Annotated in this window: 60 protein-coding genes (1 of these 60 cut by a window edge); 36 read left to right on the plus strand and 24 right to left on the minus strand. The window is 59.4% G+C overall.

Features of this window, described 5'->3' with window-relative positions; genetic code table 11:
• Positions 1–541: 541 nt before the first annotated feature.
• Together CKW38_RS14295 and CKW38_RS14300 are read right to left on the minus strand one after the other, a co-directional pair.
• The gene (locus CKW38_RS14295; RefSeq protein WP_007911642.1) at positions 542–1762 is read right to left on the minus strand and encodes a CaiB/BaiF CoA-transferase family protein; all 1221 of its coding nucleotides are present in this window, start codon (positions 1760–1762) and stop codon (positions 542–544) included.
• Positions 1763–1775: 13 nt separating this feature from the next.
• Complete coding sequence (locus CKW38_RS14300; protein WP_007911645.1) at positions 1776–2957, minus strand: acyl-CoA dehydrogenase; 1182 nt, start codon at positions 2955–2957, stop codon at positions 1776–1778.
• A 158-nt stretch (positions 2958–3115) separates the two neighbouring features.
• Here CKW38_RS14300 and CKW38_RS14305 point away from each other — a divergent pair, with 158 nt between their 5' ends.
• From CKW38_RS14305 to CKW38_RS14355, 11 genes are all read left to right on the plus strand, one after another.
• Positions 3116–4015 carry a LysR family transcriptional regulator gene (locus CKW38_RS14305; protein WP_007949773.1) on the plus strand — a complete coding sequence of 300 codons (900 nt, stop codon included), beginning with the start codon at positions 3116–3118 and terminating at the stop codon, positions 4013–4015.
• Between the two features lie 434 nt (positions 4016–4449).
• Positions 4450–5571 carry a Re/Si-specific NAD(P)(+) transhydrogenase subunit alpha gene (locus tag CKW38_RS14310; RefSeq protein WP_095113085.1) on the plus strand — a complete coding sequence of 374 codons (1122 nt, stop codon included), beginning with the start codon at positions 4450–4452 and terminating at the stop codon, positions 5569–5571.
• A 15-nt stretch (positions 5572–5586) separates the two neighbouring features.
• Positions 5587–5907: an NAD(P) transhydrogenase subunit alpha gene (locus tag CKW38_RS14315; protein ID WP_003187417.1), complete on the plus strand. Its 321-nt coding sequence runs from the start codon at positions 5587–5589 to the stop codon at positions 5905–5907.
• Positions 5907–7340, plus strand: coding sequence for an NAD(P)(+) transhydrogenase (Re/Si-specific) subunit beta (locus CKW38_RS14320; RefSeq protein ID WP_007911651.1), 1434 nt, complete (start codon positions 5907–5909; stop codon positions 7338–7340). The genes CKW38_RS14315 and CKW38_RS14320 overlap by 1 nt, the downstream gene beginning before the upstream one ends.
• Positions 7341–7553: 213 nt before the next feature.
• Positions 7554–9047 carry an acetyl-CoA hydrolase/transferase family protein gene (locus CKW38_RS14325; protein ID WP_095113086.1) on the plus strand — a complete coding sequence of 498 codons (1494 nt, stop codon included), beginning with the start codon at positions 7554–7556 and terminating at the stop codon, positions 9045–9047.
• 322 nt (positions 9048–9369) lie between these two features.
• The gene (locus CKW38_RS14330) at positions 9370–9585 is read left to right on the plus strand and encodes a DUF1127 domain-containing protein (RefSeq protein ID WP_007911656.1); all 216 of its coding nucleotides are present in this window, start codon (positions 9370–9372) and stop codon (positions 9583–9585) included.
• A gap of 257 nt (positions 9586–9842) precedes the next feature.
• Positions 9843–10052 carry a DUF1127 domain-containing protein gene (locus tag CKW38_RS14335; RefSeq protein ID WP_095113087.1) on the plus strand — a complete coding sequence of 70 codons (210 nt, stop codon included), beginning with the start codon at positions 9843–9845 and terminating at the stop codon, positions 10050–10052.
• A 135-nt stretch (positions 10053–10187) separates the two neighbouring features.
• On the plus strand, positions 10188–10505 hold the full coding sequence (locus CKW38_RS14340) for a DUF2388 domain-containing protein (RefSeq protein ID WP_007911658.1): 318 nt from the start codon (positions 10188–10190) through the stop codon (positions 10503–10505).
• A 107-nt stretch (positions 10506–10612) separates the two neighbouring features.
• Entirely contained in the window at positions 10613–10930 is a 318-nt protein-coding gene (locus tag CKW38_RS14345; RefSeq protein ID WP_007911660.1) for a DUF2388 domain-containing protein, read from the plus strand.
• A gap of 43 nt (positions 10931–10973) precedes the next feature.
• Positions 10974–11294, plus strand: a complete 321-nt coding sequence (locus CKW38_RS14350) for a DUF2388 domain-containing protein (protein WP_007911662.1) — start codon at positions 10974–10976, stop codon at positions 11292–11294.
• Positions 11291–13252: a DUF4105 domain-containing protein gene (locus CKW38_RS14355; RefSeq protein ID WP_095113088.1), complete on the plus strand. Its 1962-nt coding sequence runs from the start codon at positions 11291–11293 to the stop codon at positions 13250–13252. Before CKW38_RS14350 ends, CKW38_RS14355 begins: the two co-directional genes overlap by 4 nt.
• Before the next feature lie 46 nt (positions 13253–13298).
• On the opposite strand, the gene CKW38_RS14360 is transcribed toward CKW38_RS14355, so the two are convergent.
• From CKW38_RS14360 to trpB, 3 genes are all read right to left on the minus strand, one after another.
• A complete protein-coding gene (locus CKW38_RS14360; protein ID WP_007911666.1) occupies positions 13299–13754 on the minus strand; it encodes an anti-virulence regulator CigR family protein in 456 nt (151 codons plus the stop codon).
• A 122-nt stretch (positions 13755–13876) separates the two neighbouring features.
• Positions 13877–14689 carry a tryptophan synthase subunit alpha gene (gene trpA, locus CKW38_RS14365; RefSeq protein ID WP_007911667.1) on the minus strand — a complete coding sequence of 271 codons (813 nt, stop codon included), beginning with the start codon at positions 14687–14689 and terminating at the stop codon, positions 13877–13879.
• Entirely contained in the window at positions 14689–15921 is a 1233-nt protein-coding gene (gene trpB / locus CKW38_RS14370) for a tryptophan synthase subunit beta (protein WP_095049514.1), read from the minus strand. The genes trpA and trpB overlap by 1 nt, the downstream gene beginning before the upstream one ends.
• A gap of 114 nt (positions 15922–16035) precedes the next feature.
• On the opposite strand from trpB, the gene CKW38_RS14375 reads away from it, so the two are divergent.
• Complete coding sequence (locus CKW38_RS14375) at positions 16036–16953, plus strand: LysR family transcriptional regulator (RefSeq protein WP_095113089.1); 918 nt, start codon at positions 16036–16038, stop codon at positions 16951–16953.
• Here CKW38_RS14375 and CKW38_RS14380 read toward each other — a convergent pair.
• Positions 16926–17252, minus strand: coding sequence for a YqjD family protein (locus CKW38_RS14380; protein ID WP_007911686.1), 327 nt, complete (start codon positions 17250–17252; stop codon positions 16926–16928). The genes CKW38_RS14375 and CKW38_RS14380 overlap by 28 nt on opposite strands.
• A 157-nt stretch (positions 17253–17409) precedes the next feature.
• Between CKW38_RS14380 and CKW38_RS14385 the strand changes: the two genes are divergently transcribed.
• Positions 17410–17625, plus strand: a complete 216-nt coding sequence (locus tag CKW38_RS14385; RefSeq protein WP_007911688.1) for a dodecin — start codon at positions 17410–17412, stop codon at positions 17623–17625.
• A gap of 127 nt (positions 17626–17752) precedes the next feature.
• Positions 17753–17977, plus strand: a complete 225-nt coding sequence (locus CKW38_RS14390; RefSeq protein WP_007911690.1) for a DUF1161 domain-containing protein — start codon at positions 17753–17755, stop codon at positions 17975–17977.
• Between the two features lie 255 nt (positions 17978–18232).
• On the opposite strand, the gene CKW38_RS14395 is transcribed toward CKW38_RS14390, so the two are convergent.
• Positions 18233–19234, minus strand: coding sequence for an LLM class flavin-dependent oxidoreductase (locus tag CKW38_RS14395; RefSeq protein WP_095113090.1), 1002 nt, complete (start codon positions 19232–19234; stop codon positions 18233–18235).
• A 241-nt stretch (positions 19235–19475) separates the two neighbouring features.
• Here CKW38_RS14395 and CKW38_RS14400 point away from each other — a divergent pair, with 241 nt between their 5' ends.
• Both CKW38_RS14400 and CKW38_RS14405 read left to right on the plus strand, forming a co-directional pair.
• Positions 19476–19907, plus strand: a complete 432-nt coding sequence (locus CKW38_RS14400) for an OsmC family protein (RefSeq protein ID WP_016983453.1) — start codon at positions 19476–19478, stop codon at positions 19905–19907.
• Between the two features lie 259 nt (positions 19908–20166).
• On the plus strand, positions 20167–20406 hold the full coding sequence (locus CKW38_RS14405; protein WP_007911697.1) for a DUF1161 domain-containing protein: 240 nt from the start codon (positions 20167–20169) through the stop codon (positions 20404–20406).
• A gap of 6 nt (positions 20407–20412) precedes the next feature.
• Here the strand turns inward: CKW38_RS14405 and CKW38_RS14410 are convergent, their stop codons facing one another.
• Entirely contained in the window at positions 20413–20832 is a 420-nt protein-coding gene (locus CKW38_RS14410) for a hypothetical protein (RefSeq protein WP_007911699.1), read from the minus strand.
• Positions 20833–20872: 40 nt separating this feature from the next.
• A complete protein-coding gene (locus CKW38_RS14415) occupies positions 20873–21295 on the minus strand; it encodes a hypothetical protein (RefSeq protein ID WP_095113091.1) in 423 nt (140 codons plus the stop codon).
• A 59-nt stretch (positions 21296–21354) separates the two neighbouring features.
• Here CKW38_RS14415 and CKW38_RS14420 point away from each other — a divergent pair, with 59 nt between their 5' ends.
• The gene (locus CKW38_RS14420) at positions 21355–22446 is read left to right on the plus strand and encodes an aminopeptidase (protein WP_095113092.1); all 1092 of its coding nucleotides are present in this window, start codon (positions 21355–21357) and stop codon (positions 22444–22446) included.
• 100 nt (positions 22447–22546) lie between these two features.
• Here the strand turns inward: CKW38_RS14420 and CKW38_RS14425 are convergent, their stop codons facing one another.
• Both CKW38_RS14425 and CKW38_RS14430 read right to left on the minus strand, forming a co-directional pair.
• Positions 22547–23197: an HAD family hydrolase gene (locus CKW38_RS14425; protein WP_095113093.1), complete on the minus strand. Its 651-nt coding sequence runs from the start codon at positions 23195–23197 to the stop codon at positions 22547–22549.
• 28 nt (positions 23198–23225) lie between these two features.
• Positions 23226–23771, minus strand: a complete 546-nt coding sequence (locus tag CKW38_RS14430) for a gamma carbonic anhydrase family protein (protein ID WP_007911708.1) — start codon at positions 23769–23771, stop codon at positions 23226–23228.
• 88 nt (positions 23772–23859) lie between these two features.
• On the opposite strand from CKW38_RS14430, the gene prlC reads away from it, so the two are divergent.
• Entirely contained in the window at positions 23860–25911 is a 2052-nt protein-coding gene (gene prlC, locus CKW38_RS14435; RefSeq protein ID WP_095113094.1) for an oligopeptidase A, read from the plus strand.
• Complete coding sequence (locus tag CKW38_RS14440) at positions 25908–26195, plus strand: YheV family putative zinc ribbon protein (RefSeq protein WP_095113095.1); 288 nt, start codon at positions 25908–25910, stop codon at positions 26193–26195. The genes prlC and CKW38_RS14440 overlap by 4 nt, the downstream gene beginning before the upstream one ends.
• Before the next feature lie 49 nt (positions 26196–26244).
• On the opposite strand, the gene CKW38_RS14445 is transcribed toward CKW38_RS14440, so the two are convergent.
• Positions 26245–26913, minus strand: a complete 669-nt coding sequence (locus tag CKW38_RS14445) for a dual specificity protein phosphatase family protein (RefSeq protein ID WP_095113096.1) — start codon at positions 26911–26913, stop codon at positions 26245–26247.
• A gap of 304 nt (positions 26914–27217) precedes the next feature.
• Here CKW38_RS14445 and CKW38_RS14450 point away from each other — a divergent pair, with 304 nt between their 5' ends.
• Genes CKW38_RS14450 through CKW38_RS14460 form a run of 3 tightly spaced genes read left to right on the plus strand, consistent with a single transcriptional unit; the run spans position 27218 to position 31065 of the window.
• Positions 27218–27964, plus strand: a complete 747-nt coding sequence (locus tag CKW38_RS14450; RefSeq protein ID WP_007911712.1) for a gluconate 2-dehydrogenase subunit 3 family protein — start codon at positions 27218–27220, stop codon at positions 27962–27964.
• A gap of 2 nt (positions 27965–27966) precedes the next feature.
• Positions 27967–29751, plus strand: coding sequence for a GMC family oxidoreductase (locus CKW38_RS14455; protein WP_007911713.1), 1785 nt, complete (start codon positions 27967–27969; stop codon positions 29749–29751).
• Between the two features lie 12 nt (positions 29752–29763).
• Positions 29764–31065 (plus strand): cytochrome c, encoded by a 1302-nt coding sequence (locus CKW38_RS14460; protein WP_095113097.1) that lies wholly within the window; start codon positions 29764–29766, stop codon positions 31063–31065.
• 59 nt (positions 31066–31124) lie between these two features.
• Here the strand turns inward: CKW38_RS14460 and CKW38_RS14465 are convergent, their stop codons facing one another.
• A complete protein-coding gene (locus CKW38_RS14465; protein ID WP_007911717.1) occupies positions 31125–31400 on the minus strand; it encodes a hypothetical protein in 276 nt (91 codons plus the stop codon).
• A gap of 206 nt (positions 31401–31606) precedes the next feature.
• Positions 31607–31909, minus strand: a complete 303-nt coding sequence (locus tag CKW38_RS14470; RefSeq protein WP_007911718.1) for a hypothetical protein — start codon at positions 31907–31909, stop codon at positions 31607–31609.
• Positions 31910–32132: 223 nt separating this feature from the next.
• On the opposite strand from CKW38_RS14470, the gene CKW38_RS14475 reads away from it, so the two are divergent.
• The 3 genes from CKW38_RS14475 (at position 32133) to CKW38_RS14485 (ending at position 35775) form a co-directional block, all read left to right on the plus strand.
• Positions 32133–33191, plus strand: a complete 1059-nt coding sequence (locus tag CKW38_RS14475; RefSeq protein WP_095113098.1) for a PA0069 family radical SAM protein — start codon at positions 32133–32135, stop codon at positions 33189–33191.
• Positions 33192–33429: 238 nt separating this feature from the next.
• Positions 33430–34158, plus strand: coding sequence for a carbonic anhydrase (locus CKW38_RS14480; protein WP_007911720.1), 729 nt, complete (start codon positions 33430–33432; stop codon positions 34156–34158).
• A gap of 90 nt (positions 34159–34248) precedes the next feature.
• A complete protein-coding gene (locus tag CKW38_RS14485) occupies positions 34249–35775 on the plus strand; it encodes a SulP family inorganic anion transporter (RefSeq protein WP_007911721.1) in 1527 nt (508 codons plus the stop codon).
• A gap of 136 nt (positions 35776–35911) precedes the next feature.
• On the opposite strand, the gene CKW38_RS14490 is transcribed toward CKW38_RS14485, so the two are convergent.
• Positions 35912–36562: a hypothetical protein gene (locus tag CKW38_RS14490; RefSeq protein WP_007911722.1), complete on the minus strand. Its 651-nt coding sequence runs from the start codon at positions 36560–36562 to the stop codon at positions 35912–35914.
• Between the two features lie 369 nt (positions 36563–36931).
• Between CKW38_RS14490 and coxB the strand changes: the two genes are divergently transcribed.
• The 4 genes from coxB (at position 36932) to CKW38_RS14510 (ending at position 41309) form a co-directional block, all read left to right on the plus strand.
• Positions 36932–38059, plus strand: a complete 1128-nt coding sequence (coxB, locus tag CKW38_RS14495) for a cytochrome c oxidase subunit II (RefSeq protein WP_095113099.1) — start codon at positions 36932–36934, stop codon at positions 38057–38059.
• Between the two features lie 82 nt (positions 38060–38141).
• Entirely contained in the window at positions 38142–39728 is a 1587-nt protein-coding gene (gene ctaD, locus CKW38_RS14500) for a cytochrome c oxidase subunit I (RefSeq protein WP_007911725.1), read from the plus strand.
• Between the two features lie 116 nt (positions 39729–39844).
• Positions 39845–40396, plus strand: a complete 552-nt coding sequence (locus CKW38_RS14505; RefSeq protein ID WP_007911727.1) for a cytochrome c oxidase assembly protein — start codon at positions 39845–39847, stop codon at positions 40394–40396.
• A 25-nt stretch (positions 40397–40421) separates the two neighbouring features.
• Complete coding sequence (locus tag CKW38_RS14510; protein WP_007911729.1) at positions 40422–41309, plus strand: cytochrome c oxidase subunit 3; 888 nt, start codon at positions 40422–40424, stop codon at positions 41307–41309.
• A 9-nt stretch (positions 41310–41318) separates the two neighbouring features.
• On the opposite strand, the gene CKW38_RS14515 is transcribed toward CKW38_RS14510, so the two are convergent.
• Positions 41319–41522, minus strand: coding sequence for a twin transmembrane helix small protein (locus CKW38_RS14515; RefSeq protein WP_007911731.1), 204 nt, complete (start codon positions 41520–41522; stop codon positions 41319–41321).
• Positions 41523–41593: 71 nt separating this feature from the next.
• On the opposite strand from CKW38_RS14515, the gene CKW38_RS14520 reads away from it, so the two are divergent.
• From CKW38_RS14520 to CKW38_RS14540, 5 genes are read left to right on the plus strand one after another with little or no spacing between them, the layout of a single operon-like run.
• Positions 41594–42334, plus strand: a complete 741-nt coding sequence (locus CKW38_RS14520) for an SURF1 family protein (protein WP_095113100.1) — start codon at positions 41594–41596, stop codon at positions 42332–42334.
• Positions 42300–42893, plus strand: a complete 594-nt coding sequence (locus CKW38_RS14525) for a hypothetical protein (RefSeq protein WP_007911735.1) — start codon at positions 42300–42302, stop codon at positions 42891–42893. Before CKW38_RS14520 ends, CKW38_RS14525 begins: the two co-directional genes overlap by 35 nt.
• A 10-nt stretch (positions 42894–42903) precedes the next feature.
• Entirely contained in the window at positions 42904–43983 is a 1080-nt protein-coding gene (locus tag CKW38_RS14530) for a heme A synthase (protein WP_095113101.1), read from the plus strand.
• Positions 43971–44870 carry a heme o synthase gene (gene cyoE / locus CKW38_RS14535; protein WP_077575206.1) on the plus strand — a complete coding sequence of 300 codons (900 nt, stop codon included), beginning with the start codon at positions 43971–43973 and terminating at the stop codon, positions 44868–44870. Before CKW38_RS14530 ends, cyoE begins: the two co-directional genes overlap by 13 nt.
• Positions 44867–45502, plus strand: coding sequence for an SCO family protein (locus CKW38_RS14540; protein WP_095113102.1), 636 nt, complete (start codon positions 44867–44869; stop codon positions 45500–45502). The genes cyoE and CKW38_RS14540 overlap by 4 nt, the downstream gene beginning before the upstream one ends.
• A gap of 278 nt (positions 45503–45780) precedes the next feature.
• Here CKW38_RS14540 and CKW38_RS14550 read toward each other — a convergent pair whose 3' ends face one another.
• The 3 genes from CKW38_RS14550 to CKW38_RS14560 all read right to left on the minus strand — a co-directional run bounded on the left by CKW38_RS14550 (position 45781) and on the right by CKW38_RS14560 (position 48351).
• Positions 45781–46551, minus strand: a complete 771-nt coding sequence (locus tag CKW38_RS14550; RefSeq protein WP_095113104.1) for a MetQ/NlpA family ABC transporter substrate-binding protein — start codon at positions 46549–46551, stop codon at positions 45781–45783.
• A 76-nt stretch (positions 46552–46627) separates the two neighbouring features.
• Entirely contained in the window at positions 46628–47338 is a 711-nt protein-coding gene (locus tag CKW38_RS14555; RefSeq protein WP_172680176.1) for a methionine ABC transporter permease, read from the minus strand.
• Positions 47339–47343: 5 nt separating this feature from the next.
• Positions 47344–48351 carry a methionine ABC transporter ATP-binding protein gene (locus CKW38_RS14560; protein WP_007911748.1) on the minus strand — a complete coding sequence of 336 codons (1008 nt, stop codon included), beginning with the start codon at positions 48349–48351 and terminating at the stop codon, positions 47344–47346.
• A 260-nt stretch (positions 48352–48611) separates the two neighbouring features.
• Here CKW38_RS14560 and katE point away from each other — a divergent pair, with 260 nt between their 5' ends.
• Positions 48612–50753: a catalase HPII gene (katE, locus tag CKW38_RS14565; RefSeq protein ID WP_095113239.1), complete on the plus strand. Its 2142-nt coding sequence runs from the start codon at positions 48612–48614 to the stop codon at positions 50751–50753.
• Between the two features lie 82 nt (positions 50754–50835).
• Here katE and CKW38_RS14570 read toward each other — a convergent pair whose 3' ends face one another.
• From CKW38_RS14570 to CKW38_RS14585, 4 genes are read right to left on the minus strand one after another with little or no spacing between them, the layout of a single operon-like run.
• Positions 50836–51549, minus strand: a complete 714-nt coding sequence (locus tag CKW38_RS14570) for a PA5502 family lipoprotein (RefSeq protein WP_095113105.1) — start codon at positions 51547–51549, stop codon at positions 50836–50838.
• Between the two features lie 37 nt (positions 51550–51586).
• The gene (gene znuB, locus CKW38_RS14575) at positions 51587–52375 is read right to left on the minus strand and encodes a zinc ABC transporter permease subunit ZnuB (RefSeq protein WP_007911758.1); all 789 of its coding nucleotides are present in this window, start codon (positions 52373–52375) and stop codon (positions 51587–51589) included.
• Positions 52368–53153 carry a zinc ABC transporter ATP-binding protein ZnuC gene (gene znuC / locus CKW38_RS14580; RefSeq protein ID WP_007911759.1) on the minus strand — a complete coding sequence of 262 codons (786 nt, stop codon included), beginning with the start codon at positions 53151–53153 and terminating at the stop codon, positions 52368–52370. Before znuC ends, znuB begins: the two co-directional genes overlap by 8 nt.
• Positions 53153–53635, minus strand: a complete 483-nt coding sequence (locus CKW38_RS14585; RefSeq protein WP_007911760.1) for a Fur family transcriptional regulator — start codon at positions 53633–53635, stop codon at positions 53153–53155. Before CKW38_RS14585 ends, znuC begins: the two co-directional genes overlap by 1 nt.
• 66 nt (positions 53636–53701) lie before the next feature.
• Here CKW38_RS14585 and CKW38_RS14590 point away from each other — a divergent pair, with 66 nt between their 5' ends.
• Complete coding sequence (locus CKW38_RS14590) at positions 53702–54622, plus strand: zinc ABC transporter substrate-binding protein ZnuA (protein WP_095113240.1); 921 nt, start codon at positions 53702–53704, stop codon at positions 54620–54622.
• Positions 54623–54727: 105 nt separating this feature from the next.
• Here the strand turns inward: CKW38_RS14590 and CKW38_RS14595 are convergent, their stop codons facing one another.
• Positions 54728–55573 carry the 3' portion of a homoserine kinase gene (locus CKW38_RS14595; RefSeq protein ID WP_095113106.1) on the minus strand. Its footprint extends 108 nt past the window's final position, so the window shows 846 of its 954 coding nt (coding positions 109–954); its start codon lies off the right edge, out of view — the gene reads right to left on this strand; it ends in the stop codon at positions 54728–54730.

Below are 55573 nucleotides of genomic sequence, written 5' to 3' on the forward strand. Positions count from 1 at the left end.
GTTGGTTACATCTTTGATTTCTCGCGGAGTAACTTGTGATGCTGATAATCTTGTTGACTATCAGTCTGACTCCACAAGCACCCACACGAATTGCTTGATTCAGTTGTTAAAGAGCGGTTGGTTAAGATCTTTCGTCTCAACCGAGGCGCGCATTCTACAGCAGCCTCATTTGCTGTCAAGTGATTATTTTCAGAAGCTTTCGAAGAATTCTTCAACAACTTCAACCACTTGCGCTTCAGATCTCTCGTCAGCGGGAGGCGAATTCTACAGCGTTACACGCTGCTGTCAACACCTCTTTTTCAACTCCCTTTCGGCTTCGATGAACTGAAGCAACTCACTGCCGAAACCTACATAACTCATTGAATCTCAAGGAGTTTTCCGTTTCGACTGCGCCGGAAGTGGGGCGAATTATAGACATCTGAAATCTGTCGTCAACCGTTAATTTCGCTTTTCTTTCAAACACTTGCAGATTGGTTAAAAAGCGACCAAAGACAGCCATATATAGGTAGAAAACACGATCCCTTCTATATAGAAGGGATCGTCAGAGCACCCCAGCCGACTTCAACTCCGCCACCGCACCTGCGCCCAAACCCAACACACCCTGCAAAACCTCCAGCGTATGCTCGCCTAACAAAGGAGGCGCACGGCGATACTCCACCGGCGTCTGCGACATGCGGATAGGGCTAGCCACCTGCGGCACCATTCCAGCCAACGCGTGCGGCAGCTCTATCGCCAGGCCACGCGCCTTAACCTGTGGATCTTCAAACACCTGCGACAGATCATTGATCGGCCCACACGGCACGCCCGCCTGCTCCAGTTGAGCCACCCATTCGGCGGTAGTCTTGAATACCGTCGCCTGGCGAATCAGCGGAATCAACACCGCCCGATTAGCCACACGCAGCTTATTAGTAGCAAAACGCGGATCGTCAGCCCACTGCGGTTGCCCTGCCACCTCAGCAAACTTGCGGAACTGCCCGTCATTGCCCACGGTAAGAATGAAATCACCGTCGGCCGTAGGAAAGTCCTGATAAGGCACAATGTTCGGATGCGCATTGCCCAGACGCTTGGGCGCATTACCCGTAGTCAAATAATTCATCGCCTGGTTGGCCAGACAAGCCACCTGAACATCCAGCAACGCCATATCAATGTGCTGACCACCACCGTCGTGATCGCGATGAGCCAACGCCGCCAGAATCGCGACCGTCGAATAAAGCCCCGTCAGGATATCCGTCAGCGCCACACCGACCTTCACCGGCCCGGCACCTTCATCACCCTCGGGACGACCGGTCAGGCTCATCAGCCCGCCCAGCCCCTGAATCATGAAGTCATAGCCGGCACGCTTGGCATACGGCCCGGTTTGGCCGAATCCGGTAATCGAGCAATAGATCAGATTCGGATTGATCGCCTTCAACGATTCATAGTCGAGCCCATAAGCCGCTAGCCCACCGACCTTGAAGTTCTCGATAAGGATGTCCGACTTGGCCGCCAGATCGCGCACCAGCTTCTGCCCCTCGGGACGCGTGAAGTCGATGGTCACCGATTGCTTGTTGCGGTTGGCTGACAGGTAATAAGCCGCCTCTGACGTGTTCTCGCCATAAGCGTCCTTAAGGAAGGGCGGTCCCCAGGCGCGAGTGTCGTCACCATTACCAGGGCGCTCGACCTTGATCACCTCGGCGCCAAGGTCGGCGAGTATCTGCCCGGCCCACGGCCCGGCCAACACGCGCGATAAATCCAGTACCCGCAGATGCGACAGCGCGCCCATGGTCGCTCTCCTATTAATAGAACGCCTGCAAGCCGGTTTGTGCACGCCCCAGGATCAGAGCGTGAACGTCGTGAGTGCCTTCATAGGTATTCACCACTTCCAGGTTGACCAGATGACGGGCCACGCCGAACTCGTCGGAGATGCCATTACCACCGAGCATGTCACGAGCCATGCGGGCGATGTCCAGCGACTTGCCGCAGGAGTTGCGCTTCATGATCGAAGTGATCTCGACCGCAGCGGTTCCTTCGTCCTTCATGCGCCCCAGACGCAGGCAGCCTTGCAGGGCCAGAGTGATCTCGGTCTGCATGTCAGCCAGCTTCTTCTGGATCAGCTGAGTAGCGGCCAATGGGCGACCGAACTGCTGACGATCCAGAGTGTACTGGCGAGCGGTGTGCCAGCAGAACTCGGCAGCGCCCAGCGCACCCCAGGAGATACCATAACGCGCAGAATTGAGACAGGTGAACGGGCCTTTCAGGCCGCGCACGTCGGGGAAAATGTTTTCTTCCGGCACGAACACGTTGTCCATGACGATCTCACCGGTGATTGACGCACGCAGACCGACCTTGCCGTGAATCGCCGGAGCGCTCAGACCTTTCCAGCCCTTCTCCAGTACGAAACCACGGATGTCGCCAGCATCGTCTTTAGCCCAGACCACAAACACATCAGCGATCGGGCTGTTGGTGATCCACATCTTCGCGCCGGTCAGGCTGTAGCCGCCTTCGACTTTGCGGGCACGGGTGATCATCGCGCCCGGGTCGGAACCATGGTTTGGCTCGGTCAGGCCGAAGCAGCCGATCCATTCACCGGAAGCCAGTTTCGGCAGGTATTTCTGTTTCTGCGCTTCGGTACCGAATTCGTTGATCGGCACCATTACCAGCGACGACTGCACACTCATCATCGAGCGGTAGCCAGAATCGACACGCTCCACTTCGCGAGCAATCAGCCCATAGCTGACATAGTTGAGGCCGCTGCCACCGTACTGCTCGGGGATGGTCGCACCCAGCAGGCCGACTTCGCCCATTTCGCGGAAGATCGCCGGATCAGTTTTCTCATGACGGAAAGCTTCGAGGACACGCGGTGCGAGGCTCTGCTGAGCGAACTGCTCGGCGGTGTCGCGGATCATGCGCTCTTCTTCGGTGAGCTGTTGATCCAGCAGCAGGGGATCGATCCAGTTGAAGCTAGCTTTAGCGCCCATGATTGTGTCCTCGCAAATCGGCTGAATTAACGTGGCATTGATCCTAGGCGCGGTTCGCTGTCGCGGCAAACGAGGATTTCGCATTCTGTTGTGCTAATTTCTCACTCCGAAACGTCGTGAAATGCCTTTTATGCGGCGCATTAGTGAGGTTGACGTACATGCGCAGGAAGATCCCCAGCACCACCGCCCTGATCAGCTTCGAGGCCGCCGCACGCCACGAGAGTTTTACCCGCGCTGCCGAAGAACTTTCCCTCACTCAAGGGGCCATTTGCCGACAGATCGCCAGCCTTGAGGAGTTCCTTGGCGTGGAACTGTTCCGACGCTCGCGACGCGGGGTGAAGTTGACCGAGGCGGGGCTTTCATACAGCCGCCGAGTTGCGACGCAACTCGACGCGGTTGAGCGCGACACCCTCTCAGTGATGGGTCAGCAAGGCACCAATGTGATCGAACTCGCGGTGGTGCCGACCTTCGGCACACAGTGGCTACTGCCACGTCTCAAGGATTTCCAGCTCAAGCACCCGGAGGTCACGGTCAACCTGACCAACCGCACCCGGCCCTTTCTGTTTGCCGATACCGAATTCGATGCGGCGATCTACTTTGGCGATGCCGACTGGTCGGGTACCGAATCCCACAGGCTGATGGGCGAAAATCCGATGCCGGTGTGCAGCCCCGCCCTACTCGGTAACAAGACGCACCTGACAGCCGAGGCAATCGCCGAGCTACCGTTGTTGCAGCAGACCACCCGCCCCTATGCCTGGCGTCAGTGGTTCAACTCACAACACCTGAATATCCCCCGGGACATGACAGGCCCGCGCTACGAGCTATTCTCCATGCTTGCCCAGGCCGCCATGCACGACATGGGCATTGCGCTGATTCCACCGTTCCTGATTCAGCGTGAGTTAGCCGAGAAGCGCCTGGTGATTGCCAACCCCCAGGCACTCTCAAGCATCAAGGCCTATTACCTGATGATTCCCGAACGAAAAGTCGAATCAGCGTCATTAAAGGCATTTCGTGACTGGCTGGTAACCCAAGCGCAGAGCTACAGCCTAGAAGGGTAAAGGCTCACAGCGATAGCTAACCCCGTAGTCAGGAAATTCAAAGCCCTACAGATGTAAGTATTTGTCGCAATTGCACAGACTGTATCCGAAAGTCGTACAGACGTCCCAAAAGCGCCTGAAGACGTGGCTTTGAGCCTTCATTGACGACGCATTGCTGCCTATTCACGTCACCGATGAGAAATTTTTCCATAATCGGCCAGAATCCTTGCAAGGCACGGGCTGCAAGGGATTCAGCTAGCCATCTGCGACATTCGGTCACGGCATGACTTGTAGTTAATTTTCCGTCACCCGTCATAATCCCTTGAAGGGCATAAAGTTCGCCTGCAAAATGCCGCGCCCCGCCCTGATTTGGCGGGATCGTGCTGATCGGCCGCCCCAGTCGCACCATCCGTAGTGCATGGGTTTACTCAATAAGATCACGCAGGAGATTTGACGTGCACATTGGTGTTCCTCTCGAAACCCAGACCGGTGAAAAACGGGTTGCTGCAACCCCGGAAACCATTAAAAAGCTGATCAGCCAAGGTCATAAGGTCACTGTGCAAACCGGCGCCGGCGTAAAAGCCAGTGTGGTCGACAGTGCCTATGAAGCGGCAGGCGCAACCATTGGCAGTGCCAATGATGCGTTTGGCGCCGAGCTGATTCTCAAGGTGGTCGCCCCGAGCGATGCCGAACTGACGCTGATCAAGCGCGGTACGGTGCTGGTCGGCATGCTCAACCCGTTCAACAACGAAACCATTGCGAAGATGGCCGAGTGCGGCATTACCGCGTTCGCCCTCGAAGCGGCGCCGCGCACATCGCGCGCGCAGAGTCTCGATGTGTTGTCGTCGCAGGCGAACATTGCCGGCTATAAGGCTGTGTTGCTGGCCGCTCACCACTACCCACGCTTCATGCCGATGTTGATGACCGCTGCAGGCACCGTGAAAGCGGCGCGCGTGCTGATTCTTGGCGCGGGCGTGGCCGGGTTGCAGGCGATTGCCACGGCGAAACGCCTGGGTGCGGTGATCGAAGCGTCTGACGTGCGTCCGGCGGTAAAAGAGCAGATCGAATCCCTCGGTGCGAAGTTCGTCGACGTGCCTTACGAGACCGATGAAGAGCGCGAATGCGCCGTCGGTGTCGGTGGTTACGCGCGGCCAATGCCAGCGAGCTGGATGCAGCGTCAGGCCCAGGCTGTGCACGAGCGCGCCAAGCAGGCTGACATCGTCATCACCACCGCGCTGATTCCGGGCCGCAAGGCACCGACCCTGCTGAGCGCGGAGACTGTGGCGCAGATGAAACCGGGCTCGGTGGTCATCGACCTCGCCGCTGCTCAGGGTGGCAACTGCCCGCTGACCGTGGCTGATCAGGTCGTGGTCGAAAATGGCGTGACCATTTGCGGCCCGACCAACCTGGCCGGTGAAGTCGCTGCAGACGCTTCGGCACTGTACGCACGCAACCTGCTGGACTTCCTCAAGCTGGTTTTCACGAAAGAAGGCCAGTTCGACGTCAACCTCGAAGACGACATCGTCGCCGCGTGCCTGATGTGCCGCGACGGCCAAGTCATCCGCAAAAACGCCTAAGCAGGGATTCAGACGATGGAAGAGCTTATCTCCCCCGGTATCTACAACCTGATCATCTTCGTGCTGGCGATTTATGTCGGTTACCACGTGGTCTGGAACGTCACACCTGCGCTGCACACGCCGTTGATGGCGGTAACCAACGCCATTTCGGCGATCGTGATCGTCGGCGCCATGCTCGCTGCTGCACTGACTGTCACGCCGCTGGGCAAAACCATGGGCACCCTCGCCGTGGCACTTGCGGCGGTCAACGTGTTCGGTGGCTTCCTGGTCACCCGCCGCATGCTTGAGATGTTCAAGAAGAAAGCCCCGAAAGTAAAAGAAGAGGCGCCGAAGTAATGAGCATGAATCTCGTCACGACGCTCTACCTGATCGCGTCGATCTGCTTTATCCAGGCCCTCAAAGGCCTGTCGCACCCGACCACCTCACGGCGCGGCAACCTGTTCGGCATGCTCGGCATGGCCTTGGCGATCCTGACCACCGTCGGCCTCATCTATAAGTTGGGTGCTGAGCTGGCCACGGCCGGTATCGGTTACGTGATCGTTGGCCTGCTGGTCGGCGGTACGGCCGGTTCGATCATGGCCAAACGCGTTGAAATGACCAAGATGCCGGAACTGGTCGCCTTCATGCACAGCATGATCGGTCTGGCAGCAGTGTTCATCGCAATTGCCGCTGTTGTTGAGCCGCAGTCGCTGGGCATTGTCAAACAGCTGGGCGACTCGATTCCTGCGGGTAACCGTCTGGAGCTGTTCCTTGGTGCGGCGATCGGTGCAATCACCTTCTCCGGTTCGGTGATTGCGTTCGGCAAGCTGTCGGGCAAGTACAAGTTCCGTCTGTTCCAGGGCGCACCGGTACAGTTCGCCGGGCAGCACAAGCTCAACGCAGTGCTGGGTCTGGCAACGCTGGCGCTCGGTCTGACCTTCATGTTCACCGGCAACCTCACCGCGTTCGCGCTGATGCTGGCATTGGCGTTCGTGATGGGTGTGCTGATCATCATCCCGATCGGCGGCGCCGACATGCCGGTCGTGGTGTCGATGCTCAACAGCTACTCGGGCTGGGCGGCGGCGGGTATCGGTTTCTCGCTGAACAACTCGATGCTGATCATTGCCGGTTCACTGGTGGGTTCGAGCGGTGCGATCCTCTCGTACATCATGTGCAAGGCGATGAACCGTTCCTTCTTTAATGTGCTGCTTGGCGGTTTCGGCAATACGGCTGATGCTGGCCCGGCCGGTGCGAAAGAAGCACGTCCGGTGAAATCCGGTTCGGCTGACGACGCGACCTTCCTGCTGACCAACGCCGACACCGTGATCATCGTGCCGGGCTACGGTCTGGCGGTAGCACGTGCGCAACATGCACTGAAAGAACTGACCGAGAAGCTGACCCACCGTGGCGTGACCGTGAAGTACGCGATCCACCCGGTTGCCGGCCGTATGCCAGGGCACATGAACGTTCTGCTCGCCGAGGCCGAAGTGCCTTACGATCAGGTGTTCGAGATGGAAGACATCAACTCCGAGTTCGGTCAGGCCGACGTGGTGCTGGTGCTCGGCGCGAACGACGTGGTCAACCCGGCGGCGAAGAACGATCCGAAATCGCCGATTGCCGGCATGCCGATTCTCGAAGCGTTCAAGGCCAAGACCATCATCGTCAACAAGCGCTCGATGGCCAGCGGCTATGCCGGTCTGGACAACGAACTGTTCTATCTGGACAAAACCATGATGGTCTTCGGCGACGCGAAGAAGGTCATCGAAGACATGGTCAAAGCGGTCGAGTAATCCATCGCTGCTGCACCGAACGCCCCGACTCGTCGGGGCGTTTTTGTTTGCGCAAACGTCGGACAATTTGCCGCGTTGTTGCAGATCCGGTAACGGTGTTTTACTTCAAACCCGCTAAATAGACGCCTCGTTTGCGACCTTGGTAGCGGGACAGGCGCCCGTCAAATTCACTAGACTGCGCATCCTGCTACTCGTTGCCCGAGATAATAATCCATGTACCGTGACCGTATTCGCCTGCCTTCGTTGTTGGATAAAGTGATGAGCGCCGCCGACGCAGCTGCTCTGATTGAAGACGGCATGACCGTCGGCATGAGCGGTTTCACCCGCGCCGGCGAAGCCAAGGCTGTTCCTCACGCACTGGCCGAGCGCGCCAAGATCACGCCGCTGAAGATCAGCCTGATGACCGGCGCCAGCCTCGGCAACGACCTCGACAAGCAACTGACCGAAGCCGGCGTACTCTCGCGGCGCATGCCGTTCCAGGTCGACAGCACCCTACGCAAGGCAATCAACGCCGGCGAGGTCATGTTCATCGACCAGCATCTGTCGGAAACCGTCGAGCAACTGCGCAACCAGCAACTGAAGCTGCCGGACATCGCGGTCATCGAAGCCGTCGCCATCACCGAACAGGGTCACATCGTGCCGACCACCTCGGTGGGCAACTCGGCGAGCTTCGCAATTTTCGCCAAACAGGTGATTGTCGAGATCAACCTGGCGCACAACGCCAACCTCGAAGGCCTGCACGACATCTATATCCCGACCTACCGCCCGACGCGCACGCCGATCCCGCTGGTAAAAGTCGACGACCGCATCGGCAGCACCGCGATTCCGATCCCGCCGGAGAAGATTGTCGCCATCGTTATCACTCAGCAGGCCGATTCGCCGTCCACCGTGTCATCGCCGGATGTCGACACCAATGCCATCGCCGATCACCTGATCACCTTCTTCAAGCAGGAAGTCGACGCCGGGCGCATGACCAACAAGCTCGGCCCGTTGCAGGCCGGGATCGGCAACATTGCCAACGCGGTGATGTGCGGCCTGATCGATTCGCCGTTCGAAGACCTGACCATGTACTCCGAAGTGCTGCAGGATTCGACCTTCGACCTGATTGATGCCGGCAAGCTGAGCTTTGCTTCGGGCAGTTCGATCACCCTGTCGGAGCGGCGCAACAGCGACGTGTTCGGCAATCTGGAGAAGTACAAGGACAAACTGGTACTGCGGCCGCAGGAGATCTCCAACCACCCGGAGGTGGTGCGCCGCTTGGGCATCATCGGCATCAACACGGCGCTGGAGTTCGACATCTATGGCAACGTCAACTCCACACACGTTTGCGGCACGCGGATGATGAATGGCATCGGCGGTTCCGGCGACTTCGCGCGCAACGCGCATCTGGCGGTGTTCGTGACCAAGTCGATCGCCAAGGGCGGCGCAATTTCCAGTGTGGTGCCGATGGTCAGCCACGTTGACCACACCGAGCACGACGTTGACATTCTGGTGACCGAAGTGGGTCTTGCCGACTTGCGAGGCCTGGCGCCACGGGAGCGGGCGCGGGTGATCATCGATAACTGTGTACACCCGGACTTCCGTCAGGCGCTGAATGACTACTTCACGGCGGCTTGCGCAATCGGTGGCCACACCCCGCACATCCTGCGGGAAGCGTTGAGCTGGCACATGAATCTGGAAGAAACCGGGCGCATGCTCGTGGTCTGATCCACACAGATAAACCGCCGACGCAAACACAGTTTGCGTCGGCAGAGTTTCTCAAGCCTCCCTCCCTGACAAAAACTGTACTGCTGTACTGGTCATTTCCTACAGACCTTGCCTACCTTTCCGAGTGAATTGAGCAAAAATGCACCACTTAAGTGCGGACAGGTACAGTTTGCTCAATTTTGACCCGTACACCCCCTATAAACAGTTAACTGGTCACTCACAATACAGTTGAACTGTATCTAGAGAGACTTGGCAAACGAGAGGATCATGGGCACCAGTCAAACCACTACCTGATCCCGCCACAAGCGGAAGGATGTCAACCATGGAACGTACACTCAGTTCCGAACTGTTCTTCGAAGACAAAGCTGTAAACACCCAGGCTTCCCTGCCTCTGCGCGTTATCGCCAACCTGATGTTGTGGCAGCGCCGCATCTCCAGCCGCCATCAACTGGCTCGTCTGGATTCGCGTCTGCTGGCTGACGCCGGTATCAGCGAAGCACAACGCTACGAAGAGCTGAGCAAGCCGTTCTGGCGCTAAGTAGCGTCGCTGGCTCTGGTCGTTAGACCCACCGCCAGCAACCCGAATTGAAAAAACGAAACCCGTCGTGGGAAACCCCGACGGGTTTTGTCGTTTTCGGGGTGGAAAATCCAGGTACACCTGCTGATACAACAGACAGGTACAGTTTTATTCAATCATCATCTAAACCAGTACAATTTCACTCAAGTGTATCTGCATCTTTGTCTGTCACAGGCTCAACATGACCTTCCGCCTTCTCCGGTGAAAGGAATACGCCCATGAAAGACTTACAGAATGTTTCAGAAACTTCGAGCCTGCCGATTCCTCGCCGCAACGCTCTGCGGCGCTTGTTTGGCGGTCTTTGGGAGTCCTTGGAGCGCGCCAGAACGCGGCGCGCGCTGTTTCAACTCGACAGTCGAGATCTAGCCGATCTAGGCCTCAGCCACGCCGATCGCCTGAATGAACTGGATAAGCCGTTCTGGCGCTAGCATTTTGCCCACTGTGCGAACCTCGCAAAGCAGGCCTAATATCCACGCAGAACGTGGCGAATGTTGTGTCACTGGCGTCTGACTCCTCAGATACCGAGCCACCTCTCTCTACGGTTTATCCAAAGGAGTTACACCATGTCCCGTCTTCGTCTGCTCAGCGCTGCCGCCCTGCTGGCCGTGGCTGCCAACGCCAGCGCCACCAGCTTTATCGTCACCACCGACGCCGTTGTCGGTGCACTGAAGTCTTCGTCCGACGCAACTTCCGACGTCACCTCGTCCTTCCGTGACGACAAAATCGTTCTTGCCGCCCGTGACGACGCTGCCAGCTTCGTGGCCAGCGAGGGCGAGATCCGTGGGGTGAAACTGGAAAGCGCGCTGGATCACATCCGTCATCAGGCGCCACAGCTGCAAGCTACCGACGCGCAGTTGGCTCAAGCCATCCTGACGATCTAAGCGACTGGCACCGTTCGGGACACGCCGGTCGTGTCCCGATGTTTCGGCGCTGGCTCTGGCCCGGGCATTGCGCTAGCCTTTGGGCTCGCCAACAGTTACCGAGTCCAATGCGCTTTCTTCCAAATCTGCTGATCCCTTCCTTATTGTTTACCGCCTGCTGGGCGACGTCCGTCGATGCCTTTGATGCTTTCAATGCGTCGACCCAAGGCACTGTCGTCAGTGGTTACGCCACCAGCATGGTGTCTTCCGCGCCTTTCGACCGTAAACTGCTGCTCGCCGCTCACGATGACGCGGCCGCGTTTGTTGCCAGTGACGGTGAATGGCGAGGCGCTCGTCTGGAATCTGCGCTGCATTACTTGCGCAAAACCCGGCCGAAACTTCATGTCAGCGACCTTGAACTGGCAGAGGCAATTCTCGTCCAATAGTTATCCTGTACCCCCGTTATCCTTGCCCCTTCGGAGTCGTTCCATGCGTAGCCCGCTGATTGCTGCCGCCCTTGGCCTGTTTTTGTTGGCCGACGTGGCCCAGGCGCACACCCTGGTAGCCACCAGTAACATCATCGTTCGTGCCTCCCAGCGCACTATCGATTTCACCTCCGACACCACTACGTCGATTCGCGATTCGAAAATCATCCGCGAAGCCCACGACGACGCTGCCAGTTTCGTCGCCACTAACGGTGATATCCGTGGCGCGCATCTGGAAGCGGCGCTCAATACCCTGCGCACTCGCGTGCCGGAAGCGCGCGACGCCAGTGATCAGGTTCTCGCCGAAGCCATCCTCGCGCTGTGAGGTCATTCGGCACCTGGCTGCTGGCCGGGGCGTTGTTGTTGCTTGGCAACAGCGCCCACGCCGGCCTGCAATTGCGGCTCAAGACCGACGGTCTGAGCCCCGCCCAACAACAGGCCAGCCAGGCGCTGATCGATGAGGCGATGCAAAAACTGCCGCCGAGCTTTATCGAGCGGCTGGATCGGCGCATCGATGTCGGCTGGACCGACGACATGCCCGCCAACGCCTATGGCCAAGCCACACTGGTGGCCGAGCTCGATCTGAATCGAAAACTGCTCGCCGGTCTCACGGATGGCAGCGCAGCCAAAGAAAAAACCAATCGCCCCCACGGCACTGTGCGCCAGGAACTGCTCGCCACGGTGCTGCATGAAATCACCCACATTTATGACCGCGCCCGCTTATGGCCGAATGCCGAGCGCACGCTGATTCAGCGCTGCACGCGCCGCTTTAACAGCGCCGGGCTGATCGGCATTCCCGACGAGTGTCGCGGCCAGAACGGCCGTCGCTTCACCCTCAGCGATGATCCGCGCCTGCTCGACCTCGCCGGTTGGCAGCAATACGTCGGCCGCCGCGGTGAGCGCGAACAACACAACCGGCAGATCGCGCGCAGCCCGGACCTGTACGAAATCTCCAGCCCGAAGGAGTTCGTCGCGGTCAACATGGAGTATTTCCTCCTCGACCCGAGCTACGCCTGCCGCCGCCCGGCGCTGTACCGCTATTACCAGCAACACTTCGGCTGGGCACCGCCGGCCAAGGACACTTGCAGCAAGACTTTCGCGTTTCTCAATGCCGGCAACGACTTTGCCAAGCAACCTTTGGGGCAGGTCGATCCCGAGCGGGTCTATGCCGTCGACTATCTGCTGGCCGAGGCCAATCAGAACTGGGTCAGCCGCTGGGGCCACAGCATGTTGCGCCTGGTGATCTGCGCACCGGGCCGCCCGCGCGGGCCGGATTGCCGACTCGATCTGGACCAGCACCTGGTGTTGTCCTACCGCGCCTTTGTCGGCGATGTACAGCTGTCGAGCTGGGACGGCCTGGTCGGCAAATACCCGTCGCGCCTGTTCGTGCTGCCGCTTGCGCAGGTCATCGACGAATACACCAAGACCGAACTGCGCAGCCTCGCTTCGGTGCCGCTGAACCTGTCCCGCGACGAGATCGAAGGTGTGGTCGAACACGCCGCCGAAATGCACTGGAGCTATGACGGCAACTACTTCTTCCTCTCCAACAACTGTGCGGTGGAAGGCCTGAAGCTGTTGCGCAGCGGCAGCAACAACACACAGTTCGTGGGTCTGGACAGCATCATGCCCAACGGCTTGCTGGAAGTGATGAAAGGCCGTGGTCTGGCGGACACCAGTGTGCTGGATGATCCAAAAGAAGCGCTGCGTCTGGGTTACCGCTTCGACTCGTTCCGCGATCGCTATCAGGCGATGTTCGATGTGCTGAAGAAGCAACTGCCGATCAAGCAGAACACTGTTGAGGAATGGCTTTCGCTGACAGCCGAGGAACGCCGCGAGTGGTTCGAGCGGGCGGATTTGCGCACCAGCGCCGCGCTGCTGTTGCTGGAACAAGCCAGTTATCGGCGCCAGTTGTTGCTGGCTCAGGACGAGGTCAAGCAGCGTTACCTCGGTGCGCGTGAGCTGGAAAACGGCGGCATGGACAAGGCCAATGCGACCTTGCAGGAAATCCTCGCCAATAGCGGGTTCCTCAGCCGTCCGGCAGAATTGCTCGACGCCAAGGGCTACGGATTGCCGCAGCCGACCGAGTTCACTCGACTGGAAGCGGAGAGCAGCCAGCGGCAGAAGAAGCTGCTGGCACTGTCCGGCGATCTCGACGCCGAAGTGCGCAAGTTGCTGGAGCCCAAGCGGGCCGCAGAGATTGCCGCCAGCGAGGAGAATGTGAAGCAGATTGGCGCGCATTTGCGCAAATTGCACAAGGCCTCCGGCGGACTGGAGCTGCCCTGAAAAAAAAACCGCAGCCATTGGCTGCGGTTTTTTTATTGCCTGCGGATCAATACAAAACGCCATCGAGAATTTCGTAGACGATCCCGGTGCCCACCGCGATCAGCACGATATCGCCCCCCGCCCGACGCCATTCGTAACCCGGATACACCGGCAAACGACCCAACGCGCGACCGTCCAGACGCTCACCGTAATACCCGTGTGGCAACGGCCGGCCACGTTCCAGATGAATCCCCGGAGGCGGCGGTGCACCGCGTACAAAGTAGCCATGATTGTCACGAATGGTCTGACGCACCGGGCCAAAATCGCGCGGCGGCGGACCGCCACGGTGATCGTTTTGCGGGCCACGATGATCATCGCGATGGTCATTACCATGGTTGTCGTACTGGCCCTGCTGCGGGCCGCCGTGGTCGTGATCGTCGCGCGGATCGGCGCTGGCCAGCAGCGGTGTCGCACTGATCATCAGTACGCCCAATCCGGCCATCAGACGTTTCGGCATTTTCATCGGGTCTTTCCTCACGGCACAAACAGCAAAAAGGGATTCAGAACGTGGTTCTGAATCCCTCGGTCTTGCTGGATTAGTCTGTGTCGCGAGACGCTAATTCCTCTGTATCAGGAACTTTACCTTCAGCTGACGCGGGCCTTACGCACGCCTTCGGAGAGTGCCGAGCACAAGCTCAGTACACCGTCGACGGCTTGCGCCGGCGTAGTCGCATTGGCGATGTGATCGATCAACGCCGAACCCACCACCACACCATCGGCCAGACGCGCAATGGCCGCTGCTTGCTCCGGGGTACGGATGCCGAAACCGATGCTGATCGGCAGATCGGTGTGACGGCGCAGACGGGTCACCGCCTCTTCGACGTGCTCCAGGGTTGCAGCACCGGCACCGGTCACACCGGCTACCGACACGTAGTACACAAACCCGGAGCTGCCGTTGAGCACCTTTGGCAGACGCGCATCGTCGGTGGTTGGCGTGGTCAGACGGATGAAGTCCAGACCGGCAGCCTGCGCCGGGTCGCACAGCTCGGCATTGTGCTCAGGCGGCATGTCTACGACGATCAGGCCATCGACGCCGGCCTCTTTCGCATCGGCGATGAAACGCTCAACGCCGTACATGTGGATCGGGTTGAAGTAGCCCATCAGCACCAGCGGCGTATCGCTGTTGCCTTCGCGGAATTCACGAACCATTTGCAGGGTTTTCAGCAGGTTCTGCTTGGCACCCAAGGCACGGATGTTCGCCAGTTGAATTGCCGGGCCGTCGGCCATCGGGTCGGTGAACGGCATGCCCAGCTCGATCACGTCGGCGCCAGCACCCGGCAAGCCTTTAAGGATCGCCAGCGAAGTGTCGTAGTCCGGATCACCGGCGGTGACGAAGGTCACCAGCGCGGCGCGGTTCTGTTCTTTGAGGTCGGCAAAACGCGTTTGCAGGCGGCTCATCAGTGTTTCTCCTGCTTGGACTGTTCCATATGGTGCATGACGGTCTGCATGTCTTTGTCGCCCCGGCCGGACAGGTTGACCACCATCAGGTGATCCTTAGGCAGCTTCGGCGCACGTTTGAACACTTCAGCCAGGGCGTGAGCGCTTTCCAGGGCAGGAATGATCCCTTCCAGGCGGCAGCATTTGTGGAACGCATCGAGGGCTTCGTCGTCGGTCACCGAGGTGTATTGAACGCGACCGATGTCATGCAACCACGCGTGCTCAGGGCCGATGCCCGGATAGTCGAGGCCAGCGGAAATCGAGTGGGCGTCGATGATCTGGCCATCGTCGTCCTGCAGCAGGAAAGTCCGGTTACCGTGCAATACACCCGGAACGCCGCCATTCAGGCTGGCCGCGTGCTTGCCGGTTTCGATGCCGTAACCCGCCGCTTCAACGCCGATGATTTCAACGCTCTTGTCGTCGAGGAACGGGTGAAACAGGCCCATGGCGTTGGAACCGCCACCGATGCACGCCACCAGGCTGTCCGGCAGACGACCTTCCTGCGCTTGCAACTGATCGCGGGTTTCCTTGCCGATGACAGCCTGGAAGTCGCGAACCATCGCCGGATAAGGGTGCGGGCCAGCCACGGTGCCGATCAGGTAGAAGGTGTTGTCGACGTTGGTCACCCAGTCACGCAGGGCTTCGTTCATCGCATCTTTCAGAGTACCGGTGCCGGCCACCACCGGAATCACTTCAGCGCCCAGCAGTTTCATGCGGAAGACGTTGGCCTGCTGACGTTCGATGTCAGTGGTGCCCATGTAGATCACGCAATCGAGACCGAAACGTGCCGCTACAGTGGCAGTGGCCACGCCGTGCATGCCGGCGCCGGTCTCGGCGATGATGCGTTTCTTGCCCATGCGTCGCGCCAGCAGGATCTGGCCGATGCAGTTGTTGATCTTGTGCGCGCCGGTGTGGTTCAGCTCTTCGCGCTTGAGATAAATCTTCGCGCCGCCGCAGAACTCGGTCAGGCGCTCGGCGAAATACAGTGGGCTCGGACGTCCGACGTAGTCACGCTGGAAGTAGGCCAATTCTTCTTTGAACGCCGGATCTTCCTTGGCCGCTTCGTATTCGCGGGCCAGATCGAGGATCAACGGCATCAGGGTTTCCGCCACGTAACGGCCACCGAACGAGCCGAACAGGCCGTTGGCGTCAGGGCCGTTACGCAGATCAGAGGTGTTCGAAGTCTGGGTCATGAGTCGCTCCAGGTGAATTCGGGTGGGAAGACAATGACGACCACTCTACCCCTGACCTTCCAAGCTGAAAACCGATAAGATCGCCACAACCTGTCAGGAAAACTCACAGATACCATGAGCCATGACCTTCCCCCGCTGAACGCCCTGCGCGCGTTCGAAGCCACCGCCCGGCTGAACAGTGTCAGTCAGGCAGCCGAACAGCTGCACGTCACCCATGGCGCGGTCAGTCGCCAGCTCAAGGTGCTTGAAGAACACCTCGGCGTCAGTCTGTTCGTCAAGGATGGCCGCGGCTTGAAACTCACAGATGCCGGTATGCGTTTACGCGATGCCAGTGCAGAGGCCTTTGATCGGTTGCGCAGCGTTTGCGCAGAACTCACGCAAAGTACCGCCGACGCCCCGTTTGTACTGGGTTGCTCCGGGAGCTTACTGGCGCGCTGGTTTATTCCGCGTTTGGGGCGGTTGAATGCCGATCTACCGAACTTGCGCCTGCATCTGTCGGCCGGAGAAGGCGATCTTGATCCTCGGCGACCGGGACTGGATGCGTTGCTGCTGTTTGCCGAGCCGCCATGGCCAGCGGACATGCAGGTTTACGAGCTGGCCGCAGAACGCATCGGCCCGGTGATGAGTCCGCTGTTCAGCGGCTATCAACGTTTGCAAACCGCGCCAGCCTCGGCACTGCTCAATGAACCGCTGCTGCACACAACTTCTCGCCCACAAGCGTGGCCAAGCTGGGCGCAGCAGAACGAACTCGACGCAAAAGCGTTGAAGCTGGGGCAAGGTTTCGAGCATTTGTATTACTTGCTGGAAGCAGCAGTGGCAGGCCTTGGCGTGGCCATCGCACCGGAGCCGCTGGTGACGGAAGATTTGAAGGCCGGTCGCCTGGTTGCGCCATGGGGCTTCGGTGAAACCCCGGCGCAACTGGCGTTGTGGCTACCCAAGCGCGCCGCAGACGGGCGCGCTCGGCAACTGGCGCAATGGCTCAAGAACGAGCTGCGCCAAGGCGATCACTCGCCGCGCTTGAACAGCAAGTAAGCCGCAAGAAGGCCGATCGCACCGACTGCAACACCGGCAGTCGTCCACGGATGCTCCTGGGCGTAATCACGGGTAGCGATCCCGGTTTCGCGGGTTTTCACTTTAACTTCTTCATAGGCATCGCTGAGCAGATGGCGCGAGTGTTTCAGCGCGCTTTCAGCATTGCTTTTCAGCGCCTTGAGGGTCTTGCGCGACTCGTCCGAAGCGTCATCCTTCAGGCTTTCCAACGACTTGAGCAGACTCTCGATCTCGGCTTCCATGCTTTGCAACGAGGCTTTACGTAAAGAGGTGTTGGCCATGGTGGCTCTCCTGCATTGGTGATGAGTGGCGTGTGTTGGTTGGGACTTCAGCGGTTTGAGAAAGTGCAGAAAATCTGAACTTCGCCTGCACAAAGCCACCGAAATCAACAGTGCAGATTCACTGCTAGTCTCAATTCCACACGCCAAGGAGATCGTTATGAGTGACCATCACACGTACAAGAAAGTCGAGCTGGTCGGTTCGTCCGCCAGCAGCATCGAAGACGCCATCAACAACGCGCTGGCCGAAGCCAACAAGAGCATCAAGCATCTTGAGTGGTTTGAAGTGGTCGACACCCGTGGCCACATCAAGGACGGCAAGGCTGCGCACTTTCAGGTGACGCTGAAAGTCGGCTTCCGCATTGCCAGCAGCTGAGTTTGGTCTAGTCTTCTGAACTTGCGCGCTGGCCGAGTGCCATAGGAATGGCAAAGCGCTACAGGGTGAGTGCATCGGGTGAACGCTCGATGCCCGCCTTTTTTAATCCGACCAGGGAGTGCGACCGATGAAGAAGTTCATGTTGGCAGTAGGTTTGTTGAGCCTTGCGGGTGGTGCGTTTGCTGCCGGTAAGCCATGTGAAGAGCTGAAAAGCGAGATCGCGGCGAAGCTGGATGCCAAGGGCGTTTCCGGGTATTCGCTGGAGATTGTCGATAAGGGCGCAGCGGCTGGCGGCGACGTCGTCGGTACCTGCGAAGGCGGAACCAAGGAAATCGTCTACAAGCGCGGTTGATTGCGCCTGAAATACAAAAAGCCGACGTGAATGCGTCGGCTTTTTTGTGTCTGAAAGTTTTGTGGTGTGTTTGAGATTGATCCCCCTCACCCCAGCCCTCTCCCCCAGAGGGGCGAGGGGGAAAGGGAGCAGATCGGGGGTTGTTCAGAACCTGAGTACGACTGGAGTTTTCATGTCGATGTTGGGCGCAAGAACACCTCGGTCAGTCCCCTCTCCCTCCGGGAGAGGGCTAGGGTGAGGGTGTTTTTTGGCCTTTCAGCCCTTCATCACCTGCGCCAACAACTCGTAGGAATGCACACGATCAGCGTGTTCGTAGAGATCACTGGTAAAAATCAGCTCATCCGCCTGGGTCTGCTCAATCAGCACTTCAAGTTTGGCGCGAATCTTCTGCGGGCTACCCACCATCGCGAGCCCAAGGAAATCCCCCACCGCTTCACGCTCATGCGGCAGCCACAGGCCGTCCATGGTTTTCACCGGCGGACGCTGCACCAGGCTCTGCCCACGCATCAACGCGAGAATGCGCTGGTACACCGATGTCGCCAGGTAATCGGCTTGCTCATCGGTGTCCGCTGCCACCAAAGGCACGCCGAGCATCACGTAAGGCTTGTCGAGCACCGCCGACGGCTTGAAGTGATTGCGATAAACGCGGATCGCCTCGTGCATGAAGCGCGGGGCGAAATGCGAGGCGAAGGCGTAAGGCAAACCGCGCTCACCGGCCAGTTGGGCACTGAACAGGCTGGAACCCAGCAACCAGATCGGCACATTGGTGCCGGTGCCCGGCATCGCGATCACGCGCTGATCCGGGGTACGCGGGCCGAGGTAGCGCACCAGTTCGGCGACGTCTTCCGGGAAGTCATCAGCGCTGCCGGAGCGCTCGCGGCGCAGCGCCCGGGCTGTCATCTGATCGGAACCGGGCGCGCGGCCCAGACCGAGGTCGATCCGCCCCGGATACAGACTTTCGAGGGTGCCGAACTGCTCGGCGATGACCAGCGGCGCATGGTTGGGCAGCATCACGCCGCCGGAGCCGACACGAATCGTCGACGTACCACCAGCCAGATAGCCGAGCAATACCGACGTCGCAGAACTGGCGATGCCGTCCATGTTGTGGTGTTCGGCCACCCAGAACCGCGTGTAGCCGAATTTCTCGACGTGCTGCGCCAGATCCAGCGAGTTGCGCAACGATTGCGCCGGGCTGCCGTTTTCGCGCACCGGTACCAGATCGAGGGTGGAAAATTTTACGTCGGACAGTTGTTTCATAAACCTGCGTCTCCGAGTGAGGAGGCAGGCTTTTCTTGCAAACGAAAACCTGCCAAATCCATAAGCGTGTTTTGTGCAATGAGGGCATATACCCGAGTTTCAATAGCAGCGATGAAATTTCCTACTAAAAAAGTCAACGATTCAGCCGGGCTGAACTTTGCTGCGGCGTCTATCCTCAGAAGCCTTGCAAGCAAAACTACGACGACGCGGCGTTTCCGCGTCAGATCTTGAGGAGGCAGACATGGCTATCGTGAAGAAAGCATCCGCACATTGGGCAGGCGATCTGAAAACCGGCATTGGCTCGATCTCCACCGAAACCGGTGTCCTCAGAGAGGCGCCTTACGGTTTCAAGGCGCGCTTTGAGGGCGGCAAAGGTACCAACCCGGAGGAACTGATCGGCGCGGCGCATGCCGGCTGCTTCTCTATGGCGTTTTCGATGATTCTCGGCGATGCGGGCCTGAAGGCCGACAGCATTGATACTCAGGCTGAAGTCACCCTCGATCAGGTGGATGGCGGGTTCGCGATCACCGCGGTGAAGCTGATTCTCAAGGCGAAAATCCCGGGGGCGACGCAGGCGCAGTTCGAAGAACTGAGCAACAAGGCCAAGGAAGGGTGCCCGGTGTCCAAGGTACTTAATGCGAAGATTACGCTAGACGCTTCGCTGGTCAGCTAATTTGTCGCTGACCGGTCTGACGCTATCGCGAGCTGGCTCACTCCTACAGTTGATCTCCAGCGGACACAATTATTGTGAGCGACGAAGATCCCCTGTAGGAGTGAGCCTGCTCGCGATAGCCATCTGCAGATCAACCAAGGTTTGAAACCTTCAACACAAGTTGTGAGCGAAGTCAGAACCCTCGCTGTAAAAGTATGGTCGAATCAATGACAGCAGCTTCAGCGCACGCCCGTGCGCGCTGCCTCAGGGAGCTTCACTCATGAAACGTATTGGCTTGGCGATTCTCTGCAGTGCACTGGCCACCTCGGTAATTGCGGCACCCAAAGACTGCGAAGAACTCAAGAAAGAGATCGAAATCAAGATTCAGGCTAAAGCAGTGCCGTCCTATACACTGGAAATCGTAACCAAGGAAGAAGCTGCGAAACATGACATCGCCATGGTGGTCGGTTCATGTGAGAACGGCACCAAAGCGATCATCTACCAGAAAAACGACAGCTGAAACATTTCACATGATGCAGTTGTAGTCACGATCTTCGGCAACGATTTCGCGCTTGGCGTTGTACAGCCGGGCACTCGGAGTGAACCCCAGCGAACGCCCCTCCAGCACATAACGCTGCCCGGCCTCGAAATGGTCATAGCGGATGTACAGATAGCACAGCCGCTCCACCGGGCCGTTCATCAAGCTGCCGCCACCACCAAACACTTCGAAATCGAACCGCACGCGCAGTTCGTGACTGCCGGGGGTGACCTGAAAGTAGCGCCCGTCATTCAGTCGCTGTTTGTCGAGACGCTCGGCCATCAGCACTTTACCGCCGGGTGTCGGCGTCGAAAAATCGACCCAGGCCATGTGCGGATCGGCCGGGGGCAAAGGCGTCTGACAACCGGCCAAAAGACCGGCAGCGAGCAACAACAGCAACTGGCGCATGATGAATATCCACGGATGTGAATCCTCAGCATAGCGCCGATCAGGTGCGCTGACAGCCTGCCGGTGTGCCTTGACCTACCACTTTGCGCTGCTCGTCATAAAGCTTGGCCCATGGTCGAAAGCCGATACTGCCGGCCTGCAACTGATAACGCTGGCCGGCGTTGAAGTCCTTGAATTTCACGCTCAACTGGCAATCGCGCCACAGCGGCTCAGCGTCGGGACCGATATTGGTCGCCTCCACCGGAAACTGATAACGCACCTTCAACTCATGGCTGCCTGGCTGCACTTCGAAGTAACGTTTGTCGTCGGTCACGCTGCTATCGACCTTCAGCGCTTGCAACGACGTGTCCTGCTGCCGGGCATCAAGGTCGATCCAGGCTTGCGAAGGGTCGGGATCGGGCATTCCGAAATTGGCACAACCGGCCAGCGTCAGCAGGCCCCCTGTCAGCATCAATATGCGCATAGCGGTGCTCCTTTAGGCGGGATAGTCTTGCGGGCAGACTCTCCGGGGGATTTCTTATTTTGATCAGGCCGTTTCCAAGCCTTGGGTTACTTGATCGCGTTTTTCGGGTTTTGTTTCCGGGTGTGTTGTTTTTGTTGCTCAACGGTTGCGCCAGCGTCAGCTATTACGCTCAGTTGGCCAGCGGTCAGTTGCAATTGCTGCGGGCGCGCGAGCCTGTGGAGCAGGTGATCAACGACCCGAGCCGCGACGCGACACTGCGCGCGCACCTGGCTCAATCGCAGAAGGCCCGCACCTTCGCCAGCGAGCATCTGCACCTGCCGGATAACCAGAGCTATCGTCTTTACGCCGACATCCATCGCCCGTACGTGGTGTGGAATGTGTTCGCCACGCAGGAGTTTTCCCTGACGCCGCAGAATCATTGCTTCCCGATTGCCGGGTGTGTGGCCTATCGCGGTTATTACAGCCAGAGCGCCGCGCGGGGCGAAGCGGCGATCCAGCGCCTGCAAGGCATGGACGTGTCGATTGGCGGCGTTGAGGCCTATTCGACGCTGGGCTGGTTCAACGACCCGATCCTTAATTCGATGATGGGCTGGGGTGATGAGCGCCTGGCCACGTTGATCTTTCATGAGCTGGCGCATCAGCGCTTTTACGTGAAGGACGACACCGAGTTCAACGAATCCTTCGCCTCGTTTGTCGAGCAGGAAGGCACGCGGCAGTGGCGGGCGTTTCGTGGGTTGCCGGCGGACACCGATTCGCGGCTGAAGCAGCGTGATCAGTTTATTGAGTTGGTACTCGATACCCGCTCACGGCTGGAGAAGCTTTATGCACAGCCATTAGCAGCCGAACAGATGCGCGAACGCAAAGCAGCCGAGTTCGAACGGTTTCGCCGGGACTATCGGGTGAAGCGAGACACCCAGTGGGCCGGGAACAAGCGTTACGACGCTTGGGTGAACGCGCCGCTGAACAATGCGCGGTTGCTGCCGTTTGGGCTTTATGACCAGTGGGTGCCGGCGTTTGCGGCGTTGTTCAAAAAGGTCGGGGAGGATTGGATGAGGTTTTATGCGGAGGTGGAGAAGTTAGGGGAGCTGCCGGCCGCCGAGCGCAAAGCGGCGCTGAAAGCGTTGGCTGACTCTCAGACCTTTCGTGGCTGAATTGGCCTCATCGCTGGCAAGCCAGCTCCCACAGGGACAGCGGTGAACCTGAGTACATCACTCACCTGTGGGAGCTGGCTTGCCAGCGATGGCGTACTGATCAGCGCTGCAGAAACGCCTGATGCAACGCGTCCAGCGTTTCAAAGTGATAAGCCGGCGCCTCGGCATTCAACTCTTCAAAACTGCCAAACCCATAACCGACCGCCGCCGCATCCAGGCCATTGCTGCGCGCCCCGATCAGGTCATGCTTACGATCGCCGATCATCAGCGTATTCGCCGGGTCCAGCCCTTCTTCCGCCATCAAGTGCGCAATCAACTCAACCTTGTTGGTGCGCGTGCCGTCCAGCTCGCTGCCATAGATCACCTTGAAGTGCCGGGCGAAATCAAAGTGCCGGGCAATCTCACGGGCAAATTCCCACGGCTTCGAGGTGGCGATGTACAACTGCCGTCCTTGGCCACTGAGGGTTTCCAGCAAGGGCGTCACGCCCTCAAATACGCGGTTTTCATACAGGCCGGTGACCTTGAAGCGTTCGCGATAAAAATTCACCGCCTGCCACGCCTTGGCCTCGTCAAACTCATAGAACTGCATAAATGCCTGCAACAACGGCGGGCCGATGAAGTGCTCGAGTTTGCTCAGATCCGGCTCATCGATACCGAGCTTGGCGAGGGCGAACTGGATGGAACGGGTGATGCCCTCACGCGGGTCGGTCAGGGTGCCATCGAGGTCGAACAGTACGGTCTGGTAATGCATGAGAAATCCTGAGCAGGTGTAAGGCGATTCAGAGCTGGTCGTAGCCTTCGGCCAGATGCAGGTCCTTGAGTTTCACGTAGTTCGCCGCGCTGTAGGTGAAGAAGGCTTTTTCCTTGTCGGTGAGTTCCCGCACCTGTTTTACCGGGCTGCCGACATAAAGGAAGCCACTTTGCAGCCGTTTGCCCGGCGGCACCAGGCTGCCGGCACCGATGATCACATCGTCTTCGACCACCGCGCCATCCATGACAATGCTGCCCATGCCGATCAATACGCGGCTACCGACGGTACAACCATGCAGCATCACTTTATGGGCGATGGTCACGTCATCGCCGATCAGCAGCGGGAAACCGTCCGGATTGAACGGACCGGCATGGGTGATGTGCAGCACGCAACCGTCCTGGACGCTGGTGCGCGCACCGATGCGGATGCGGTGCATGTCGCCGCGGATCACGGTCAACGGCCAGACCGAGCTGTCTTCGCCGATTTCGACGTCGCCGATGACCACTGCCGAGCCATCGACAAACGCGCCCTTGCACAGGCGTGGGGTGTGATTCTGGTACTTGCGAACGGACACGATAATTTCTCTCTCTGTCGCCGATAGCTGCGGTGAATGCCGATTGTAATTAAGATGGGGCAATGTTTCCCCAGCCAAGGTGCCAACCGTGAGCGTGAACAACCCTCTGCTGCAGTCCTACGACCTGCCACCGTTCTCCACGATCCGTGCCGAACACGTCCTGCCAGCCATTGAAACCATCCTGGCCGACAACCGCGCCGCCATCGCCGAAATCCTCAAGACTCAGGTTCAGAACCCAACCTGGGCCGGGCTGGTACTGGCGATGGACGAACTCAATGATCGCCTCGGCGCTGCCTGGAGCCCGGTCAGCCACCTCAACGCCGTGTGCAACAGCGCCGAACTGCGCGAAGCCTACGAGTCGTGCCTGCCGGCCCTGAGCGCCTACTCCACCGAGATGGGCCAGAACCGCGAACTGTTCCAGGCTTATGAAGCGCTGGCCAACAGCCCGGAAGCCGCCGGCTTCGACGTGGCGCAAAAGACTATTCTGGAACACGCCCTGCGTGACTTCCGTCTGTCGGGTATCGACCTGCCGGAAGCCGAGCAAAAGCGCTATGCCGAAGTGCAGAGCAAACTGTCCGAGCTGGGCAGCCGCTTCTCCAATCAACTGCTCGACGCCACGCAGGCGTGGACCAAGCACGTCACCGACGAAGCCGCCCTCGCCGGCCTGACCGATTCGGCCAAGGCGCAGATGGCGGCCGCCGCACAGGCCAAAGGCCTCGACGGCTGGCTGATCACCCTGGAATTCCCAAGCTATTACGCGGTGATGACCTACGCGCAAGACCGCGCACTGCGCGAAGAAGTCTACGCCGCCTACTGCACCCGCGCCTCGGATCAAGGCCCGAACGCCGGTCAGAACGACAATGGCCCGGTGATGGAAGAGATCCTCGACCTGCGTCAGGAGCTGGCCAAGCTGCTGGGTTTCGCCAGCTTCTCCGAGCTGAGCCTGGCGACGAAAATGGCCGAGTCCAGCGATCAGGTGCTGAGCTTCCTGCGTGATCTGGCCAAGCGCAGCAAGCCGTTTGCCGCACAGGATCTGCAACAGCTGCGCGCCTACGCCGCCGAACAGGGCTGCGCAGACCTGCAAAGCTGGGACAGCGGTTTCTACGGCGAGAAACTGCGTGAGCAACGCTACAGCGTCGCCCAGGAAACCCTGCGCGCCTACTTCCCGATCGACAAAGTGCTGGGCGGTCTGTTTGCCATCGTTCAGCGCCTGTACGGCATCGAAATCGCCGAGCAGAAAGGCTTCGATACCTGGCACCCGGACGTGCGCCTGTTTGAAATCAAAGAAAACGGCCAGCACGTCGGCCGCTTCTTCTTCGACCTCTATGCCCGCGCCAACAAGCGTGGCGGTGCATGGATGGACGGCGCCCGTGACCGTCGCCGCACTGTCGACGGCGTGCTGCAAAGCCCGGTGGCCAATCTGGTGTGCAACTTCACCCCGGCCGACAGCGGCAAGCCTGCGCTGCTGACTCATGATGAAGTGACCACGCTGTTCCACGAATTCGGTCATGGTCTGCATCATCTGCTGACCCGCGTTGATCACGCTGGCGTTTCCGGCATCAACGGTGTCGCGTGGGACGCGGTCGAGCTGCCAAGCCAGTTCATGGAAAACTGGTGCTGGGAGCCGGAAGGCCTCGCGCTGATTTCCGGTCACTACGAAAGCGGCGAGCCGCTGCCCCAGGACCTGCTGGAAAAGATGCTCGCGGCGAAGAACTTCCAGTCCGGCCTGATGATGGTCCGTCAGCTGGAATTCTCGCTGTTCGACTTCGAGCTGCACGCCACCCACGGTGACGGCCGCAGCGTGCTGCAAGTGCTCGAAGGCGTGCGTGACGAGGTGTCGGTGATGCGCCCACCGGCCTACAACCGCTTCCCGAACAGTTTTGCGCACATCTTCGCCGGGGGTTATGCGGCGGGTTACTACAGCTACAAGTGGGCTGAAGTGCTCTCGGCCGATGCCTTCTCGAAGTTCGAAGAGGACGGCGTGCTCAACGCTGAAACCGGTCGTGCCTTCCGCGAAGCGATTCTGGCGCGCGGTGGTTCGCAGGCGCCGATGGTGCTGTTCGTCGACTTCCGTGGCCGTGAGCCGTCGATTGACGCACTCTTGCGCCACAGCGGCCTGAGTGAGGACGCGGCAGCATGAGTGAGGCACCTGTGATTACCAAGAAGCGCTTTATCGCCGGGGCGGTCTGCCCGGCGTGCAGCGAGCCGGACAAGTTGATGATGTGGAACGAGGACAGCGTGCCGCACCGTGAATGTGTGGCCTGCGGTTACTCCGACACGCTGAACGAGCAAGGGCTGTCGGTACCGAAAGAACTGGGCACGCGGGTCAACACCAGTGCATTGAACAAACCTGCGGCGGACAAGACCGTGCAGGCGGTGCAGTTCTTTCCGAATCCGAAGCTGAAGAAAAAGTCCGAGGACTGAGCTGCGACTGGAAAACCTTCCACGATGCAACGTCGTGGAAGGTCGTGGATTACTTCAGATTGACTGACTGAAACCAGCTCTTCATCGAGCAGGTGGCGAACGCGCTGGTGCTGCAATCACCATTGGCCAGCGCTGTGCGCAGTTTGTCGACATCGGCCTGCATTACATAGCGGACACTGTCGCGAAAGTGCCCACTCTCACCGAAACCGCCCTGGGTCATCTCGCTCAAGGCGTCTTCTTTACTCCAGCCCTGCACCACCACGCGGTACATCGCCGCCATCAGGCCGGTGCGGTCGGAGCCGTGTTTGCAGTGCATCAACACCGGACCCTTGGCTTCGGCAGACTGAATAGCCCGCAGGGTCTTGAGCACGTCGGCGTCGTCAACGTGATTGGTCCGATACGGCAGTTGCACCTGGTTAATGTCCGGCTCGGACAACCAATTACTGTCGGCTTCCGGGAGGAAGTTGATCACCGTGGCGACCTTGAGATTTTTCAGCAACGGTACGGCGCCGCCATCCGGCAATGCGCTGCGATAGAGCGTCGGCGACATCTGGAACAGGTTGTATTGCACTCCGACCGGTTGCGCCCAATCAGTGGGACGGGCCGTCGCAGTCGCAGTCGCAGTCGCAGTCGCAGTCGCCGCAGCCTGGGCTGGCAGCCAGTGCAACAGCGCGACAAGCGATAAACACAAAGCAGGGAACAAACGCACTCGGGACATGCTGGGGTAACCGTGTCGGGGTTCATCGGTGATAGGAGCCGCAGCTTCGGCGTTGCGCGGTCAAAGCCCTGTGAGGCGCTTGTCAAAGAATTGTGAATGGACACTGTTTCATTCATCGCCACTCAGAAAACCGGTGTTTTTTCCGATGAATCGGTTCATCGAGAAGCTTAGCCTGCTACCATTTGTCACATGATGTTGCAGGCGCGTCCCCTTTTCCTGGGTCAGACCGCTGTTGTCGCGACGAAAAATCCTCAAGCCGCTCGCAGAAGCGGCTGTCCCTTAATGCCTGATGAGGTGCACCACCATGTCTGATGAAAATCGAGACAACCCGCGGCGTGAGTTTTTGCGCAAATCCCTGACCCTGATCCCGGTGGTCACCCTGGCCGGCACCGGTCTGGGCAGCAGCGTGCTGCAAGCGGCGCCCGAAGCCGCACCCACTGCACCCGCGCCGCAACCGGTCCGCGCTGATGCCGGGGTTTATCAGCCGAGCTACTTCACCGCCGAAGAATGGGCATTCATCAATGCCGCCGTCGCGCAATTGATCCCCAACGATGCCCAAGGCCCGGGCGCGCTCGAAGCCGGTGTGCCGGAATACATCGACCGGCAGATGAACACGCCGTACGCCGCCGGTGCCCTTTGGTACATGCAAGGCCCGTTCAATGCCGACGCCGCGCCGGAAATGGGCTGGCAGAGCAAACTGGTGCCCAAAGAGATCTATCGCCTCGGCATTGCCGCCACGGATCAGTGGGCAAAATCCCTCAACGGTAAAGTATTTGCTGAGCAAGACAGCGCTACCCGAGACGATTTGCTCAAGCAACTTGAAGCGGGTAAGCCGCAATTCGATGCGGTGCCGGCGAAGATTTTCTTCAATCTGCTGCTGCAAAACACCAAGGAAGGGTTCTTCTGCGACCCGATCCACGGTGGCAACAAAGGCATGGTCGGCTGGACCATGATCGGCTTCCCCGGCGCCCGCGCCGATTTCATGGATTGGGTGGAACGCAACGAGCAATACCCCTTCCCGGCAGTTTCGATTCGCGGCGAGAGGGCGTAAGCATGGCAACGGTAATGAAGAAGGTTGACGCAGTCATCGTTGGTTTTGGCTGGACCGGCGCGATCATGGCCAAGGAGCTGACCGAAGCGGGTCTCAACGTGCTGGCGCTGGAGCGCGGGCCGATGCAGGACACCTACCCCGACGGCAACTATCCCCAGGTGATCGACGAACTCACCTACAGCGTGCGCAAAAAACTCTTTCAGGACATCTCCAAAGAGACGGTCACTATTCGCCACAGCGTCAACGACATCGCCCTGCCGAACCGCCAGTTGGGCGCGTTTCTGCCCGGCAATGGTGTTGGCGGCGCCGGTCTGCACTGGTCGGGCGTGCACTTTCGCGTCGACCCGATCGAATTGCGCATGCGCAGCCATTACGAAGAGCGCTACGGCAAAAGCTTTATCCCCAAGGACATGACTATCCAGGACTTCGGCGTCAGCTATGAAGAACTGGAGCCGTTCTTCGATTTCGCCGAAAAAGTCTTCGGCACCTCGGGCCAGGCCTGGACCGTGAAGGGCCAACTGGTCGGTCAAGGCAAGGGCGGCAACCCGTACGCACCGGATCGCTCCAACCCGTTTCCGCTGGAGGCGCAGAAGAACACGGTATCCGCACAGCTGTTCGGTAAAGCGGCGACAGAAGTCGGTTACAAACCCTACAACCTGCCGTCCGCGAACACCTCCGGGCCGTACACCAATCCTTACGGTGCGCAGATGGGCCCGTGCAACTTCTGCGGTTTTTGCAGCGGTTATGTCTGCTACATGTACTCCAAGGCTTCGCCAAACGTGAACATTCTGCCGGCGCTGAAACCTTTGCCGAATTTCGAGTTGCGACCTAACTCGCACGTGCTGCGGGTCAACCTCGACAGCACGAAATCCAAAGCCACCGGCGTGACCTACATCGACGGCCAGGGTCGCGAGATCGAGCAACCGGCGGATCTGGTGATTCTCGGCGCGTTCCAGTTGCACAACGTGCGTCTGATGCTGCTCTCCGGCATCGGCAAGCCGTACGACCCGATCAGCGGCGAAGGCGTGGTCGGGCGTAACTTCGCCTACCAGAACATGGCGACCATCAAGGCGTTCTTCGACAAGGACACCCACACCAACAACTTCATTGGCGCCGGCGGCAACGGCGTGGCGCTGGACGATTTCAACGCCGACAACTTCGACCACGGCCCGCACGGCTTCGTCGGCGGCTCGCCGATGTGGGTCAACCAGGCCGGCAGCCGGCCGATTGCCGGCACCTCGAACCCGCCGGGCACCCCGGCCTGGGGCAGTGACTGGAAACGCGCGACCGCCGATTACTACACCCACCAGGTGTCGATGGACGCCCACGGCGCGCATCAGTCTTATCGGGGCAACTACCTTGATCTCGATCCGGTGTACCGCGATGCCTACGGCTTGCCGCTGCTGCGGATGACCTTCGACTGGCAGGAAAACGACATCAAGATGAACCGCTTCATGGTCGAGAAAATGGGCAAGGTCGCCGAAGCGATGGGGCCGAAAGCCATTGCCGTGATCGGCAAGAAAGTCGGCGATCACTTCAACACCGCCTCTTACCAGACCACCCACCTCAACGGCGGCGCGATCATGGGCACCGATCCGAAGAAGAGCGCGCTGAACCGCTACCTGCAGAGTTGGGACGTGCATAACGTCTTCGTTCCGGGTGCCTCGGCGTTCCCGCAAGGCCTGGGTTACAACCCGACCGGCCTGGTTGCCGCACTGACCTACTGGTCGGCGAAGGCAATCCGCGAGCAGTACCTGAAAAACCCCGGCCCGCTGGTTCAGGCTTAAGGAGCGATGACCATGAAAAATCTCGTTATCGCGACCCTGGCGCTGCTCGGCAGTGCCTCCACTCATGCGGCCGACGTTGATCAAAGCTTGATCAAACAGGGCGAATACCTCGCCCGCGCCGGTGACTGCGTGGCCTGCCACACCGCTAAGGGTGGCAAACCGTTCGCCGGTGGCCTGCCAATGGAAACCCCGATCGGCACGATTTACTCGACCAACATCACCCCGGACAAGACCGGCGTCGGAGAATACAGCTTCGAAGACTTCGATCAGGCCGTGCGCCATGGCGTCGCCAAAAACGGCAGTACGTTGTACCCGGCGATGCCGTATCCGTCCTACGCCCGTGTCAGCGAAACCGACATGCAAGCGCTGTACGCCTACTTCATGCACGGCGTAGAACCGGTGGCGCAAGAGAACAAGGCCAGTGATATTCCATGGCCGTTGAGCATGCGCTGGCCGCTGATGGGCTGGCGCTGGATGTTTGCGCCGAAGGTCGAGGACTACAAAACGACAAGTGCCGACCCGGTGATCGACCGTGGTGCCTATCTGGTCGAAGGCCTTGGCCATTGCGGCGCTTGCCATACGCCGCGCGCCCTGACCATGCAGGAAAAATCCCTGAGCGCTGCCGATGGCAGCAACTTCCTCGCCGGCAGTGCGCCGCTGGAAGGCTGGATCGCCAAGAGCCTGCGCGGCGATCACAAGGATGGCCTCGGCAGTTGGAGCGAGGAGCAACTGGTGCAGTTCCTCAAGACCGGTCGCAGCGATCGCAGCGCCGTGTTCGGCGGCATGAGTGATGTGGTCACCCACAGCATGCAATACATGACCGACGCTGATCTGACCGCAATTGCCCGCTACCTCAAGTCGCTGCCGGCCAGTGATCCTAACGATCAGCCGCATCAGTACGACGAGAAAGCGGCGAAAGCCCTATGGAATGGCGATGACAGTCAGCGCGGTGCTGCGGTATACATCGACAACTGCGCAGCGTGCCACCGCACCGATGGCCACGGCTACACCCGGGTGTTCCCGGCGCTGGCGGGCAATCCGGTGCTGCAATCGGAAGACCCCACTTCGTTGATCCACATCGTGCTCAAGGGCGGCACGTTGCCGGCGACGCACACGGCACCGTCGACCTTCACCATGCCGGGCTTCGCCTGGCGCCTGTCGGATCAGGAAGTGGCGGATGTGGTGAGCTTCATCCGTGGCAGTTGGGGTAATAAAGGTGCGCCGGTTAACGCTGAGGATGTGGCCAATCTGCGCAAGAACGATATGCAGACGACTTCCGGGGATGATTTGGGGCAAGTCACCACGCATAACTGACGGATGTGATTGATACGCCGCTGGCACGGTTCGACTTTTCGTGTGGTGTCAGCGGCCGATCAACGCTTGGACTGAAAGCCTTTGAACTGCACGAATGCATCGGCCAACTGCAGATAAAGCTTCTCGTCGTATTTGTCGGTGTCGCCATCGCCGTCAGTATCGATGGCGTCTTCGGAGATCAAGTCATAACGGCCATTGGCCTGCGACGACGAAGCAAAAAGCGAATAGTCGTAATCCATCATTTCGGTCGCGTCTTCACTGTAGTGATAAAACGCGATTTCCGGACTTCCATCTCGATCCATATCCGCAATTTCCAGCAGTATTCTGATAGCCATGGATGAAACCCTTCAGATTGATTGCGTGTTTGAGATTAGGCTTGGCGAGAATTCCGGTCTACTGTCAGAGTTGACAGGGTGTATGCCCAGCCAGCCCTTGACTGATCACCTTCCATTCACAGTGTCTTCTTCTAAAACAATAAAGCCCTGCATGAATTTTCATGCAGGACTTTATTGTTATTTGTTTGCGACTCTTGCACTTTCAATTACGGATTAACGATACTTACATAAGCCTTGGCCAATGCAATCAACTTCGCCTTGTCGTCGTTATCAATATCGCCATCACCGTCTACATCTTTCTTGTTGTTACGAATAGTGAATGTCTTGCCACGGTCGCTGGACACCGCCACCACGTAGATCGAATCGACCAGCCCCTCGGTGGGCAGCTCTTCCTCGGCATTCCAGCCCAACTCCTTACGGGCCAGTTGCATGGAAACAATAGTATTTGGCTCCGAAGCATTCGGCAGCATCAACTGCAAGAACACACCACGTTGATTGAGATAAGACACGAATTAAATCCTTTTTAATTTAGTTATCGGCCAAGTGCCGATAGAAGTAACCAAGACTATATTCGATAACTTGTCGCGACAACGGGGCATATGTATCTCGGATTGTACTTTGCACTTATATATAAACTTTTCCAGTCAGCAAGTTTCCCATCGCTGAACGGTACTGGATCACAGTGGCCCCGCTCATGTACTGTATGCATATACAGATCAGGAGCCTGCCCAAATGATCAATCCTCTACCGCCTCGCGGTCGCGGCACCGCCAGCAACCCGCACAACCGCTTCGCGCCGAACCGATCGGTGGCCGAGGATGACGGCTGGTACCAGGAAGTGCCGCTGACTCAAGGCACCGAGGTGATGATCGAAACCGCAAAGACCATCATCACCCGCAACACATCTCCCGATCTGCCCTTCGACCGCTCGATCAATCCTTATCGCGGCTGCGAGCATGGCTGCATCTATTGCTACGCACGGCCCAGCCATGCCTATTGGGATATGTCGCCCGGGCTGGATTTCGAAACCAGGCTGATCGCCAAGACCAACGCCGCCCAAGTGCTGGAAGAACAGCTCGGAAAGAAGGGCTATCAATGCGCGCCGATCAACCTGGGCTCCAATACCGATCCGTATCAGCCGATCGAGCGCGAACACAAAATCACCCGCCAGACCCTCGAAGTGCTGCTGCGTTATAAGCACCCAGTGACCATCGTCACCAAAGGCTCGCTGATTCTTCGCGATCTAGATCTGCTGACCGAGTTGGCCGAACAACGGCTGGTCGCGGTGATGATCAGCCTGACCACACTCGATGATGAGCTCAAACGCATCCTCGAACCGCGCGCCGCGGCACCCAAAGCGCGCTTGCGCGCCATTCGGGTCATGCGCGAGGCCGGCATTCCGGTCGGCGTGCTGTGTTCGCCGATGATTCCGATGATCAACGACAGTGAAATCGAAAACCTGCTCAGCGAAGCCCACGCAGCCGGTGCGCAAAGCGCGGCGTACATGATGCTGCGCCTGCCGCTGGAGGTGGCGCCGTTGTTCGAGGAATGGCTGGCGGCGCACTATCCGCAACGCGCCGCACACGTGCTGAGCCTGATCCGCCAGAGCCGTGGCGGTGAGCTCTACGACAGCCGTTTCGGCGCACGCATGCGCGGCGAAGGGGTGTTCGCCGACCTGCTCGCGCAGCGTTTTGCCAAAGCCATCAAGCGTCTTGGCATGAATCAGCGCGAAGGCTATAACCTCGATTGCACGGCCTTCTGTCCGCCGGGTCGCCAGATGTCGTTGATTTAGCGACAATTGGCCTATGGTTGAGGGGTTGGAATCCTTCCGCCGAAATCACCCAGTCACGTTTTTTGTGACCTGGAACACACGTTCTAGAGCGTTTGATTCAGTTTGAGTTAAGTTTCGGCGGCTACCTTGTTCATCGAGTGACTGACGGGTCGGGATGACCCGGATGTTTTAAACAGCCACTGGCTTCATACCGGAATACATGGGAATGACTCCCCTAATCCGCCAAAGAGGATGAATCATGAGTGACAAGGATAAACAGCCGTTGGCTGCGTCGGCGCAAACCCCTGAAGCGGAATCCGCCGATGCAGCGCTGCGACAGATCGTAGACGGCTTTTTGCATTTTCATCATGAGGTCTTCCCACAGCAGGAAGAGCTCTTCAAGAAACTCGCCACGGCGCAGGCGCCCAAGGCGATGTTCATTACCTGCGCCGACTCGCGCATCGTCCCTGAGCTGATTACCCACAGCTCGCCCGGCGATCTGTTCGTGACCCGTAACGTCGGCAATGTTGTGCCGCCGTACGGGCAGATGAACGGCGGCGTTTCCACCGCAATCGAATACGCGGTATTGGCGCTCGGCGTGCAGCACATCATCATCTGCGGCCACTCCGATTGCGGCGCCATGCGTGCAGTGCTCAATCCGGACAGCCTGGAAAAGATGCCGACGGTCAAAGCCTGGCTGCGCCACGCTGAAGTCGCGAAAACCATGGTGCATGAAAACTGTAACTGCGCCGACGAAAAAGAAAGCATGCCGATCCTCACCGAGGAAAACGTCATCGCCCAACTGCAGCACTTGCGTACCCATCCTTCGGTAGCTTCGCGCATGGCGAACGGTCATTTGTTCATCCATGGCTGGGTCTACGACATCGAAACCAGCGAAATCAAAGCTTACGACGCGGATCAGGGCCGTTTCCTGCCGCTCGACGGTAGCCATCCGATTCCGGTGGCGACGCCCAAAGCGCGCTTCTAAATCTTCCTAAACATCTGTGTGGTTTGACGCCGGTCGCTGATTCAGCGACCCGGCCTCGCCATGCCTGAAGAAAACTTCGGGAGAATCGCCATGCGTGCGGCTCAATTGAAAGCGGTGTTGCCACGGGAGCTGCTCGCTTCAGTGGTTGTGTTTCTGGTCGCCCTGCCGCTGTGCATGGGTATTGCTATTGCCTCCGGGCTGCCACCGGCCAAGGGTTTGATCACCGGGATCATCGGCGGTCTGGTGGTCGGTTGGCTGGCGGGCTCGCCGTTGCAGGTCAGCGGGCCGGCGGCGGGGCTGGCGGTATTGGTGTTTGAACTGGTGCGCCAGCACGGCATCGAGATGCTCGGGCCGATTCTGTTGCTTGCCGGTTTTCTGCAACTGGTCGCCGGCCGCTTGAAGCTCGGCTGCTGGTTTCGGGTTACGGCGCCAGCGGTGGTGTACGGGATGCTGGCGGGGATTGGCGTGTTGATCGTGCTGTCACAGGTGCATGTGATGCTCGATGCGTCACCGAAGCCCTCGGGGCTGGATAACCTGACGGCATTCCCGGCGGCAGTGGCGCAGGCCTTGCCGTCGTTCGGCTGGCAGGCCGGGCTGCTCGGACTGTCGACGATTGCGGTGATGTGGCTGTGGGAAAAATTCCGCCCACATTCGCTGCGCTTCGTTCCGGGCGCATTGCTCGGTGTCGGTCTGGCAACCGGGGCAAGTCTGTTGCTCGCTTTGCAGGTCAAACGCGTCGAGGTGCCGGCGAATCTGGCGGAGGCCATCGATTGGCTCAAGCCTGCGGATCTGCTCAGTCTGGCCGACCCTACGCTGTTGATCGCCGCGTTCGCCGTGGCATTCATTGCCAGCGCCGAGACGCTGCTCTCCGCTGCTGCGGTGGATCGCATGCACAGCGGCGTGCGATCGGACTTCGACCGTGAACTGTCGGCGCAAGGGGTCGGCAACATGCTCTGCGGTCTGCTCGGTGCGCTGCCGATGACCGGGGTAATCGTGCGCAGTTCGGCCAACGTCCAGGCCGGTGCGACCACGCGTTACTCGACGATCTTCCATGGCCTGTGGCTGCTGGCGTTCGTGTTGTTGCTGTCGAGCGTGCTGCAAAGCATTCCGGTGGCGAGCCTGGCGGGTGTGCTGGTTTACACCGGGTTCAAACTGGTCGATCTCAAAGCGTTTCGAGGGTTGGGACGTTATGGACGGATGCCGATGTTCACCTATGCGGCGACGGCGCTGGCGATCATCTTCACTGACCTGCTGACCGGGGTGTTGATCGGTTTCGGTCTGACGCTGTTGAAACTCGCGTTCAAAGCGTCGCGGTTGAAGATCAGCCTGATCGATCTGCCACAGGATGGTGAGATGGAGTTGCGTCTGGTCGGTGCGGCGACATTCCTCAAGGTGCCGGCGTTGACGCAAGTGCTGGGCAGTATTCCGCAGGGGACGACGGTGCATGTGCCGCTCAATAACCTGAGCTACATCGACCATTCGTGTCTGGAGTTGCTGGAAGAGTGGGGCCGGGCGAATGCGGCGAAGGGCTCGAAGCTGTTGATTGAGTCGCGTGGGTTGAAGCGCAGGCTTGAGGGACGGATTCGAACTACTACCGGTATCGGCGCCGCCGGCTAAATCTTCCCGCCTGAACAAAAACCCTGTGGGAGCTGGCTTGCCAGCGAAGACGGAGTGTCAGTCACTGACAATGCTGACTGATCCACCGCTATCGCTGGCAAGCCAGCTCCCACAGGTATTTGGGTGTCGCTCAGGATTACGCGGCAGGCTGGTCCAGTTCCAGGCCCACACCCAGTCGGCGGCTCATGCACGGCCAGCGTTTCCACGCGGCGCCGGTGTCCGGGCTGCTGAGTTTTTCGCGGTAGGCTTCTACCGATTCCAGCGCAAAACTTTCGTCGTTGAGCATTTCGTCGATCGCGTGATGCACCGCTTCGTCCAGTTGGTTGGCAAATTCCTCACCGATCAATTGGTGAGCAATCAAGTTGGCGACCGTCATGTCCAAGGGGATCAGTGGCTGGCCGAAATGCTTGATGTACAGGTCGTTGACCTCTTCGACAAAACGGTGCGCCAGATAGGCTTCATCCAGCAGGCTATCCAGGCCAACGTGCCCGGCCATGATGGCTGGCGGCTGGAGGAAATACTGCTCGGCGATTTTCAGCACCGGTTTGATCTGCGATTCGATTCCCGCTTCCCTGGCGACTTCATTGGCTGCATCCAGCAGGTCTGGCACTTCATCAATGTAGGCGGCGACAAAACGCGTCAGCACACCGTTGGCGTCGGCTTCCGGCAATTGGATCGCCGGGTGTAAATGAGGCAGCTTGCTCTCCAACTGACGGGTCAGCAGGCCGGTGTCTTTTTCGTGTTGTTGGGCTTTTTGGATCTGCTCGCGCAATGCGGCGGTGTTCATGAAAACTCCAGGAAACAAGGCAATGAAATAGGGAAGACATAAGTTAGCTGGCTTACGAAAAATGCTAAGACGCATTTGTCATAATTATTTCATCCTTGATGCGCCTGCGTTATATCGGTTTGCCACCACTCGTCTGCATCCTTCTCCATTCGTGCCCTTGAACGCAAGTACCGGCTGTTTCAGTTGATTTACGTGTGCACATTGCAATTTCCCGTCGCTGTCTATACTCGCCAGTGAATGGAGTTAGCTGATGACGCCCGACTGCACCCGCAGCAAGGCCCGGCGATTCAAGTTCGTAGTCTGATGCAGCCGCTCCCTTGCCGCAGGCGAAAGCCGGCGGGATAACAAGAACGATAAGGGGAACCCGCAATGATGCGACATCCACACGTCTGGATGGGCCTCCTGTTGTGGTCGATTTTCAGTCCCGCGCATGCCGCATGGACTGTGAATATGGCGCCTGGAGCGACTGAAATCAGTCACGCAGTATTCGACCTGCACATGACCATATTCTGGATCTGTGTGGTGATCGGGATCATCGTCTTCGGCGCCATGTTCTGGTCGATGATGGTGCACCGCCGTTCTACCGGGCAGGTCGCCGCAAAATTCCACGAAAGCACCACCGTCGAAATTCTCTGGACCGTCGTACCGTTCCTGATTCTGGTAGCGATGGCCGTGCCGGCGACCGCCACCCTGATCAAGATGTACGACACCAGTGAGCCGGATATCGATATCCAGATCACCGGTTATCAGTGGAAGTGGCACTACAAATACCTGGGTCAGGACGTCGAGTTCTTCAGCAATCTGGCCACCCCCGCTGAGCAGATCCACAACAAGGAAACCAAGGGCGAGCACTACTTGCTCGAGGTCGACAAGCCATTGGTGCTGCCGACCGGGGCCAAAGTGCGCTTCCTTGTGACTTCTGCCGACGTTATTCACTCCTGGTGGGTACCGGCCTTTGCGGTGAAACGCGATGCGATTCCGGGGTTCGTCAACGAGGCGTGGACGCGCATCGACAAGCCCGGCATTTACCGTGGCCAGTGCGCCGAACTGTGCGGCAAGGATCACGGCTTTATGCCGATCGTCGTTGAGGTCAAAGAGAAGGCCGACTACGACAAGTGGCTCGCCGAGCGCAAAGCCGAAGCCGTGCAACTCAAAGAGCTGACCAGCAAGGAATGGACCCTCGACGAACTCAAGGAACGTGGCGACAAGGTCTACCACACCACCTGCGTTGCCTGTCACCAGGCCGAAGGTCAGGGCCTGCCACCGATGTTCCCGGCGCTCAAAGGCTCCAAAATCGCCACCGGCCCGATCAAGGATCACCTGAGTATTGTCTTCCACGGCAAGCCCGGTACCGCCATGGCGGCGTTCGGCAAGCAGCTGTCGGAAGTCGATATCGCAGCGGTCGTGACCTACGAACGTAACGCCTGGGGCAACAACAAAGGCGACATGGTCACGCCAAAAGAAGTGCTGGAGCTGAAACAGGCGGAAAGCAAATGAGCCGGTCTATCGCGTACCTCGTGAACCGGCCGGGGCAACGCGCCCCGGCCCGCCCCGTCCACTCACGTAAAGGAGACCGGCCATGAGCGCTGTCATTGATGACCATGGTCATGCCGACCACGCCCACGGCCCCGCCAAAGGCCTGATGCGCTGGGTGCTGACCACCAACCACAAGGACATCGGCACGCTGTACCTGTGGTTTGCGTTCTCCATGTTCCTGCTCGGCGGCACGTTCGCGATGGTGATTCGCGCCGAACTGTTCCAGCCCGGATTGCAGATCGTCGAACCGGCGTTCTTCAACCAGATGACCACCATGCACGGTCTGGTGATGGTCTTCGGTGCGGTGATGCCGGCCTTCGTCGGCCTCGCCAACTGGATGATTCCGTTGATGATCGGCGCGCCGGACATGGCCCTGCCACGGATGAACAACTTCAGCTTCTGGCTGCTGCCGGCGGCGTTCCTGATCCTGGTGTCGACCCTGTTCACCCCCGGTGGCGGGCCGAACTTTGGCTGGACGTTCTACGCGCCGCTGTCGACGACCTACGCGCCGGAAAGCGTGACGTTCTTCATCTTCGCCATCCACTTGATGGGGATCAGTTCGATCATGGGCGCGATCAACGTGGTCGCGACCATCCTCAACCTGCGCGCCCCCGGCATGACCCTGATGAAAATGCCGCTGTTCGTCTGGACCTGGCTGATCACCGCGTTCCTGCTGATCGCGGTAATGCCGGTGCTGGCCGGGTGCGTGACGATGATGCTGATGGACATCCACTTCGGCACCAGTTTTTTCAGTGCTGCCGGTGGCGGTGACCCGGTGCTGTTCCAGCATGTGTTCTGGTTCTTCGGGCATCCCGAGGTGTACATCATGATCCTGCCGGCCTTCGGCGCGGTCAGCTCGATCATTCCGACCTTCTCGCGCAAGCCGCTGTTCGGCTATACCTCGATGGTCTACGCCACGGCGAGCATTGCGTTCCTGTCGTTCATTGTCTGGGCGCACCACATGTTCGTGGTCGGCATTCCGCTGGTGGGCGAGCTGTTCTTCATGTACGCCACGCTGCTGATCGCGGTGCCGACCGGGGTGAAGGTGTTCAACTGGGCCAGCACCATGTGGCAAGGCTCGCTGACCTTCGAAACGCCGATGCTGTTTGCCGTGGCGTTCGTGATCCTGTTCTCCATCGGCGGTTTCTCCGGACTGATGCTGGCCATCGCCCCGGCGGACTTCCAGTATCAAGACACCTACTTTGTGGTCGCGCACTTCCACTATGTGCTGGTGCCGGGGGCGATCTTCGGGATCTTCGCCTCGACCTACTACTGGCTGCCAAAATGGACCGGCCACATGTATGACGAAACCCTCGGCAAGCTGCATTTCTGGCTGTCGTTTGTCGGCATGAACCTGACCTTCTTCCCGATGCACTTCGTCGGTCTTGCGGGAATGCCGCGACGGATTCCGGACTACAACCTGCAGTTCGCCGACTTCAACATGGTCTCCTCGATTGGCGCGTTCATGTTCGGCGCGACGCAGATCTTCTTCCTGTTCATCGTGATCAAGACCATTCGCGGCGGTCCGCCAGCACCGGCCAAGCCTTGGGATGGTGCGGAAGGTCTGGAGTGGAGCGTGCCGTCACCGGCGCCTTATCACACCTTCACCACACCGCCGGAAGTGAAATGAAACGCCTGACTTTTGTAGGAGTGAGCCTGCTCGCGATGGCTGTGTGTCAGGCACACCGCGGTGGACCCATCGCGAGCAGGCTCACTCCTACAGGGTTTGGTGGGGAGGCATGAACCATGGCTGACTCGATCTCGCTGAAAAAACTCGTCACCCGTCTGCTCGGGGTGGTGGTGGCGATGTTTGTCTTCGGCTTTGCCCTGGTGCCGATCTACGACGTGATGTGCAAAGCCTTCGGCATCAATGGCAAGACCGGTGGGCAGTACGAGGGTGAGCAGGTGGTCGACACTTCGCGCCAGGTGCGCGTGCAATTCCTGTCGACCAACAACGTCGACATGCCGTGGGACTTTTATCCCAAGCATGACGAACTCACTGCCAACCCCGGCGCGGTCAACGAGATGATCTTCATCGCGCGCAATCCCACCGACAAACCGATGAGTGCGCAAGCCGTGCCGAGCATCGCGCCGAGCAACGCGGCGGCGTATTTCCACAAGACCGAATGCTTTTGTTTTACCCAGCAGGTGCTGCAACCCGGTCAGCAGATCGAGATGCCGGTGCGCTTCATTGTTGACCGCGACATGCCCAAGGATGTGAAGCACCTGACGCTGTCCTACACGCTGTTCGATATCACCGCCCGACATCCGCCGGTGGCTGTAAACACTGGCGGTTGAGCGTGCCCGATAAGGAGAACAATAAATGGCAACTCATGAGCACTATTACGTACCGGCCCAGAGCAAATGGCCGATCATCGCCACTTTCGGCATGGCCATTACCGTGTACGGCCTGGCCGTCTGGTTCAACGATCTGAAGGCGACGCGTCCGGAATCCCACGGCCCGTACATCTTTTTCGTTGGCAGCCTGTTGCTGGCGTACATGCTGTTCGGCTGGTTCGGTACGGTGATCAAGGAAAGCCGCGCAGGGCTCTACAGCGCGCAACTGGATCGCTCGTTCCGCTGGGGCATGAGTTGGTTCATCTTCTCTGAAGTGATGTTCTTCGTCGCCTTCTTCGGTGCGCTGTTTTATGTGCGCCACGTCTCCGGGCCGGCGCTCGGCGGTGAAGGCACCAAAGGCATCGCCCATATGCTGTGGCCGAACTTTCAGTTCACCTGGCCGCTACTGCACACGCCGGACCCGAAACTGTTCCCGCCGCCCAAGGACGTCATCAGCCCGTGGGGCCTGCCGCTGATCAACACGATCCTGCTGGTCAGCTCCAGCGTGACCATCACCATCGCCCACCATGCCTTGAAGAAGGGCCATCGCGGCGCGCTGAAAATCTGGCTGGCGATCACCGTGCTGCTCGGCTGCGCGTTTCTCGGTTTCCAGGCTGAGGAATACATTCACGCCTATCACGAACTGGGGCTGACCCTCGGTTCGGGCATTTATGGCGCGACGTTCTTCATGCTCACCGGTTTCCACGGCGCCCACGTGACCATCGGCACGATCATTCTGTTTGTGATGCTGATGCGCATCATGAAGGGCCACTTCGACAACGAGCACCAGTTCGGTTTCGAAGCGGCGAGCTGGTATTGGCACTTCGTCGACGTGGTCTGGATAGGCCTGTTTATCTTCGTTTACGTGCTCTGAGGACCAGAGTTACCAAGGCGCATGCGATACCAGTTGGCCGCTGTAGAAACCCCAGGCGATCAAGCCGACGGTGGCGGCGGCCAATGCCACCCGAACACTCAAGGCGATGACCAGGCGATTCGAGCTGCTGTCGTCCTTGACCAGGAAAAACAGGCCGCTGAACAGGCTGATCACCGTGGCAATCAGCATCAGGACGATGGCTGTTTTGAGCATGGGAAGAACTCCGGGGGACAGGCGATGCAGTTGAGTATAGCGATCGCAACGACTGACTTTGTGGCGCAGCCATGAAGCGTTTTTGCCCGGGCGTGATACCGACTGTGGTGGTGGCGTTGCTGCTGCCGCTGCTGGTGTCGCTGGGCTTCTGGCAATTGAGCCGGGGCGCGGAGAAAACCGCCCTGCTCGCCAGTTACGCCGAACGCCGCGCGGCCGAACCGATGGCCAGCACTGAGTTGCTGAACAGCGCCGATCCGGCCTATCGCCGCGTGCATCTGCACGGTCAGTTCGATGCCGGGCACAGCTTGTTGCTGGATAACCGCCAGCGGAATGGCAAGGTTGGCGTCGAGTTGCTGCAACCGTTTCAGGATCAACGCAGCGGTCTGTGGCTGCTGGTCAATCGCGGCTGGTTGCCGTGGCCGGATCGCCGCGTGCCGCCACAATTCACTACGCCCACTGAAGCGTTGAATGTGGATGCCTGGGTCTACGTCGCCCCCGGCGCTACTTTCCAGTTGCACGCCGATCCGGTCAGCAGCACCTGGCCGCAAACCATCACTGCCGTCGAACCCACCAAGCTGTGGAAAACCCTGGATCGCGACGGCTTCGCCTACGAATTACGCGCCGAACCCGGCCCGGCCAGCTACGAGGCCGATTGGCCGGTGGTTGCCATGGGCCCGGAAAAACACCTCGGTTACGCCGTGCAGTGGTTCGCCATGGCCACCGCCCTGCTCGGCCTCTACGTCTATTTGGGCTTGCACAACGCAAAGGAGAACCACCATGGGAACGGCCATGAATCCACCCAGCATGTCTGAGGCGAAACCTGCCGCCACCCGTCGGCGCGGACGCATTCAATTGCTGCTGATTGTGCTCGGCGTGATCGGGCCGATGGTGCTCGCCACGGGTATGTACAAATTGCAGTTCTGGGTACCGGAAGGTCGCAGCTATCACGGCGAACTGATCGGCAACGGCCAGACCCGCGCCGACCTCGGCGTGCAGGCCAACGAGGAGCGCTGGCAGATCCTGGTCACCGCGCCGAAGGATTGCGCGGTGGATTGCCAGCAACTGGTGTATCTGGCGCGGCAGATCCAGATCGGCCTCGGTCGCGACGCCGGCCGCGCCAGCCACGCCCTCGCCGTTGCGCAACCGGTCAGCACTGATTACGACGCCAAGCTGACCCGCGAATATCCACAGCTGCAACGCTACCCGCTGGACGCCGCTGTGTTCAGTAAAACCACTGGCGACAAAGCCACGCCGCAACTGTGGATCATCGACCCGCACGGCAACCTCGTGCTGCGTTACGAGCCGAATGTGAAGGGCAAGGATCTGCTCAACGACCTGCGTCATCTGCTGAAACTGTCGAACATCGGATAAGGGCATCGTCATGGCCAAACCTGGATTTCGCCTCGCGCTGTTTGCCACCCTGCTGGCCCTGATTGTGGTGCTGCTCGGCGCCTATACGCGCCTGACCCACGCCGGCCTCGGCTGTCCGGACTGGCCAGGCTGCTACGGCTTTATCAGCGTGCCGAAAAGCGAAGCCCAACTGGCCCATGCCGAACTGCATTACCCGGACTCGCCGGTGGAGGCGCACAAGGGCTGGAACGAGATGATCCACCGCTACTTTGCCGGCACCCTCGGCCTGCTGATTTCGATACTGGCCGGGCGCGCCTGGGTCAATCGTCGTCATCCGGGGCAACCGCTGAAGCTGCCGCTGTTCCTGCTGGCGGTGGTGTTTGCGCAAGCGGCGTTCGGCATGTGGACGGTGACGCTCAAACTCTGGCCGCAAGTGGTCACCGGGCATTTGCTCGGCGGTTTTGCGACGTTGAGTTTGCTGTTTTTGCTGACGTTGAGACTGTCCGGCGTGCTACCGGCGCTGACCGTGCCCAAGCGTTTGCAGTATTGGGCGACGGCGGGATTGTTGTTGGTGATTGGTCAGATTGCGCTGGGAGGCTGGGTCAGCTCCAACTACGCGGCAGTGGCGTGCATCGACTTTCCGACCTGCCATGGGCAATGGCTGCCGCCGGCGGATTTCGCCAATGGTTTTCACCTGACCCAACACATCGGCCCGAACTATCTCGGTGGGCAACTCGACAGTGATGCGCGCACGGCGATTCACCTGACTCATCGTATTGGTGCGCTGTTGGTGACGTTGGTGCTGCTCGGTCTGGCCTGGCAACTGAAAGTGGTCGGCATGACGCGGCTGGCCGGCCTCGTGCTGATCGCCCTCGCCGCACAGATCACCCTCGGCATCAGCAACGTGTTGTTCCATCTGCCGCTGCCGGTGGCGGTTGCGCATAACGCCGGCGGTGCGGCGCTGTTGCTGACCATGGTGCTGGTCAATTACCACGCGCGCACCAGTCTGGTTCGGGTCAAACAACCGGTGCTCGCGCGCTGGCGCTTGAGCCCGCGTAAACACGCGGCCGCGCCCATCACTATTAAAGGAGAAACGCCGTGGCGATTCTGATTGGCGAACGCCCGCATCAGGCGATCTGGCGTGATTATCTGGAACTGACCAAACCGAAAGTCGTGGTGCTGATGCTGATCACCTCGCTGGTCGGCATGTTCCTCGCGACCCGCGCCGGGGTGCCGTGGACGGTACTGGTGTTCGGTAATCTGGGCATTGCGTTGTGTGCCGGTGGCGCGGCGGCGGTCAACCATGTGGTGGATCGGCGCATCGATGCGGTGATGGCGCGCACGCACAAACGGCCGCTGGCTGAAGGCCGGGTTTCGCCGGCGGCGGCGCTGACGTTTGCGTTAGTGCTGGCGCTGCTCGGTCAGGCCTTGTTGCTGACGTTCACCAATCCGCTGACGGCTTGGCTGACCCTGGCTTCGCTGCTTGGTTATGCAGTGATCTACACCGGTTTCCTCAAACGTGCGACGCCGCAGAACATCGTCATCGGTGGTCTCGCCGGCGCCGCCCCACCACTGCTCGGCTGGACGGCTGCCACCGGTCACGTCAGCGCCGAACCGTTGTTGCTGGTGCTGATCATCTTCGCCTGGACCCCGCCGCACTTCTGGGCGCTGGCGATCCATCGCAAAGAGGAATATGCCAAGGCTGACATCCCGATGCTGCCGGTCACCCACGGCGAGCACTACACCAAGGTGCACATTCTGCTCTACACCTTCGCTCTGCTGGCGGTGAGTCTGCTGCCGTACGTGATTCACATGAGCGGCATGCTCTACCTGATTTGCGCGCTCGCCCTCGGCGCAAGGTTTCTGCAATGGGCCGTGGTGCTGTACCGTGGCACTCGGCCGCACGCGGCGATCAACACCTTCAAGTACTCTATCTGGTACTTGTTTCTGCTGTTCATCGCCCTGCTCGTAGACCACTACTTACTGTTGAACCTATGACTCGAACCCAGAAAACCGTCTTCATCCTCGTCGCCGTGATCGCGCTGATCCTGGGACTTACCGTCAACAAAGTGCTGAGCGGCAAGGGCCAGGGCGACCCGACTGCGTTGATCGACGCCGGCATTATTCTGCTGCCGCAGAGCCGCAATCTGCCGGACGTGACGATGACCGATCAGGACGGCAAGCCGGTGGCGATCAACGAGCTCAAAGGTAAGTGGAGTCTGCTGTTTTTCGGCTACACCTTCTGCCCGGACATCTGCCCGACCACCCTCGCCCAGTTGCGGCAAATCAAAAGTGAACTGCCCAAGGACGCTGTGGACAAGTTGCAGATCGTGCTGGTCAGCGTTGACCCGAACCGCGATAACCCGAAGCAGTTGAAACAGTACCTGGGTTACTTTGATCCGCAGTTTGTCGGCCTGACGCCGACCTCGATCGAAGAGCTGCAGAAGGTCGCGAATGCGGTGAGTATTCCGTTTATTCCGGCGGATACCAGTAAGCCGAATTACACCGTCGACCATAGCGGCAATCTGGCGGTGATCGGGCCGGATGGTACGCAGCGCGGGTTTATTCGAGCGCCGTTGAACAATGCCAAATTGGTTGTGCAGCTGCCGGTGATGCTTAACCGCAAATAAGAATACCGCCGATCCTTTGTAGGAGTGAGCCTGCTCGCGATGACGTCGGCACATCCAATATTGATGTGACAGCTATACCGCAATCGCGAGCAGGCTCACTCCTGCAGGGTCGATATTTCAAACAAAAAAGGGGACGCTCATAGCGTCCCCTTTTTCTTTGATCGTTCCCACGCTCTGCGTGGGAATGCCGCAAGGGACGCTCTGCGTCCCAGCGGACGCGGAGCGTCCGGGGATGCATGCCCACGCGGAGCATGGGCACGATCAAGCCGAAAGAGCGATCAGAACGCCGGCAATACCGCGCCTTTGTACTTCTCGGTAATGAATTTCTTCACTTCCGGGCTGTGCAGCGCAGCGGCCAGTTTCTGCATGGCGTCGCTGTCCTTGTTGTCCGCGCGGGACACAAGGATGTTCACGTACGGCGAGTCGTTACCTTCAATCACCAGCGCATCCTTGGACGGATCGAGCTTGGCTTCCAGCGCGTAGTTGGTGTTGATCAGCGCCAGATCGACCTGGGTCAGCACGCGCGGGATGGTCGCGGCTTCCAGTTCACGGATCTTCAGGTCTTTCGGGTTGGTCGCGATGTCTTTGACGGTCGACAGGATGTTGGTCGGATCCTTCAGCGTGATCACGCCAGCCTTGGCCAGCAGCAACAGGGCACGGCCGCCGTTGGTGGCGTCGTTCGGGATCACCACGTTGGCACCGCTTGGCAGATCCTTCAGATCCTTGAGCTTGCTCGAGTAAGCGCCCAGCGGTTCCAGGTGCACACCGGTCACGGCGACCAGGTTAGTACCCTTGGCCTTGTTGAACTCATCGAGGTACGGCTGGTGCTGGAAGAAGTTGGCGTCCAGGCGTTTTTCCGCGACCTGTACGTTCGGCTGAATGTAGTCGGTGAAGACCTTGACCTTCAGATCCACGCCTTCTTTGGCCAGCGCCGGTTTCACGAACTCGAGGATTTCTGCGTGCGGCACCGGAGTGGCGGCAACGGTCAGGGTTTCGGCGTGGGCCGAGAATGCTGCAACGGCAGCAAAAGCAGCGATCAGTTTTTTCATTCAGCTAACTCCTTATGAGGCGCCCGTCTGGCGCCTGCCAGCGAATGGCCGGCTCATCTGTTCAATACAAAACCGCTTATTTGCGCGAGAAATGCACGACCAAACGGTCGCCCACCATCTGCAGCACTTGCACCAGAATCAGCAGCAACACCACGGTGACGATCATCACGTCAGTCTGGAAACGCTGGTAGCCGAAACGGATCGCCAGGTCACCCAGACCACCGGCGCCGACCACACCGGCCATTGCCGTGTAGGAAACCAGTGTAATCGCCGTCACCGTAATCGCTGCATAGATGCCCGGACGGGCCTCTGGCAACAACGCGTTGAGAATGATCTGCCGCGTGGTCGCGCCCATGGCCTGGGTCGCTTCGATGATGCCGCGATCGACTTCACGCAGCGCGGTTTCCACCAGACGCGCGAAGAACGGCGTGGCACCCACCACCAGCGGCGGAATCGCACCGGCCACGCCCAGCGACGTGCCAGTGATCAGCACGGTGAGCGGGATCATCACGATCAACAGAATAATGAACGGCAGCGAACGCAGGATGTTCACTGCCAACGACATGATCGCGTAGAGAACGCGGTTTTCCAGCAACTGGCGCGGGCTGCAGAGAAACAGCAGCACGCCCAGCGGCAGGCCGAGCAACACGGTGAACAGCAGCGAGCCGCCGAGCATCATCATGGTGTCGTTGGTCGCCAGGCCGATTTCCAGCCAGTCGATGTTCTGGAAGAACAGCTTGATGGCTTCTATCGCAGCGTCGTAATTCTTGATTGCAGCGTCGAACATTTCCATTAACGCAGCACCTCCATGTGGACATCAGCGGCGGTGAAGCGGGCGAAGGCCGCTTCCATGTCGCCACCGGTGACGGCCAGGGTCAATTGCCCGTAGGGGATGTCTTTGATGCGGTCGATACGACCGGCGAGGATGCTGTAGTCGACCCCGGTTTCCCGGGCGACAGTACCGAGCAAAGGCGCGTAGGTCGCTTCGCCCTGGAAGGTCAGACGGACGATACGGCCCGGCACGTGCGCGAAATCATCACGCTGCTCGCCTTCATCGACCTGCTCGTCTTCCTGAACAAAACGCTTGGTGGTCGGGTGCTGCGGATGCAGGAACACATCGGCCACCGAGCCTTGCTCGACGATCACGCCAGCGTCCATCACCGCCACTTGATCGCAGACGCGACGAATCACGTCCATCTCGTGGGTAATCAGGACGATGGTCAGTTTCAGCTCGCGGTTGATCTCGGCCAGCAGTTGCAGCACCGAGGCCGTGGTCTGTGGGTCGAGGGCACTGGTGGCCTCGTCGCACAGCAGAATTTTCGGCTTGGTCGCCAGGGCGCGGGCGATGCCGACGCGCTGCTTCTGGCCGCCGGACAATTGCGCCGGGTACTTTTTGGCGTGGTCGGACAAACCGACGCGCGCCAGCAGTTCAGCCACACGCTGATTGATCTCGCTGGTCGATAATTCACCGGCCAGGGTCAGCGGCAACGCAACGTTGTCGGCGACGGTCTTGGAGGCCAACAGGTTGAAGTGCTGGAAGATCATCCCGACTTGCTGACGGAAACGGCGCAGGCCTTTGGCGTCGAGCGCGGTGACTTCTTCACCGTCGACGAAGATCTTGCCGCCGCTGGAATCTTCCAAGCGATTGATCAGACGCAGCAGAGTACTTTTTCCCGCACCGGAATGGCCGATCAGGCCGTAGACCTGACCGTTCTCAATCGAGAGACTGGTCGGGTGCAGCGCGGGAATGTCCTTACCGGCGACGCGGTAAGTCTTGTGGACGTTTTGAAACTCGATCACGTAGCGAACCTTGTGGGGCGCGTTAGAAAAGGATCAGCGGTTAGCCGGGCGCGCATTTTAGCCTGTCCGTATAGAGGTTCTTAGCATTTATTTCGCAATTAACCTTCGATTTGGCAATAACAAGATCAAAGGTCATAAAAAAGGAACGTCCAAAGCAGCCCATCAGTCACTAAGTAAGCGACTTGAAAACCCTGGGTGCCGTGCCCGGGAACCACTCAAGAGTCCCCGGCGAGCATCGGGGTCAACCGAGGAGTTTACGACTGATGAGCAAGAAGCCTACGACCGATAAAAGCCAGATGGCCGGAACCGATGCCCCGGATCGCGCCAACACCAACGCCAAACTCGACAGCCTGGAGAAGTTTCGCTCCGACGCCACCGGCCAGGCACTGCGCACCAACCAGGGCGTCAAGATTGCTGACAACCAGAACACCCTCAAGGCCGGCCCGCGCGGGCCGTCGCTGCTTGAAGACTTCATCATGCGTGAAAAAATCACGCACTTTGACCACGAACGCATCCCGGAGCGCATCGTCCACGCGCGCGGCACTGGCGCCCATGGTTTCTTTCAGGCTTACGAGAACCATTCGACGCTGACCAAGGCCGGTTTCCTACAGGATCCGGGGAAAAAGACCCCAGTGTTCGTACGCTTTTCCACCGTGCAGGGCCCGCGCGGTTCCGGCGATACCGTACGCGACGTGCGTGGCTTCGCGGTGAAGTTCTTCACCGATGAAGGCAACTTCGACCTGGTCGGCAACAACATGCCGGTCTTCTTCATTCAGGACGCGATCAAGTTTCCCGACTTCGTCCACGCGGTGAAACCTGAGCCGCACAATGAAATCCCTACCGGTGGCTCTGCCCACGATACCTTCTGGGACTTCGTCTCGCTGGTGCCGGAATCGGCGCACATGGTCATCTGGGCGATGTCCGACCGGGCGATCCCGAAAAGCCTGCGCAGCATGCAAGGCTTCGGCGTGCACACCTTCCGGCTGATCAACGCCGAGGGCAAATCGCGCTTCGTCAAATTCCACTGGCGCCCTACTGCCGGCACTTGCTCACTGGTGTGGGACGAGGCGCAAAAGCTCGCCGGCAAAGACACCGACTACCATCGCCGCGACCTCTGGGAAGCGATCGAGATGGGCGACTACCCTGAATGGGAACTCGGCGTGCAGATCATCGAGGAGGAAAACGAGCACGACTTCGATTTTGACATCCTCGACCCGACCAAGCTGATCCCCGAAGAAATCGTGCCGATCACGCCGCTGGGCAAAATGACCCTGAACCGCAACCCGGACAACTTCTTCGCCGAGACCGAGCAGGTCGCGTTCTGCCCTGGCCACATCGTGCCGGGCATCGACTTCTCCAATGACCCGTTGCTGCAAGGTCGGCTGTTTTCCTACACCGATACGCAAATCAGCCGACTCGGCGGGCCGAACTTTCACGAGCTGCCGATCAACCGCCCGGTCGCGCCGTTCCACAATGGCCAGCGCGATGCGCAACACCGCACGGTGATCGACAAGGGCCGCGCCTCTTATGAGCCAAACTCGATTGATGGTGGCTGGCCGAAAGAAACGCCGCCGGCCGCGCAGGACGGTGGGTTCGAAAGTTATCCAGAGCGCATCGACGCGAACAAGATCCGCCAGCGCAGCGAGTCGTTCAGCGATCACTTCTCTCAGGCAACGTTGTTCTTCAACAGCATGAGCGATCACGAGAAGGAGCACATCATTGCCGCTTACAGCTTCGAGCTGGGCAAGGTTGAGCGCGAGTTCATCCGTGCGCGAGAAGTGAACGAGATTCTGGCCAACATCGATCTGGAACTGGCCAAGCGTGTGGCGGCCAACCTGGGTCTGCCGGCACCGAGCAAAGGTACGGTGGATGTGCGCAAGGTGTCGTTCGATCACTCGCCGTCATTGAGCCAGGCTAATTTGCTGCCAGAGAACATCAAAACCCGAAAAGTCGCAATTCTTGCTGCGAACGGCGTTGATGGTGCAGCGATTGATGCGATGAAGAAGGCATTGGCGGCTGAAGGTGCGCACGCGAAATTGCTCGGCCCGACTTCGGCGCCGGTGAAAACTGCGGACGGAAAAATGTTGCCTGTGGATGCTTCGATGGAAGGAATGCCATCAGTAATCTTCGATGCGGTGTTCGTGCCGGGTGGCGCGGCGTCGGTCAAGGCATTGAGCGGCGACGGTGTGGCATTGCACTACGTGCTGGAGGCCTACAAGCATTTGAAGGCGATTGCGTTGCATGGAGAGGCCAAGCAATTGCAGGATCTGCTGAAGCTGGAGGCGGATGCCGGGTTGTTGCAAGGCAAGGATGTACCGGCGTTGACCAAGCCGTTCTTCGCGGCGATCGGGCAGCATCGGGTTTGGAATCGTGAGCCTAAGGCGAAAGCGATTCCAGCTTAAAAAGCAAAAGATCGCAGCCTTCGGCAGCTCCTACAGGGTGTACCTCAATTCCATGTAGGAGCTGCCGCAGGCAGCGATCTTTTTACGGTTTACGCGGACTCAAAACCATCTGCGCCGGCACCGTGCGCACGGTCTGCTTCTCAATCTTCAGATCAAAATCCGGATCGAGCTTCTTGACCCGCTTGGTCAGCAACGTCGCCAACCAAGGATAATCATCGGTCCGTGGCGCCTGAATCGTCACCCCACACTCATAATTCACCACATCAGCGGCGATCGCATCGAGTTGGCGACGAAGTTTGTGGCTATCGGTGATATTCAACGCAACCGTGGTGCTCTCGGCAGTCGGATCGATCACTTTGGCTTTCGGCTTGGCTTCGGCTGCCAACAGCGCCGCTTCAGCCTTTTCCAGTTCAGCCTTGCGCGCCTCGGTAATGGCGCCATTGACGCCACCGGTCAGCGCCGGGGCTTTCGGCATCAGCGCGCGGGCACGGCTCAACGCTGTGGCGGCCGCATTCACATCACCCTTCTGCAGCACGATCTGGCTGCGACGCAGATACGCTTCGGCAAGCTGCCGCTGGTATTGCTCAAGGGATTGATCGTTGGGGGTTTCTTTCTGCAAAGCAGCCAATTGATCTTCGGCAGTGGCCAGTTCGCTGCTGGCCAGGCTTTGCTCCAGCTGTGCGATGGCCGTAGCCCGCGCATCGGGGACTTCGGCCACCGGCGGCGTGCTTTGGCAGGCGCCGAGCAGCACTGAAAATGCGACAAGGAGCAGATAACGGGAGGCGAACGGCTTCATTCCTGCGACTCTCTATTTGCGCAAAAAGCGGCCAAGTCTACACCCCACGACGGGGCAGAACAAAACTCAACAGAAACAGTGCGGCCGCCGTCACAACGATTGACGGCCCGGCCGGGGTGTCCTTGAACCACGACAGCGCCAGCCCGCCACACACCGCGAGCATGCCCAGCAGGCTCGCGCCCAGTGCCATCTGCTCCGGCGAACGGGCGTGACGTTGTGCCGCAGCCGCCGGAATGATCAGCAGTGAAGTAATCAGCAACACACCGACGATTTTCATCGCCACCGCAATCACCACCGCAATCAACAGCATCAGCGCCATGCGCAGACCCGCCACCGGCAGGCCTTCGACCTTGGCCAGTTCTTCATGCACGGTGATCGCCAGCAATGGCCGCCACAGCGTCACCAGCAACACCAGCACCGCCGCGCTGCCGCCGAGGATCCACGCCAGATCGGTCGGGCTGATCGCCAGCAGGTCGCCGAACAGATAGGCCATCAGGTCAATCCGCACTTCATGCATGAAGCTTAGTACCACCAGGCCGAGAGAGAGCGTGCTCGGTGCGAGAATTCCCAAAAGCGTGTCAGACGCCAGCGGTTGACGCTGTTGCAGCGTGACCAGCAGCACCGCCAGCAGCAGGCATCCGACCGTCACTGCGACCGTCGGGCTGACATCCAGCAGAAAGCCCAACGCCACGCCGAGCAGCGCCGCGTGGGACAAGGTGTCGCCGAAATACGCCATGCGGCGCCAGACCACAAACGAACCCAACGGACCTGCAACGATCGCCAACGCCAGACCTGCAAGCAGGGCATACAACAGAAAATCAGCCATGCTTGCAGTTGTCTCCGTGAACGTGAGGTTGGCCAATAACCGGCCCTTTGACCACCGAACCGTGCAGGTCGTGAGCATGGTCGTGATGGTGGTGGTAGACCGCCAGGCTCTGCGCATTCTTGCCGAACAGCTCGACGAACGCAGGATCGCCGCTGACCTGCTCGGGATGCCCGGAGCAGCAGACGTGACGGTTGAGGCAGACCACCTGGTCGGTGGTGCTCATCACCAGATGCAGATCGTGGGACACCATCAACACGCCGCAGCCATGGCGATCGCGCAGACGGGTGATCAGGCTGTACAGCTCGGCCTGGCCAGCGACATCGACGCCTTGCACCGGCTCATCAAGCACCAGCAGTTCCGGTTCGCGCAGCAGCGCCCGAGCGAGTAGTACGCGCTGCATTTCGCCGCCGGAAACGCTTTGCACCGGGCTGTCGATAACGTGTTCGGCGCCGACTTCTTTCAACGCGGCCAGCGCACGCGGACGGTCAACGCCCGGCACCAGGCGCAGAAAGCGCAGCACCGAAAGTGGCAGTGTCGGATCGACGTGGAGTTTTTGCGGCATATAACCGACGCGCAGCTTCGGCTTGCGCCAGACGCTGCCGCTGTCCGGCTTCAACAGGCCCAGCACAGCACGCACCAGCGTGGTCTTGCCGGCGCCATTGGGGCCGATCAGGGTGACGATCTGCCCCGGCTCGACGCTCAGCTCAATGTTGTCCAGCACAGCCTGCCCGGCAAACGTGACGGCGACCTGCTCCAGACGGATCAGCGCATTGCTCATCAAGCCCCCTGGCAACCGGAGCACAGACCGACGACTTCGACGGTTTGCGCCTCGACGATGAAACCGACGTCCTTGGCGCTGTTGATGATCGCGTCGCTGATCACTTTTTGCTCAAGTTCAATGGCAGCGTGGCAATCGCGGCAAATCAGGAACTGGCCCTGATGCGCATGCTCCGGGTGCACGCAGCCAACGAAGGCGTTCAGCGAAGAAATACGATGCACGAGGCCGTTTTCCAAAAGGAAATCCAGCGCGCGGTACACGGTCGGCGGCGCGGCGCGGCGGCCGTCCTGCTCGCTGAGCACGGCGAGAATGTCGTAGGCGCCCAGCGGCTTGTGGCTTTGCCACACCAATTCCAGCACCCGGCGGCGCAACGCGGTCAGGCGCAAGCCTTTCTGGGCGCACAAGGTATCGGCCTCGGACAAAGCGCTGTGCACGCAATGAGAGTGGTCGTGGGGACGGCTGGCAATCGGTGTAATAGGCATGGGCGGCGACGAGTTTTGATAGAGACGTTATTATGTTACCCGTTCTCGCCTCCTTGAGTGGTCATCGTGTCCCGACTTTTTTCTGTTTTTGTGGCTTTTGTCGCCAGTTTTCTGCTGATCGGTTCGGCTCAGGCCGAGGTCAAAGTCCTCACCAGCATCAAACCGTTGCAGCTGATTGCAGCGGCCGTGCAGGACGGCGTAGCGATTCCCGAAGTGCTGCTGCCGCCGGGTGCTTCGCCACACAATTACGCGCTGCGACCATCCGACGTACGGAAGGTGCAATCGGTGGATCTGCTCTACTGGATCGGCCCGGACATGGAAGGTTTCCTGCCGCGCGTGCTGAATGGCCGGACACTGCCGAGCGTCGCCGTGCAGGACTTGCCGGGGATGCATCTGCGCCGTTTCGCTGAAGACAGCCATTCCCACGCCGAAGAGGCTGACGAGCATGATCACGATCATCGTCCCGGCACGCTGGATGCGCATTTGTGGCTATCGCCGGTGAACGCGCGGGTGATTGCCGACAAGATGGCCGCCGACCTCAGCGCCGTCGACCCGGCTAACGCCGAGCGTTATCAGAGCAATGCCAAGGCGTTTGATGAGCGTCTGGATGCACTGGATCAGCGTTTGAAAAAGCGTCTGGCCAGTGTTGAAGGCAAGCCTTACTTCGTCTTCCACGAGGCGTTTGATTATTTTGAAGAGGCTTACGGCCTGAAGCATGCCGGTGTGTTCAGCGTGGCTGCCGAAGTGCAGCCGGGCGCGCAACATGTCGCGGCGATGCGCAAGCGTTTGCAGGAAGTAGGCAAGACTTGTGTGTTCAGTGAACCGCCGTTGCGTCCGCGTTTGGCCGAAACATTGGTGGCTGGCCTGCCGGTGAAACTGGCTGAGCTGGATGCGTTGGGCGGGTACACCCCGGCGACGGCTCAGGGCTATGAGCAGGTGTTGGAAAAGTTGGGCAATGATTTGGCGGGATGCCTGGAATCTCTGTAACCCCATAGAAAAAGATCGCAGCCTTCGGCAGCTCCTACAGGGTGTACATCAATCCCATGTAGGAGCTGCCGAAGGCTCGGGCCGCGTTCGGACGATCTTTTGATCTTAAAGGGCGAAAGGCAACGGTGTGTGCACCTGCTGCCGCTGCGCCAAGCGCTGCTCAAACTCCTTGGGATCGTGAATCAACACGTCCTGCCCGGCAAACTGCTCCGCCGCGATCAACCGCGACAGCCAGAACCGCACACAGGCCACGCGCAACATCGTCGGCCACAACTCAGCCTCCGCCGCCGTGAACGGGCGCAACGCTGCATAAGCGCCAAGGAATGCGCGAGCACGCGGGCCATCGACCAAACCGTCCTCGTCCGAACACCAGTCGTTCAAGGCAATCGCCACGTCATAGAGCATCGGCCCCGAGCAGGCGTTGTAAAAATCGATCAGCCCGGTCAGGTGCGTGCCTTCAAACATCGCGTTGTCGCGAAACAGGTCGGCGTGAATGTTCGCCCGAGGCAGCGCGAGGATCTTGTCTTTACGCTCGGTGATTTCATCCAGGGCCTTCTGCAGCAAGGCACGCGGCTCATCGCTCAGGTGCGAGAGCAACTCGCTGCCCTCCTCCTGCATCCAGTCCAGGCCCCGATCGGTCTTGCGCTTGATCATGCGCTCGCCTTGGGTCGCCAGGTGCAGGTGCGCCTGCAACTCGCCAACCTGCACGCAATGCTGAGCATTGGCGACCTTGATGTGCTTGCCGGACAGGCGCGGTTGCAGCAGCGCCGGTTTACCTTTCAGCTCACGCAGCGCCACGCCGTCGGTGGTGCGCAGTGCGTACGGCACTGGCAAGTCGGCTTCGTGGAGCACGTCGAGCAGGTCGATGAAGAACGGCATCTCCTGCACCGGGCCGCGTTCGACCAGGGTCAGGACAAACTCGCCCTGCTCCAGGCTGATAAAGAAGTTGGT

It is taken from the genome of Pseudomonas sp. Irchel 3H7 (assembly GCF_900187605.1).
Classification (GTDB): domain Bacteria; phylum Pseudomonadota; class Gammaproteobacteria; order Pseudomonadales; family Pseudomonadaceae; genus Aquipseudomonas.

Coding starts and splice junctions, on each gene's coding strand:
- CKW38_RS14375 (WP_095113089.1), top strand. CDS start 16,036: ATGAGCCATGACCTTCCCCCGCTGAACGCCCTGCGCGCGTTCGAAGCC.
- CKW38_RS14335 (WP_095113087.1), top strand. CDS start 9,843: ATGAAAGACTTACAGAATGTTTCAGAAACTTCGAGCCTGCCGATTCCT.
- CKW38_RS14350 (WP_007911662.1), top strand. CDS start 10,974: ATGCGTAGCCCGCTGATTGCTGCCGCCCTTGGCCTGTTTTTGTTGGCC.
- CKW38_RS14460 (WP_095113097.1), top strand. CDS start 29,764: ATGAAAAATCTCGTTATCGCGACCCTGGCGCTGCTCGGCAGTGCCTCC.
- trpB (WP_095049514.1), bottom strand. CDS start 15,921: ATGACCCAGACTTCGAACACCTCTGATCTGCGTAACGGCCCTGACGCC.
- trpA (WP_007911667.1), bottom strand. CDS start 14,689: ATGAGCCGCCTGCAAACGCGTTTTGCCGACCTCAAAGAACAGAACCGC.
- CKW38_RS14530 (WP_095113101.1), top strand. CDS start 42,904: ATGGCCAAACCTGGATTTCGCCTCGCGCTGTTTGCCACCCTGCTGGCC.
- CKW38_RS14345 (WP_007911660.1), top strand. CDS start 10,613: ATGCGCTTTCTTCCAAATCTGCTGATCCCTTCCTTATTGTTTACCGCC.
- CKW38_RS14585 (WP_007911760.1), bottom strand. CDS start 53,635: ATGCCTATTACACCGATTGCCAGCCGTCCCCACGACCACTCTCATTGC.
- znuB (WP_007911758.1), bottom strand. CDS start 52,375: ATGGCTGATTTTCTGTTGTATGCCCTGCTTGCAGGTCTGGCGTTGGCG.
- CKW38_RS14410 (WP_007911699.1), bottom strand. CDS start 20,832: ATGCGCCAGTTGCTGTTGTTGCTCGCTGCCGGTCTTTTGGCCGGTTGT.
- CKW38_RS14340 (WP_007911658.1), top strand. CDS start 10,188: ATGTCCCGTCTTCGTCTGCTCAGCGCTGCCGCCCTGCTGGCCGTGGCT.
- CKW38_RS14400 (WP_016983453.1), top strand. CDS start 19,476: ATGGCTATCGTGAAGAAAGCATCCGCACATTGGGCAGGCGATCTGAAA.
- CKW38_RS14525 (WP_007911735.1), top strand. CDS start 42,300: ATGGGAACGGCCATGAATCCACCCAGCATGTCTGAGGCGAAACCTGCC.
- CKW38_RS14325 (WP_095113086.1), top strand. CDS start 7,554: ATGTACCGTGACCGTATTCGCCTGCCTTCGTTGTTGGATAAAGTGATG.
- CKW38_RS14455 (WP_007911713.1), top strand. CDS start 27,967: ATGGCAACGGTAATGAAGAAGGTTGACGCAGTCATCGTTGGTTTTGGC.
- CKW38_RS14515 (WP_007911731.1), bottom strand. CDS start 41,522: ATGCTCAAAACAGCCATCGTCCTGATGCTGATTGCCACGGTGATCAGC.
- CKW38_RS14480 (WP_007911720.1), top strand. CDS start 33,430: ATGAGTGACAAGGATAAACAGCCGTTGGCTGCGTCGGCGCAAACCCCT.
- CKW38_RS14425 (WP_095113093.1), bottom strand. CDS start 23,197: ATGCATTACCAGACCGTACTGTTCGACCTCGATGGCACCCTGACCGAC.
- CKW38_RS14520 (WP_095113100.1), top strand. CDS start 41,594: ATGAAGCGTTTTTGCCCGGGCGTGATACCGACTGTGGTGGTGGCGTTG.
- CKW38_RS14505 (WP_007911727.1), top strand. CDS start 39,845: ATGGCTGACTCGATCTCGCTGAAAAAACTCGTCACCCGTCTGCTCGGG.
- CKW38_RS14510 (WP_007911729.1), top strand. CDS start 40,422: ATGGCAACTCATGAGCACTATTACGTACCGGCCCAGAGCAAATGGCCG.
- CKW38_RS14405 (WP_007911697.1), top strand. CDS start 20,167: ATGAAACGTATTGGCTTGGCGATTCTCTGCAGTGCACTGGCCACCTCG.
- CKW38_RS14465 (WP_007911717.1), bottom strand. CDS start 31,400: ATGGCTATCAGAATACTGCTGGAAATTGCGGATATGGATCGAGATGGA.
- CKW38_RS14475 (WP_095113098.1), top strand. CDS start 32,133: ATGATCAATCCTCTACCGCCTCGCGGTCGCGGCACCGCCAGCAACCCG.
- CKW38_RS14295 (WP_007911642.1), bottom strand. CDS start 1,762: ATGGGCGCGCTGTCGCATCTGCGGGTACTGGATTTATCGCGCGTGTTG.
- CKW38_RS14305 (WP_007949773.1), top strand. CDS start 3,116: ATGCGCAGGAAGATCCCCAGCACCACCGCCCTGATCAGCTTCGAGGCC.
- CKW38_RS14570 (WP_095113105.1), bottom strand. CDS start 51,549: ATGAAGCCGTTCGCCTCCCGTTATCTGCTCCTTGTCGCATTTTCAGTG.
- CKW38_RS14540 (WP_095113102.1), top strand. CDS start 44,867: ATGACTCGAACCCAGAAAACCGTCTTCATCCTCGTCGCCGTGATCGCG.
- CKW38_RS14360 (WP_007911666.1), bottom strand. CDS start 13,754: ATGAAAATGCCGAAACGTCTGATGGCCGGATTGGGCGTACTGATGATC.
- CKW38_RS14490 (WP_007911722.1), bottom strand. CDS start 36,562: ATGAACACCGCCGCATTGCGCGAGCAGATCCAAAAAGCCCAACAACAC.
- CKW38_RS14445 (WP_095113096.1), bottom strand. CDS start 26,913: ATGTCCCGAGTGCGTTTGTTCCCTGCTTTGTGTTTATCGCTTGTCGCG.
- CKW38_RS14440 (WP_095113095.1), top strand. CDS start 25,908: ATGAGTGAGGCACCTGTGATTACCAAGAAGCGCTTTATCGCCGGGGCG.
- znuC (WP_007911759.1), bottom strand. CDS start 53,153: ATGAGCAATGCGCTGATCCGTCTGGAGCAGGTCGCCGTCACGTTTGCC.
- coxB (WP_095113099.1), top strand. CDS start 36,932: ATGATGCGACATCCACACGTCTGGATGGGCCTCCTGTTGTGGTCGATT.
- CKW38_RS14485 (WP_007911721.1), top strand. CDS start 34,249: ATGCGTGCGGCTCAATTGAAAGCGGTGTTGCCACGGGAGCTGCTCGCT.
- CKW38_RS14320 (WP_007911651.1), top strand. CDS start 5,907: ATGAGCATGAATCTCGTCACGACGCTCTACCTGATCGCGTCGATCTGC.
- CKW38_RS14415 (WP_095113091.1), bottom strand. CDS start 21,295: ATGCGCATATTGATGCTGACAGGGGGCCTGCTGACGCTGGCCGGTTGT.
- CKW38_RS14315 (WP_003187417.1), top strand. CDS start 5,587: ATGGAAGAGCTTATCTCCCCCGGTATCTACAACCTGATCATCTTCGTG.
- CKW38_RS14390 (WP_007911690.1), top strand. CDS start 17,753: ATGAAGAAGTTCATGTTGGCAGTAGGTTTGTTGAGCCTTGCGGGTGGT.
- CKW38_RS14395 (WP_095113090.1), bottom strand. CDS start 19,234: ATGAAACAACTGTCCGACGTAAAATTTTCCACCCTCGATCTGGTACCG.
- CKW38_RS14380 (WP_007911686.1), bottom strand. CDS start 17,252: ATGGCCAACACCTCTTTACGTAAAGCCTCGTTGCAAAGCATGGAAGCC.
- CKW38_RS14450 (WP_007911712.1), top strand. CDS start 27,218: ATGTCTGATGAAAATCGAGACAACCCGCGGCGTGAGTTTTTGCGCAAA.
- CKW38_RS14330 (WP_007911656.1), top strand. CDS start 9,370: ATGGAACGTACACTCAGTTCCGAACTGTTCTTCGAAGACAAAGCTGTA.
- CKW38_RS14550 (WP_095113104.1), bottom strand. CDS start 46,551: ATGAAAAAACTGATCGCTGCTTTTGCTGCCGTTGCAGCATTCTCGGCC.
- CKW38_RS14300 (WP_007911645.1), bottom strand. CDS start 2,957: ATGGGCGCTAAAGCTAGCTTCAACTGGATCGATCCCCTGCTGCTGGAT.
- ctaD (WP_007911725.1), top strand. CDS start 38,142: ATGAGCGCTGTCATTGATGACCATGGTCATGCCGACCACGCCCACGGC.
- CKW38_RS14385 (WP_007911688.1), top strand. CDS start 17,410: ATGAGTGACCATCACACGTACAAGAAAGTCGAGCTGGTCGGTTCGTCC.
- CKW38_RS14555 (WP_172680176.1), bottom strand. CDS start 47,338: ATGTTCGACGCTGCAATCAAGAATTACGACGCTGCGATAGAAGCCATC.